The sequence below is a fragment of the Xanthomarina sp. GH4-25 genome, assembly GCF_045363175.1.
In the GTDB taxonomy this organism is placed as follows: domain Bacteria; phylum Bacteroidota; class Bacteroidia; order Flavobacteriales; family Flavobacteriaceae; genus Xanthomarina.
In genome coordinates this window covers 172,229-216,706 of sequence record NZ_JBJFLO010000006.1, presented here as the reverse complement: position 1 = coordinate 216,706, position 44,478 = coordinate 172,229, and the positions used below count along the sequence as shown (strand labels likewise).

Genomic DNA, 44,478 nt, shown 5'->3' with positions numbered 1-44,478 from the left:
GCCATCGTCTGAACCACAACTTGTTAAATCTGTGGATGTAATGGAGAACCCTAAATCTGGCTCATCTAAAATAATTTGACCTAAATTATCTGTACATCCTGAAATATCTTCCATTACAACAATAGAATCGTAAACCCCAGATTCTAAGCCTGTAATAACATAACTACCTGATGCATCTGCTGTTACTAACAATGTTTCTGTAACCGAATTGTGAAGGTATGTAATGGTGTAACTGCTTCCTGAATTTAATCCTGAAATGGTAATTGTGCCATCGTCTGAACCACAACTTGTTAAATCTGTGGATGTAATGGAGAACCCTAAATCTGGCTCATCTAAAATAATTTGACCTAAATTATCTGTACATCCTGAAATATCTTCCATTACAACAATGGAATCGTAAATCCCTGAATCTAATCCTATAAGAACATAATTACCTGACGCATCTGCTGTAATTGTTAATGTTTCTGTAATCAAATTGTGAAGGTATGTAATGGTATAACTGCTTCCTGGGTTTAATCCTGAAATGGTAATTGTGCCATCGTCTGAACCACAACTTGTTAAATCTGTGGATGTAATGGATAGTACTAAATCTGGCTCATCTAAAATGATTTGTCCCAAATTATCTGTACATCCTGTAGCGTCTTCGGTAACTACTATAGTATTATAGATTCCTGCTGATAATCCACTCAAGATTATCGCTCCTGATGCATCAGATATTACAGTTGTGGTTTCTGGTGTGCCTGAATAATTATATGTAATCGTATAATTTGTAGTAGCATTTAAATCTGAAATAGTAATGCTACCATCGGCAGTACCACAATCTGTAGGATTTGTCCAATTTATTGCGGCATTTATATTTGGTGCAGTTAGTGAAACATCATCCAAATCACTTGAACAACCTGTTGCATCATTGGTTATTTCTATATTTTCATAAGCACCTTCTGACAAGTTTGAGATTGTAATCTCTCCCAACCCATCGGACTGTATATTTTGTGAAACTCCAGATCCCAAATAATCAAAGGCAATGATATAAAACGTGTTGGGGTTTAAATCTGATATTGTTATCGTCCCATCATTAGCGTTACAATCTGTTAAATTATTAAATGTAATTGAGCTAATTAATGTTGTTGAAAGCAATTCAGCTATATTTTCATCAGTTAGTGCTCTATTCCAATATCTAAAATCGTCCATAGCGCCTTTGAAATAATTTGCAGGGCTACCCAACACCCTGTCATGTCTTCCTATAGAACCTGGTAAATCCGAATATTGCAATGTTCCTCCAGAACCCGAATAAACACCACCTCTTTCGTTACAATCAAAATAGATTTCCATATCATTAGCAGAATTAACTACTATTACAATTTGATGCCAATTACCAACGTCAATTGCCGAATTAGAAACATAGGTCCTACGTGTTGAAGATAAATAAGTATAAGAACCATCTCCATAGTTTATTGCATAATTACCTGTAGATGCTTGAGAATTAAAAAAAATGCCAGTATTCCTATCTTCTTCAAAAGATGTATTAAATACTGCTCGATCATTTAAATTATAACTTTCATACTTGATCCAGAATGAAAAAGAAACTGGTAAAACTGGCTTCAATTCGGAAATATTAGGAAAATTAATATAGTCATCAACTCCATCAAAATGAATGGCGGCATTAGGATTTCCAAATCTATCCTCTACAAAAGTGGCTCCAAAATTCACGGCATCATTGCCATTCACACTTAAATCGCCTGTATCTCCATTAAAACCATAATGAAGCAACAAACCATCAGTAAGACTTTGAGCAAATAAATTAGAGCACAACAAAAATAAAATTAAGTTTAAAATTCTCATTTACAAATCATCTCTTAATTAACAACTAATCTTTTAAGAATGTATATATATTTGCAAGGTATAAAAAACATTCAATGAATTTAATTTACAGATTTATTTATAGTTCAAAAGTAAACTTTTTCTTTAGGAATATTAACCATCCCTTAAGAGATTTGTTTTTCAATAAAATCAAAATACCTCCTTCTGGAATAATAAATCTCAAAACAGATTCGGGCTATTTAAAAATTGCAACTAATCAGACAAGTTATCTAACTCAACTACTATTCTGGAATGGTTACAAAAAATTTGAATATTCTGAAATTTTTGAAAAACTCTCAAAGCAAATTGACATATTTTTAGATGTAGGATCCAACATAGGCTACTACTCTTTATTGGCTTCAAAATCAAATTCAAAAATCAAAGCTTTTGCTTTTGAACCTGCTCTTGGACCAAAACACTATTTAAAAGAGAATATTAAATTAAATAATTTTCAAAACAATATTGAACTCATTGATCTTGCAATTTCAGACTCTATTGGTGAAATAGATTTTTATGAAGTTCAAAATAAAAAGTATAAATATTTAAAATACAATCTTGCTGGAGAAGGAAATACAGGTACAAAGAAAACATCTAGAAATTTTAAGTTAAATAAGGTTAACTCAACAACATTAAGCAATTTTGTAGGCTTAAAAAAACTAAACAAAATAGATTTAATTAAGATTGACACAGAAGGTACAGAAGCTGTAATTTTAAACTCTGGTTTAAGTGAGGTAAAAAAATTTGAACCAATCATTATTTGTGAAACATTATTTAATAAAATTGAAAGTGATTTAGATGACATTTTTAAGTTGTTGAATTATGAATTTTACAATCACACTCCAAAAGGTCTCAAAAAAGTGGACACAATTAAAAGAAAGTTCGATGATGGGGTTAGAAATTGTTTTTTTGTTCCACAATCTAAAGTCCATTTGATTTCAGAGTTTATTATAAAGTGAATTTCTACATTGTCATACCAGCCCACAACGAAGAAGCTTGCATCCAGCAAACTTTAAGTTCTTTGGTCACTCAAACCCTATTACCAAAACATATGGTGGTGGTTAATGATAATTCTACAGATAAAACAAAGCAAATTGTTGAAGAATTCACATTAAAATATGATTGGATATCATTAGTGAATACAACCTCATCGGACAAACATTTACCTGGCTCAAAAATCATAAATGCGTTTTATAAAGGTTATGAATTTTTAGATAGCGATTATGATGTGATTTGTAAATTTGATGCAGACTTGGTTTTTCCTAATAATTATTTACAGCAATTAGCGTTTCACTTTCATACAAATGATAAATTAGGTATGGCATCCGGTTTTTGCTATATAGAAAAAAACAACACTTGGGTTTTAGAAAACTTAACCCGAAAAGATCATATTCGTGGTGCTTTAAAAGCCTATAAAAAAGCATGTTTTGAACAAATTGGAAAACTAAAAACATCGATGGGTTGGGATACGGTTGATGAGTTATTAGCCAAATTTTATGGTTGGGAATTACTAACAGATGATTCTCTCCATGTAAAACATTTAAAACCTACAGGAATTAGTTATAACAAAGCATCCAAACACCTTCAAGGAGAAGCCATGTACAAAATGCGTTATGGTTTTTTGATAACGCTTATATCAGCTTTAAAATTAGCTTATAAAAAAGGTAGTTTCAGTTTATTTAAAGAGTATATGGGTGGATTTTTTAAAGCAAGAAAAGAAAAACTTCCTTATTTGGTTTCAGAAGAACAAGGAGAATTTATTAGAAACTTGCGTTGGAAAGGGATTTTTAGTAAGCTTAAATAATTTCAAGGAATCTTAAAAATAAAATACTTCGACAGCGTTCTGTATGAGACTAGGAATTTAATTAAAACTCCAATCTTTATAACTCGAAGAGGCTTCTAATTCATTTTCAAGAGAGGCTTCTAACTCAGGAAAGAAGTCAATTCCTGTAAGTGTTTCAATGGAATCTACTGACACGACAAACTTATATAAAGGTTTTTGATAATTTACATGAGGCATTAAGAAAGCAATCATTTTTGTTTTTCCAGTATTGTTGTCTATTAAGATTTTATAAAACTGATTTGGAACAGAAACTCGCTCATCACCTATGGTTTCCATATCGCCATTTAAAACACCTCCAGTAATTACAAAAACACCATTGTATTTACTTGCCCAATATCTTACTTTTTGTTCTAAAGAATTCCAAATCCCAGAATTAAACTCATGATTTTGAGGACTTATGTTACTAGTTAAAAAAGTTTCATTATAAGCCTTTTGACTATAGGCCTTGTCACCTGCAGGACATAAATGACCTCTATCGAAACCTGATTTTTTATAATTCCTCCAATGTGCAGCTCCTGTTTTTACAGCTGGATCTATTTCAAAATAAGGGCGTTTGAAATTGGTATTTGATAGATGTTCTTTCTTTAATTCGTAAGCCACCCATTCTGCTTGTTCATGAGGTTCACTATAAGATAAAGAATAGCCTTCATGATGGATTATTTGTCCCGTGGTACTTGTTGGCAAAAAGAATTCGTTCGTATCGCTTTTTACAGTTTTACCAGTATCTACAATGTCTTGTTGTTCTTTTTCATCTAAATAGATTTCAAAATATAAAACACCACAAAAAAGAAGAATGGCAATGATGGAAAATGTGGTTCTTTTTTTCATATAAAAAACCTACAACATTATAAAAACCTTGTAGGTTGATAGATTTATTGTAAGGATGCCAAACTAGCTTTCAATGTCTCAATTTTAGCCAAAGCATCAGCTTCTTTATTACGTTCGTTAGCAATAACTTGTTCTGGTGCTCCAGCAACAAAACGCTCGTTTGATAATTTCTTTTGAACGGATTTCAAGAAGCCTTCTGTATATTTTAACTCCTCTGAGAGTTTTTTGATTTCTTCTTCAACATTGATAGCTCCGGCTATTGGTATAAAATATTCATTAGATTTCACTCTAAAAGTTAAAGCGCCTTCAATAGCTTCTGTAGTATAATCTATAGCTTCTAAATTCCCTAATTTTGCTATAACTTCATCAAAAGTGTTTTTAGTATTTTCATTATTTATTACAGAAAAACCTATGGCATCTTTAAACGCAATGTTCTTTTCTTTTCTAATGTTTCTAATACCAGAAACCACATCTTGAGCAAACTCAAATTCCAAAATTAAAGTCTCATTTATTGGCTTAGTCTCTGGCCATTTCGCAATTATTAAAGCATCTTCTGGTGTTCTTTCAGTAATATATTGCCAAATTTCTTCAGTAAGAAATGGCATAAATGGATGTAACACTTTTAGAATATCCTCAAAAATAGCTACGATACTTTTTAATGTTTTAGCATCAATAGGTTGTTGGTAAGCTGGTTTAACTATTTCCAATAACCAAGAAGCATAGTCGTCCCAAATTAATTTATAAGTAGACATTAAAGCATCAGATAATCTGTATTTACTATAATGATCTTCCAGTTCTATTAAGGTTTTCTGGAATTTTGCTTCAAACCATTCTATAGCAATCGCACTTGATTTTGGTTGTGGGATGGTATCATCAATCTCCCAGCCTTTTACCAATCTAAACGCATTCCAGATTTTATTGGCAAAGCCTTTTCCTTGCTGACATAAAGCTTCATCGAACATCAAATCGTTTCCAGCTGCCGAACTTAACAACAAACCAACGCGAACGCCATCTGCGCCATAATCGTCTATCAATTTTAAAGCATCAGGTGAGTTCCCTAAGGATTTACTCATTTTTCGACGTTGCTTATCACGAACCAATCCTGTTAAATAAACATTATTGAAAGGTTTTTCGTCTTTATACTCATAACCCGCAATAATCATACGTGCTACCCAAAAGAATAAAATATCTGGACCTGTTACCAAGTCGTTAGTAGGATAGTAATATTTGATGTCTTCGTTTTCTGGATTACGGATACCATCGAATACAGACATTGGCCATAACCAAGAAGAAAACCAAGTATCAAGTGCATCTGTATCTTGACGTAGGTCGTTTACTGTTAGCTGTTGGTTGTTTGATTTTGTTTTTGCAAGCTTAACGGCATCTTCGATGCTTTCAGCTACTACAAAATCTTCTTTACCATCGCCAAAATAATAAGCTGGTATTTGTTGTCCCCAAAGTAATTGTCTAGAAATATTCCAATCGCGAATATTCTCCATCCAATGTCTGTAGGTGTTTTCAAACTTTTTAGGGAATAACTTAATTTCAGCATCTTCGCCTAAAACAGCTTCAATAGCAGGTTTTACTAAGTCTCCCATTTTTAAGAACCATTGGTCGCTTAATCTTGGTTCGATAACAGCTTTGGTGCGTTCAGAAGTTCCGACTTTATTAATATGTGTCTCAGTTTTTACCAGAAACCCTTTCTCTTCTAGTTCTTTTGAAATTTCTTTTCTAACAACAAAACGGTCTTTTCCTTCATAATGTAATCCAAAACTATTTAATGAAGCATCATCATTAAAAATATCAATTACTTCAAGATTGTGTTTATCTCCAAGGTTCTTATCATTTTCGTCGTGAGCTGGAGTTACTTTTAAACATCCAGTTCCAAATTCTACATCAACATACTCATCTTCTATAATTGGAATGACACGATTACATAAAGGCACTATGGCTTTTTTTCCTTTTAAATGCGTAAAACGCTCATCGTTTGGATTGATACAAATAGCAGTATCACCTAATATAGTTTCAGGACGTGTGGTTGCTATGGTTACTTTTTCATCACTTCCTTCAATGTTATATTGTAAATAATACAATAACCCTTGACGTTCTTCATGAATCACTTCTTCATCAGAAAGGGTTGTTTTTGCCTCTGGGTCCCAATTTACCATTCTGTATCCACGATAAATCAAACCTTTTTTATGTAGATCCACGAACACTTTAATGACAGCCTCAGACATATCGTCGTCCATGGTAAATTTAGTTCTATCCCAATCGCAAGAACATCCTAATTTTTTAAGTTGTTCTAAGATAACACCTCCATATTCATGCGTCCAATCCCAAGCATGTGCTAAGAATTCATCACGTGTTAAATCGTTTTTATCTATACCTTGTTCTTTTAATCTGGCAACTACTTTTGCCTCGGTAGCAATTGATGCATGATCTGTTCCTGGAACCCAACACGCGTTTTTACCTAACAAACGTGCACGACGAATAAGTACGTCTTGAATTGTATTATTAAGCATATGTCCCATATGCAGAACTCCTGTTACGTTTGGCGGAGGAATTACAATGGTATATGGTTCTCTTTCGTCTGGTGTAGAATGAAAATAATTGTGTTTCATCCAGTAGTCGTACCATTTACTTTCTACTTGACTAGCATCATATTTTGATGGAATTTGCATACTTTGGAATAGTTTTTGAAATATAACATGCAAAAGTACTTATATTTATTTTTTTATAAAATTATCTGGATGTATAATGTCCTTATATCTAAGTTTAATATTAATACAACTAGGTCATACGTCTAAAAATTTTGTAAAATGAATAAAAAGTAAGTAAGTTTACCACATATAAATAATAAAATTATGAAACATTTATTTACATTATTGTTCATCGGTTTATTAAGTTTTTCAGTTACTGCACAAGAAAAAGCAGCGAAAATTGAATTTAAAACAGATGTTATTGATTATGGGACAATCGAAAAAGGAGCTGATGGAGTTCGTGTATTCGAATTTACCAATACTGGTAATGCGCCATTAATTATTTCTAAAGTAAATTCTAGTTGTGGATGTACTGTTCCAAAAAAACCAGAAGGACCAATTCAACCAGGAGAAACTGGACAAATTGAAGTTAAGTACGATACTAATAGAGTAAACCCAATTAGAAAAACAATAACAGTAATCTCTAATGCAGATACACCAACTGTAGCTTTAAAAATTAAAGGAGAAGTTATTGACCCAAGCAAAACAAGTGTTCTTGAAAAAAAGAATGAGAGTGTTATGCAACAATAATTATTTTCTTTTATCAATATATTAAGCCTTAAGAATTTCTTAAGGCTTTTTTATTGTTTAAAAAACATCTTCTAAATAGAAAACAAAAGTTAAAATGGCCTCTCCTCTTTCAACAACTAATTTGATGCGCTCATCTTTATCTTCAAAAAACATCTGCATTAATTCTTGAAGACTATACTTGTCAGTAGATTTATTGTTAATTGACAAAAGATAATCTCCAACCATCAATCCCGCTTTTTCAGCAGGTGAATCTGGCCTTAATTCCACAATTGAATAAGCTGGTTTTAATGCTAGCTTATATTTAGTTTCTAATACAATGGTTGAACTTGAGGTTTTCTGGTTACTTCCAAGAAATTTTATTTTATCTGAATAATTGTAATCTTTTTGCTTTACAAATCTAACACCATCTTGCTCTAATTCAATACCACTTCTGTTATAAGTAAAAGGGTCGGAAAAATACTTATTTTTCTTAAATGTTATTAAACTTTTTTGATAATCTACAATTAAATTAAATCGTTTTAAAACATTACCAGCAATACTACCATTTCTATCTTTATGCAGCTTCACATAGACTAAAGATGTCGGTTCTGGAAAAGACACATTTACATGATCTAGGTCAAAGCTATTGATGGAAAACCCTTCAATTTTAGAACGTTTTCCATAAACGCTACCTGTTAAGCCATGACCTAGAAAATCGTCAAAAAAATGATCGCCAACTTGTATTCCTAAACTATCATCTTCAAAAAGCCATAAAGCATCACTCCCTCCAGAATCAATCAATAATTTAACAGGAATTTGTTTCTCTCTTATTCTAACATTCGCATATATATATGGTTTATTTTTATAAAATTCCATATTTAATGTTTCGCAAGAAGCACAGGTGTTATATTTATACTTATTTGAATTAGTTAGTGTTATTTTTCTTGAAGAATAATTAATTTCTACAACCAAATCCTTAAATAAATCATACCCAATAATTCCATGTAATTGTACTCCTAATCGTGGTGCAAAATTGAGGTTTGGGTTATAAACTGCAAACAGTTCTTGATCGAGATTAATAGCATCACCTACTTTTAAAGTATTCCCTTTAGACTTTAACGCTTTAATAGCTTCCCCTTCTCCTAAACCTCTTAAATAGATGGTTTCGGTGTTTTTAATTTGAAGTGAATCTGTAATGTTTAGGAAATTGAAAATGATAGATTTATTAACTCCTGTATCTAATAAAAAAGATAATTCTACACCGTTAATTTCAACTGGAATTATAATTAAATTATGAATTAGTTTAAAACGGATCTTATCTGACCCATTTTTATTTTGAACAATAAACTTACTTTGAGAAAAGCTTAGATTATTAATAAAACACATAATTAAAATAATCCAGATAATATTTTTCATAGGCAACAGGAGGGAGTTTTCCTTTAAATTTACGAAACTTTAGGTTTTGAATTATCATTTATACCGAATTTTAAAAAAACTTTAAGATTAATTTCGGAACTTTGTTTACTTAATTTAACTGTATCATGCCAAGTATATCAAAAAAAGGGCAACTCATGCCACAATCGCCAATAAGAAAATTAGTTCCTTTTGCTGAAGCAGCTTATAAGCAAGGAAAAACTGTTTATCATTTAAATATTGGACAACCAGATATTAAAACTCCCGACATCGCTTTAGACGCTGTAAAAGTGCATTCGTTAGATATTTTAGCTTATACCAGATCTGAAGGTTCTGATGAGTATAGAACCAAAATAGCTAATTATTATAGTCAGCATGATATTCATGTTACAAAAAAAGACATCATTGTAACTACCGGAGGTAGTGAAGCCCTATTGTTTGCTTTTGGAACCATTATGGATACAGATGATGAAATTATTATTCCTGAACCATTCTATGCTAACTATAATGGTTTCTCAACAGCCTCAGGCGTCAACATTGTTCCTGTAATTTCTAAAATAGAAGATAATTTTGCATTACCACCTATTGAAGAGTTTGAAAAATTAATAACACCTAAAACAAAAGCTATATTAATCTGTAATCCTGGAAATCCAACTGGATATTTATATTCTAAAGAAGAAATTAAAAAATTAGCAGGCATCGTAAAAAAGCATAATTTGTTTTTAATTTCAGATGAAGTTTATAGAGAATTTGCATACGATGGTGCAAAACACTACTCCATTATGCAAGAAGAAGGCATTGCAGATAATGCCATAATGATTGATTCTGTATCGAAGCGTTATAGTATGTGTGGTGCTAGAATTGGTTGTTTGGTTTCAAAAAACAAAGAAGTTATTTCTACAACTTTGAAATTTGCCCAAGCCAGATTAAGCCCTCCAACATTAGCTCAAATTGCTAGTGAAGCAGCTTTAGAAACGCCACAAAGCTATTTCGATAATGTCATTGATGAATACGTAGGCAGAAGAAATACGTTAATTTCTGAATTAGAAAAGATAGATGGTATAAAAGTAGCTAAGCCAAAAGGGGCTTTTTATTGTATTGTAGAGCTCCCAATTAAAAACGCAGACCATTTTGCACAATGGTTATTAGAAAGTTTTGATATTGATGGAGAAACTATTATGGTTGCACCTGCTGCTGGTTTTTACTCAACTCCTGGAGTTGGATTAAATCAAATTAGAATAGCCTATGTTCTTAACAATGAAAGTTTAGTTAAAGCTGTAAATATCTTAAGAGAAGCACTTAAAATTTATAAAGATTAGTGCAAATTAAACACAACATATCTTTAAAACCTTATAATACGTTTGGCATCGACGTGCTTGCCAAACAATATATCTCTATTGAAAGTATTGAGGAACTTAAACAAGTCCTTTCTCTAAATGAATATCCAGATATATTTATTTTAGGAGGAGGAAGCAATATGCTTTTAACGAAAGATATTGAAGCTCTTGTGATGCATATCAATTTAAAAGGGATAACCATACTTTCTGAAGATGAAGACTTTGTTTTAATTAAAGCAAATGCAGGGGAAAACTGGCATGAGTTTGTTCTGTGGTGCTTGAATAATAATTTTGGCGGATTAGAAAACTTATCGTTAATCCCAGGAAACGTTGGCACTGCGCCAATTCAAAACATTGGGGCTTATGGTATTGAATTAAAAGATTCTTTTGTTTCGTGCAACGCTTTACATATTGCAACCAAAACAATAAGAACATTTACAAAAGAAGACTGCCGTTTCGATTATAGAAATTCGGTCTTTAAACAAGAAGAAAAAGGAAAATACATTATTTGCAATGTCACTTTTAAACTCTCAAAAAAAAATCATACACTCCATACATCTTATGGCTCTATTTCAGACCAATTAAGTGTTATGAAAATAGAATGTCCAACCATTCAGGATGTGTCTAATGCGGTTATAAAAATTAGACAATCGAAACTTCCCGACCCGAAGAAAATTGGCAATAGCGGGAGTTTCTTTAAAAACCCTATAATAACTAAAAAGGCCTATCTTAAATTAAAAGAAAACTTTCAAGATATTCCCGGATACCCTGTTTCAGAAACAGAAATTAAAGTTCCTGCTGGTTGGTTAATAGAAAAAACGGGGTTTAAAGGAAAACAATTTGGCACTTATGGCGTTCATAAAGCACAAGCTTTAGTGCTAGTAAATTATGGCAATGCTAAGGGCTCAGATATTTTAGAATTATCTAAATTAATCCAACATACCATTAAATTAATCTTTAACATATCTATAGAAGCCGAAGTAAATGTTCTTTAATTAAAAAGAAATCTCTAACTTTGATAGTATAGACACTAATCACATTAATTTTCAAAACCTTGACTACACCAATCGAAAAGGAAATAGTTAGGCTTCTTCAAAAAGGAGATAAAAAAGCCATAACACTGTTATATGAGAATTATGCAGACGCACTCTATGGTGTTATTTTAAAGGTTTTAAATAACGAAGAACTTGCTCAAGATGCCCTTCAAGAAACCTTTATTAAAGTTTGGAAAAAGCCCAAATCTTATAATCCTGACAAAGCAAAACTTTTCACATGGCTCTACAGAATTGCATACAACACAGCCATAGATAAAGTTAGGTCCCAATCAAATAAAGACAGTAAGGAAATCCAAATGGATGCTTCTAACGTATATAAGTTAACATCTGAAAGTTTAAATCAAGATGTTATGGATATTAAAACCCATCTAAAATCAATAGATGAAAAATATCAAATTGTTATTAATGCCCTCTTTTTTGAAGGCATGACACAACAAGAAGCAAGCGATGAACTAGAAATTCCGCTTGGTACAATAAAGTCTAGATTAAAAATTGGATTACGTGAATTGAAAAAAATTTACGATCCCGAATAAAACAAGTCATGAATGATAAAATAACTACATTTTTAAATTCTGACCTATTAGAAAAATATCTTTTAGGGAATACGACTTCTGTTGAAACAGAAACAGTTGAAACTTACATTTCTAAATATCCAGAAGTACAGAATGCATATAATACCTTACAGACTAACTTAGAAATAGTTTCTAAGAAAAATGCTGTTGAAGCACCTAAAATGCTATTAAACAATATTTTAAACGAGCTAGACAACACACCTGTTGTTATATTAAAACCAACAAAGAGATATAAAAAATGGTATCGATTTAGTGTTGCTGCAAGTGTTGCAGCCTTGATATTTGCAGGAAGCTCATTTATTTTTTATGTGCAAAACCAAAATTTAAAAACAGAAAACCAAAAAATTGTAGATGAGATTTACGATTTAAGAAATGATATCACATCAAATAACAGTAAGTTAGACGATATCATGCAACAATTTAAACAACTTAATAATCCTGAAACTGAGAAATATATTATTAAAGGAAACAATAGAGCTAAAAACTTAAAAACAGTTGCATACATTAATCCAAAAGAAAAAACATCAATGATTGATGTGGTTTCTTTACCTCAATTACCAGAAGAACAATGCTATCAAATTTGGGCAGAAGTTCAAGATAGAATGGTTAGTCTAGGTATTTTAAGCGAAACAGATAGAGAGCTTAAACAAATACCTTATACAGAAAATGCTCTTGGATTAAGTATTACTATAGAAAATAAAGGTGGAAATCAAACCGGTTCTAAAGAAAATGCTGTTGCAGAGATAACCCTTCAAAAACACAAATAAAAAGTTCCCTCAACTTTTTAAAATAAAGCCTCACTTTTAAATTATAAAGTGAGGCTTTATTATTTAAAAGTGTCATTAAAAATCTGTAAATTTGCAGAAATTTAAAGGCACCTTAACAAGGTTACTTCTTACTTAAAAAATAAGAAAACTCATGAAATTACTCTTAATAACTTTACTCTTATTAGGTATTGCAGTTGCAGGAATAGCTATTAAACTTTGGGCAAAAAAAGATGGGAAATTTGCAGGAACTTGCGCAAGCCAAAACCCGATGCTTAATAAAGATGGTGATGCTTGTGGTTTTTGTGGAAAAACGCCAGACCAATTTAGCGATTGCAACGAACCTAAACACTCATAATACTTTATGATATTACTTGATTTAGTGTTCTACACCTTTTTATTTGTAGCATGTATTCAAGTGTTGTACTTTATCTTAATATTAGGGAAATTTGCTTTTCTAAAAGACAAAAAAAAAGCACCTTATAATAATGTTCCTATTTCAGTGTTAATTTGTGCAAAAAATGAAGCTGAAAACTTAAAAAAATTCTTACCGGCTATCATTGCTCAAGAATATCCAAATTTTCAAATTGTTTTAATTAATGATGCTTCTTATGATACTACATTAGATGTTATGGAAGATTTTGCAAGCAGGCATCATAACATTAAAATAGTAAACGTTTTAAATAACGAAGCTTTTTGGGCAAACAAGAAATACGCTCTAACACTTGGCATTAAAGCTTCAAAGTATGAGCACCTGCTTTTTACTGATGCAGATTGTAGACCAGTTTCAAAACACTGGATATCTGAAATGAGCGCCTGCTTTAATCAAAGCAAAACAATTATATTAGGGTATGGTGCTTATAATAAAGTCAAACATTCGTTTCTTAATAAATTAATTCGCTTTGAAACACTTTTAACGGCGCTTCAATATATTTCATTTGCAAAAATTGGTTTACCATATATGGGTGTAGGTAGAAACTTGGCCTATACTAAAAAAGATTTTTTTAATGCAAATGGGTTTATGAACCATATGTATATTAGATCTGGAGATGACGATTTATTTATCAATCAAATTGCAAATAAAAACAATACTGAAATTTGTATTTCAAAAGATAGTTTTACAGAGTCTATCCCTAAAACAACCCTTAGAAATTGGATAAGGCAAAAAAGACGGCATATTACAACGGCTAACCATTATAAAACCAAACACAAAAGCCTTTTAGCCTTATTTTACATATCGCAATTCTTGTTTTGGCTTTTAGCTATAGTATTATTAATCTCTTTTTTTAAATGGCAATTTGTGCTATTACTAATTGCTATTAGACTTCTAGTTCAGTTTATTATTTTTGGAAGAGTGTCAAATAAACTCAATGAAAAGGATTTAATTTTATACTTGCCAGTATTAGAACTTTTTTTAATTGCTTTGCAATTAAGTATCTTTATATCAAATCTAATCTCTAAACCAAAACATTGGAAATAGAAGAAGCTATAAAAAAAGCAAAAAATAATGACCAAAAAGCATTTAACTTCTTGCTAGACACTTATTGGGATTATGTGTACGGATTTCAATTAAAACGCATTGAGAATGAAAATGATGCTGAAGATATAACTATTCAAGCCTTTTCTAAAGCCTTTGATAAGATTCATACTTTTAATGAAAGCTACACTTTCAAAACTTGGCTAATAACTATTTCAAAAAACATTCAAATAGATTTAATTAGAAAAGAAAAAAACAATTTTTCCCAAACCATTTCTAACGATGACAACCATTCGTATCATCAAATTTTAGACGAAAGTCCATCGGCTGAAGACAAATTAATCACCGAACAAAATCTAGATAAATTACTAAGAGATATAAAAAAGCTTAAGCCTCACTATCAAGAAGTTATTAATCTAAGATATTTTCAAGAATTAAGTTATAAAGCAATTTCTCAAGAATTAAATGAACCAATAAATAATGTGAAGGTTAAATTATTACGTGCAAAAAAACTGCTTGCCGAAATAATTAAAAACAAAACCATTTAAATTACAGCTTTCATTCCTTTTCCATTTTTAATTCCTTAAAGTCATTGTAACATATTACTTTTGTATCTTTGCATTACAAAAACAGACAGTAAATGAACACCAAAACAGCTTCGAATATTTTACCTGCCAGGGAAGCAAAACCTAAGTGGTTACGTGTAAAATTACCAACAGGTAAAAAATATACCGAACTACGTAGTCTTGTAGATAAATATAAATTAAATACTATTTGTACATCTGGAAGTTGCCCAAATATGGGCGAATGCTGGGGAGAAGGAACAGCAACTTTTATGATTCTTGGAAACATTTGTACACGCTCATGTGGTTTTTGTGGTGTTAAAACAGGAAGACCAGAGACTGTGGATTGGGACGAGCCTGAAAAAGTAGCACGTTCTATTAAACTTATGAGCATAAAACACGCCGTTTTAACAAGTGTAGATAGAGACGATTTAAAAGACATGGGAAGCATTATGTGGGCAGAAACTGTAAAAGCTGTTCGTAGAATGAATCCTGAAACTACATTAGAAACTTTAATTCCAGATTTTCAAGGAGTAGAACAACATATCGACAGAATTATTGAAGTAGCCCCTGAAGTTGTATCTCATAATATTGAAACCGTTAGAAGATTAACCAGAGAAGTTCGAATTCAAGCCAAATACGATAGAAGTCTTGGTGTTTTAAAATATTTAAAAACACAAGGACAACGCAGAACAAAATCTGGCATTATGCTTGGACTTGGTGAAACTCGGGAAGAAGTTATTGCAACCCTTCATGATCTTAAAGACAATGATGTGGATGTAGTAACCATTGGACAATATTTACAGCCAAGTAAAAAACATTTACCTGTAAAACAATTTATTCTTCCGGATCAATTTGATGAATACAAACAAATTGGATTAGATCTAGGTTTTAGACATGTAGAAAGTAGTGCCCTAGTTAGATCTTCGTATAAAGCCCAAAAACATATCAATTAATGATACATGTTGCAATTAACGGTTTTGGACGCATTGGCAGACGTGTTTTTAGATTATTACAAGATAATAAAGACATTCAGGTTGTTGCAGTTAATGATCTAGCAGACACAAAAACACTCGGTCATTTATTAAAATACGATAGTATTCATGGTATTTTTAAAGAAGCTATTTCTTCAGATGAAAATCATGTGATAGTAAATGACAAGAAAATTCCATTCTCAAAGGCAATACACCCTAAAGATATTAACTGGAAGCCTTATCAAGTCGATTTTGTCATTGAAGCTACGGGGAAATTTAAAACTAGAGAAGCATTAGAATATCATATAAAAAATGGAGCAAAAAAAGTTATTTTAAGTGTACCTCCATTAGAAGACGATATTGAAACTATTGTTTTAGGTGTTAATGACGAAATATTAACAGGAGAAGAAACCATGTTGTCTAACGCTTCATGTACAACCAACAACGCAGCTCCAATGATTGATATTATCAACAAACTATGTGGTGTAAAACAAGCCTACATAACAACGGTTCACTCCTACACGTCCGATCAAAGCCTACACGACCAACCACATAAAGATTTACGACGAGCCAGAGCAGCTGGACAATCTATTGTTCCAACAACTACTGGAGCTGCAAAAGCATTAACTAAAATATTTCCAGAATTATCTAGTGTTATTGGTGGCTGTGGCATCAGAGTTCCTGTTGCTAACGGATCTTTAACAGATATTACATTGAATGTTGAAAAAACTGTAACTATAGAAGATATAAATAGTGCTTTTAAAGATGCCTCTTTACACAGCTATAAAGGCATTCTAGAATATACCGAAGACCCTATTGTTTCTATTGATATTGTTGGAAATACTCACTCTTGTATTTTCGATTCTCAAATGACTTCTGTTATTGGAAATATGGTAAAAATAATTGGTTGGTACGATAATGAAACTGGATATTCTAGTAGAATTATTGATTTAATTTGCAATTTATCGATGAAAAAGTAACTTTTATCGAATAAATATTTATATTTGTTTTTATAAGAGATATAAAAAATGTCCCAAATCAGCAATTACATATGTGCTATTATACTGTTGTTGAGTTTTCATACTTCAGCTCAAACATCTTTTGACGAAGACCCTGAAACTATCCAAAATACAATAGATTATAGAATTAATCAAGCACAACTTGACATAGATAAAAACGCATATTTTGATGCTCGTGAAAAATATGATGAAGCATTACAGCTTGCCATAAAAATAGACAATAAGAAGAGTATTGGAATTATTTACTCTAAAATTGGAAAACTTCAATATATTATTGAAGAACCAGACGAAGCTATTAAATCGCTAATTAAAGCTAATGAAGTACAACGATTTGCAAAAGACGATATCAATCTAGCAGAAACCTATAAAACATTAGGTAATGTTTATACAAGTAAAAAACAATACAAACAAGCATTAGATTATTACAAGTCTTCAAAAACACTTTTTGAGCAAGAAGATTTAAATAATTTCGTCGCCGAAGTTTTGCTCAACGAAGGAATTACTTATATCTATTTAAAAGATTATAAGAATGCAAAACAACATTTACTTAAGTCTATAACTGTTTCTAAAAGATACGATTTAGATAAAATATTAAGTAGCGCCAAAATAAACTTAGGCACAACACTATTCTATTTAAACGATCCAGAAGGCGCTTTAAATCAAGCAAATGAAGGCTTAGCTTTAGCTAAAAAAAACAACTTTAATAATGTTATAAATAATGGTTATTTAGTACTAAGCACCTTAAATCAAGAAACAGGAAACTATAAAGCGGCAACCGAATATTTAAGAAAGCATATTGCGTTATCAGACTCACTACTTGAAGCTAAAAGAAGTAGTCTTTCTCAAGAAAAGAGAATGCAATTATTAATTGAAAATCAAACTGAGTACCAGAAAAAGCAACTTGCCGATTTAGAAGAACAAAAAGCAGCCAACAATTTAAATAAATTAACTACTATTTTAAGCATTGCTTTAATTACTATTCTGTCGTTATTAACGCTTTCCTTATATAAAAACAATAATATTCGATTAAAAACAAACAACATGCTGCATAAAAAAAATGCAGAATTAATTGTTTCGAAAGAAAAAGCAGAGCTAGCTTCGAAAACCAAAGCAAACTTTTTATCGACGGTTACCCATGAGTTAAGAACACCTCTCTACGCTGTAACTGGATTAACCAACATGCTATTAGAAGAAAACCCTAAACCAAATCAAATACAACACCTGAAGTCTTTGAAGTTTTCTGGAGATTATCTATTGACATTTATTAACGATATTCTCCAAATCAATAAAATTGAAGCCAATAAAGTAGAAATTGAACCTGAAGCTTTTAGTCTTAAAAAGAAAATGACAAATATTATTGCTGCTTTAAACAATTCTGCAACAGACAACAATGTGCAAATTCACTTAGAATACGATTCCAATCTCCCTAATAATTTCATGGCAGATCAAATTAAAATATCTCAAATTTTAATCAACTTAATTGGTAATGCTATTAAGTTTACAAAAGATGGAGATATCTGGGTAAGAGCCCATGAAGTAGACAAACAAGGCGACCAATATAATGTTCGATTCGAAATAGAAGATAACGGAATTGGTATTAGTCAAGAAAAACAAAATCAACTTTTTGAAAGCTTTTCTCAAGGGTCCATACAAATTAACAGAAAATATGGTGGCACAGGCTTAGGACTCTCTATTGTAAAAGGCCTCATTCAAATTTTAAATGGTAAAATATCTTTAAAAAGTGAACTTGGTAAAGGTTCGAAATTTACGTTTGAGATACCACTTAAATATGCCGAAAAAGTAGCTGAAGTTAAAGAAGTAAGTTACTTTAAAGACATTAATGAAATAGACCTAAAAGACATTAATATTCTGGTTGTTGAGGACAACAAAATCAATCAAATGATTACCAAAAAGATCCTTAACAAAATGAAGCTTCATTGTGAAGTTGTTGATAATGGTGAAGACGCTGTTAGCATGGTAAAAGACAAAAACTATCATGTTATTTTGATGGATATTCACATGCCTGGAATTAGTGGCTTGGAAGCAACTAGAATTATTAGAACTTTTAATAAAGAGATAACTATTTTTGCGCTTACTGCAGTTACTTTAGAAGATAAAATGCATGAATTTGATGAAGCTGGCTTCGACGATATTATCTCTAAACCATTCAAACAAGAAGATTTTGAGAAGAAACTTTTTGACACTTTAATTAAACAAGATCCAAAAACGGCTTAACGTTTCACAGCATCTAAAACTAAATTATTAAACATTTCTTCCTTATCTATTGAAAACTCTATAGGCAGATAAAATAATTTTTCCTGTAATTTACTTTCAGATTTTAAACGCATAAAATCCTTTTCGGTTGTAACAATACAATCTGATTTCGATAATTCTTCAATCTCTTTTTCCGAAAACACATGATGGTCATTAAAGTTTAAATGTTCAAAATCTAACGCTTTAAATTTTAAATAATCCACTAATGGAGTTGCATTAGCAATGCCTGTTACCAAGGTAAAGGCTGACAATTGCGAAATCTCTTGCTTAGTTGATAAAGAAAAAACATAATTAGAATACGTTATAGAACTAAAAAACACATGCTGTTCTTTTCTTGGCTTTAATTTAGTAATGATTTGTGTTTTTTCACTTTCAGCAATTGTATTAGGGCATTTAGTAACCATAATAATATTTGCACGTTTAGCTCCACTTTTAGGCTCTCTTAAATTACCAGTTGGCAGCAATATATCATCACAATACAAATCACCATAAGAGGTGAGAAGTATATTAAAACCTGCTTGCACTTTCCGATGTTGAAAAGCATCATCTAGTAAAATAACATCGAGATTATTATTTATGTTAAGTAAATTTGCAATACCATTCTGTCTATTAGCATCAACGGCAACTAAAATAGTTTCACCAAATTTATTAAAAAATTGAAAAGGTTCATCTCCAATTGTTTTAGCCGAATCGCTTGCATCAGCCAACTTAAAACCACTTGTTTCTCTTTTATAACCTCTACTTAAAGTGGCCAATTTATAATCCATTTTTAATATGCGTATTAAATACTCAATCATTGGCGATTTTCCAGTACCACCAACGCTCAGGTTCCCAACACAAATAACAGGAATCATATAAGATTTACTTTTTTTCCAGCCAAAATCGTATAATTTATTTCTTGCCCAAGTCACTAAAAAGTAGATTGGAACAATAGGAAGCAAGATGTAACGTAAGAATTTCATTAAAGCGAATTTAAAAATTTTATCTTTGTTAGAAACTTAATAACATAAAATTATGATTGTTCAAGATGTCATAAATCATATTGAAGCACTTTCACCTTTAGCTTATGCAGAAAACTTTGACAATGTTGGTCTGTTAGTTGGAGATAAAAACAGTAAGCTAACAGGAGTTTTGGTAACATTAGACACATTAGAAACAGTAGTCGATGAAGCCATAGAATCCAATTGCAATCTAATTGTTAGTTTTCATCCCATAATTTTTAAAGGTTTAAAAAAACTCACCGGTAAAACTTATGTAGAACGTGTTGTTATTAAAGCTCTAAAAAACAATGTCGCCATTTATGCTATGCATACTGCTTTAGACAATTCCTTTATAGGAGTAAATGCTATGATTTGTGAAAAACTAGGTTTAACAAACAGAAAAATATTGATACCTCAACCTCAAACTATAAAAAAACTCATCACATTTGTACCCAAAAATGAAGCTGAAACGCTTAGAAACGCTTTATTTGAAGCTGGTGCAGGAAGTATAGGAAACTACAGTCATTGCAGCTTTAATACTGAAGGCATTGGCACTTATAACGGGAATGATGATTCCACCCCAACTAAAGGCAAAAAAGGGGAAACACACTTTGAAAACGAAACGCAAATTTCGGTTATTTTCCCAAAACATTTAGAGTCAAACATCATAAAAACACTTTTTAACACACATTCCTACGAAGAAGTAGCATATGAAGTTACAACACTTGAAAACACGAACCAACACATTGGTATGGGAATGATAGGTGAATTTGAAAACGACATGTCTGAAAATGAGTTTCTTAACTTTTTAAAAAACCACATGAATACTGAATGCATTAGACATTCTAAATTATTACATAAAAACATAAAAAAAGTAGCTGTCTTAGGGGGCTCTGGAAGTTTTGCTATAGCTGCTGCAAAAGCAGCAAATGCCGATATATTTATTACTGCAGATTTAAAATATCATGACTTTTTTATGGCTGATAATCAGATTCTTTTAGCAGATATTGGACATTATGAAAGCGAACAATTCACAAAAAACCTTTTAGTTGCATATCTTACAAAAAAAATTACTAATTTTGCAATCGTTTTATCAAGGACTAACACCAATCCTGTTAAGTATTTTTAAACTATGGCAAAAAAGAAAGAAGCAACTGTAGAAGAGCGTTTAAGAGATTTATACGACTTACAACTTGTCGATTCTCGTATCGATGAAATTAGAAATGTTCGTGGAGAACTTCCTTTAGAAGTTCGTGATTTAGAAGATGAAGTTGCTGGATTAAGCACCAGATTAGAGAAACTTGAATCAAGTTTAGACTCTATTGACAATCAAATTGGCGACAAAAAGAATCTTATTGAAGAATCTAAAGCGTTAATTAAAAAATACAGCGAACAACAAAAAAATGTTAGAAATAACAGAGAATACAACTCAATTACAAAAGAAGTTGAATTCCAAGAATTAGAGATTGAATTAGCAGACAAGCACATTAAAGAATTTAAAGTTCAAATTGAGCAGAAAAAAGTAGTTATTTCTGAAACCAAAGAACGTTTAAAAGCTCGTCAATCTCATTTAAAGCATAAGAAAAGTGAATTAGATGCTATTTTAGCTGAAACTGAAAAAGAAGAAGCTGCTTTAATAAAGAAATCTGAAGATTATAAAGCTAAAATTGAAGAAAGATTAGTAAAGGCATATACAAGAATTAGAACCAATGTAAAAAACGGTCTTGCAGTAGTTGCTATTGAAAGAGGTGCGTCTGGCGGTTCTTTCTTTACTATTCCACCACAAGTACAAATGGAAATTGCTTCTCGTAAAAAAATCATTACAGATGAGCATAGTGGACGTATACTTGTTGATGCAGCATTAGCTGAAGAAGAAAAAACAAAAATGGAAAAAATGTTTGCAAAACTATAAATCCATTCAAACTATATAAAAAAAGCCTTCATTTTTATGAAGGTTTTTTTTGTACCTTTTTTGATAGGAATTCCATTCTTGACCGACTTAGAACACAAATAAAACATATATGACTATTACAAAATCAATATTCACCACTTTCGTTATTGTGTTATTATTTAGCTGTAATAACATGGCTCAAGAAAAGCCAAAACAGCAGTCGGTTATAAATGCTGAACCTGTTGAAGTACCAATACAGAATGGACTTGCCAAAGCTTATTTTGCTAGTGGTTGCTTTTGGTGTGTAGAAGCTGTTTATGAAAGTGTTATTGGCGTAGAAGACGTAATTTCTGGTTATGCAGGAGGGCATACTAAAAACCCAACCTACGCGTCAAGCAACACTGGAAGCACTGGACATGCAGAAGCTGTTGAAGTTATATACAATCCAGATATTATAAGTTTTTCAACTTTAGTAGATGTGTATTTTGGATCTCAAAATCCAACACAGTTAAATGGCCAAGGCCCAGATACAGGCTCTCAATATCGTTCTATTATTTTTTATCAGAACATGGAGCAAAAACAAATTATAGACTCAAAAAAAGTAGCATTAGCAAAAAAACTTAACGCTACTATTGCGGCAGAAGTATATCCTTTTACGAGATTTTGGATAGCAGAAGACTATCATCAAAACTACGAGAAACTTCATCCAAAAAACTCATATATACAGAGTGTATCTATTCCTAGGCTTAACAAATTTAAAGCGAAATTTCCGGAGTTATTAAAAGAAAATAAGCAATAAAAGTCTCTTCAATTTTAGTATTTTAAAATTGTATAGAGAACTAAGCTTTTGTGGCTTTTATCTCAAAAATCAATGGATATAATTTATCTTTTGTAGTAAACATGCCTGATTCATTTTCAACCAATTCTGGCAACACATTATACGGACTTTCATCATATTCATTTAAGAATTCAATTTGCAATCCAGCTTCAACTAACGCATTAATAACTTCACTTAATCCATGATTCCAACCATACTCTTTGCTTACCATTTTTGAACCTGTATCTGCATAAGTACCTTCGTATTCTTCGTATATGGCTTCATCTTGCATATAACCATACGTCATAACTGGTTTTCCTTCTAAATAATCAAACATCCAAACTATGGGATGAAACTCTACCATATAAAACGATCCACCAGGTTTTAGTCGCTCAGCAATCATTTGTCCCCAAGGTTTTAAATCTGGCAACCAACCTATCACGCCATAGCTAGTAAAAACTACATCAAATGTGCTTTTAACATGCTTAGAAGTATCTAAAACATTACAACATACAAACTCTGCATCAAGCTTTAATTCTTCATTCAAAGCTTTAGCAAGCTTAATACCCTCATCGCTTAAATCAACACCTACACAGCTTGCCCCTAGCCTACTCCAACTCAACGTATCTTGTCCAAAATGACATTGTAAATGCAATAGCGATTTTCCAGAAACATCTCCCAAAGCTTTTAATTCGTAAGGCATTAATGAAGACTTTCCTTTCTTAAAAGCTTCGAGTTGATACATATCACTTTTAGAGTGAATCTTCACTTTATTATTCCAAGTGGCTTTATTGGTTTTAAAATACGAATCGAATTTACTCATCATTAAAATATTAAAAACCGAAGATATTATATAATTATTTAAGGAATTAGCACTAATTTGTTTTTATTAACTTAGCCATTAAAAATCATGAATAAAATAAGTGTCATCTTTGGTATTCTACTCCTACTTTCAGCCTGTAAAAGTGATCAAAAGAAGAGGACTTTGGATTCCAAAACCATGCTTACAACTGCTGAAAAAATAGCTCAAGCTTATGGAATTTTAAATTGGAACAATGTAAATGAAATTGCTTTTACTTTTAATGTTAAAAGTGATAGTATGCATTTTAAACGCTCTTGGATTTGGAATCCAAAGGCAAACCAAGTTACATTAATTTCGAATAAGGACACCATACAATACAACAGAACTCAATTAGATAGTACCAATATAAATGCAGACAAAGCTTTTATAAACGACAAATATTGGCTATTAGCTCCATTTAATTTGCTTTGGGACGAAGGAACAACCATTTCTAACCCAACGGAAGAAATGAGCCCGATAAGCAATAAAATATTAAATAAAATAACGCTTACATATTCAAATGAAGTTGGATACACACCTGGTGACGCTTACGATTTTTATTACAACAACAATTATATAATTGAAGAATGGGCTTATAGGAAAGAAAATGCTAAGATTCCAACTTTGATTACTACTTGGGAAAATAATACCAAATTCAACAATATCACTCTTTCTTTAAATCATAAAAAGTCAGACGCTAATTGGGAGTTGTTTTTTACCAATGTGTCAATAAAACTAGAATAGAAACATCCAAAACCATTCTTTGAAACGTATATATAGTGTAAATATCCCGCTATATGCGCCTATATATATTCAAAGCGCTTCATCTTAAAAAGTTGAAGCGCTTTTTCTTTATCCTATAAAATTTTGTTTAACGTGAGCGCCATCACAATATGGTTTATTATGTGAGGCTCCACATCTACAGAAAGCAGTTGTTTTATTTTTGACTTCTAGATCACCATTTTTATGAGTAATTTTTAATGTGCCATAGACCAACAAAGGACCATTTTCCATAACCTCAACTTGAGTTTCTAGAACTTCAGCAGAATTATCTTTAGCATCATTCATAAAATAACTTAAGGCTCCAGAAGGACAGGCTTTTACTTGCTTCACTAATGCATCAGTTGAAGCTGCATCAATTTTAATCCAAGGTTTTTCTTTTGGTTTAAAAACGTCTCCCAAACCTTTCACACAAATCCCAGAATGAATGCATTTTTCTGGCTCCCAAACAATAGTAACCTCATCATTTGTATAATTTTTAGTTTTACCCATAACCTGATATTTTAATAAATATACAAAAAATACAGATTTAAATTATCTCTTCCTTAAGACTTCCTTCCTAAAATTATAATTCTTATTTTTGTTGGAAACCGTAAAACAACTCACTTTGTCCAACTATAAATTAGGTCTTGAATTCGCTAAAGAACAAGACAAAAACGATACCATATCGCACTATAGAAATCAGTTTCACATTCCAAAAGACAAGCAAGGAACCGATTGGTTGTATTTTACGGGAAATTCGCTTGGTTTACAACCAAAAAGCACACAGAAATACATCCAACAAGAATTAGACGATTGGGCAAATTTTGGTGTAGAAGGACATTTTGAAGCTAAAAATCCATGGATGCCATATCACGAATTCTTAACAGAATCTATGGCAAAAATAGTTGGAGCAAAACCTATAGAAGTGGTAACAATGAATACCTTAACAACCAATTTACATTTGTTAATGGTATCGTTTTATCAACCGACAAAAACCAAATACAAAATTGTTATTGAAAGTGATGCCTTTCCTTCAGATAGATATGCTGTTCAAACGCAATTAGAATTTCATGGATATAATGTAAATGAAGGTTTAATTGAATGGAAACCAAGACCAGGCGAAGAATTATTAAATATAGATGACTTAGAAAGCATCCTTGAAGAACAAGGGGATGAGATTGCTTTGCTACTTATTGGAGGAGTTAATTATTATACAGGACAATATTTAGACATTAAAAAAATAGCTGAATTAGGGCATGCAAAAAACTGTATGGTTGGCATTGATTTAGCACATGGAGCTGGAAACATCAACCCAGAACTTCACGCTTCTGGAGTAGATTTTGCAGCTTGGTGCACTTATAAATACTTAAATTCAGGACCTGGAAGTTTAGGAGGTTTGTTTGTACATGAAAAGCATGCACACAATAAAAAACTTAAGCGTTTTGCAGGTTGGTGGAGTCATAATAAATCCACGCGATTTAATATGCGCCAGCCATTAGATGTGATTCCAGGAGCCGAAGGTTGGCAATTAAGCAATCCACCTATTCTATCTATGGCAGCCATTAAAGCCTCATTAGACATGTTTAATGAAGTTGGTATGGATGCACTTCGTAAGAAATCTGAAAAGCTCACAGGCTATTTCGAATTTCTTTTAAACGAATTGAACAACGACAAAATTAAAATTATCACACCATCTAATCCGAAGGAAAGAGGTTGTCAACTTTCTATTCAGGTAAAAGATGCCGACAAAACATTGCATAAAAAATTAACAGACGCACATATTATTACAGACTGGAGAGAACCAGATGTTATACGTTGTGCCCCTGTACCTTTATACAACACGTTTGAAGATGTGTATAGAATGGTTGACAAATTAAAAAAGATTTTAAGTGAATAAACAACAAAACATACTCATCATTGGAGCTGGACTTTGTGGTAGCTTACTGGCCTTAAGATTAGGTCAGAGAGGGTACAACGTAACGCTTATGGAAATGCGTCCAGATTTACGAAAAGTAGACATTAGCGTTGGACGCTCCATTAACTTGGCTCTCTCAGATCGTGGTATTAAAGCTATGCAATTGGTTGGGCTTGAAGAAAAGGTAAAACCTTTATGTATTCCTATGAATGGACGTATGCTTCATGACTTAGAAGGCAATACTGTTTTAGCCCCTTATAGTGGTCGTGAACATGAATATATCAATTCTATTTCACGTGGATTATTAAATGGATTATTATTAGATGAAGCTGAAAAACATGATAATGTAGTCATTCATTTCAATAAAAAATGCGAATCGGTGGATTTTGAAAGCACCACAGCATTATTTACAGATACAGAAACTAATAAGCCTTTTGTAGAAGATGCCGATATTATTATTGCTACTGATGGTGCTGGTTCTGCTATGCGAAATAGTTATTATTTAGGAAAAAAATTCTTATTTAGTTTTTCTCAAGACTGGCTGTCCCATGGTTATAAAGAACTTTGTTTTCTTCCTAACGAAAATGGAGATTATAAAACTTACACAAATGCACTTCATATCTGGGGACGAGAAGCTTTTATGCTAATAGCTTTACCCAATTTGGATGGTAGCTTTACAGTTACATTATTTTTAAGTTTCGATGAAGGAGAATATAATTTCAATAACTTAACAACCAAAGAACGTGTTCTAGAATTTTTCAGCAAATACTTTAAAGATGCACTAGAACTCATGCCAAATCTGGTTGATGACTTTTTCGAAAATCCAACTTCTCCACTAGGAACCGTAAAGTGTTCGCCTTGGCATTACAAAGGCAACACCCTTTTAATGGGAGATGCAGCACACGCTATCGTGCCATTTTATGGTCAAGGCATGAATGCCTCATTTGAAGATGTTACAGAATTTGACAAAATTTTAGACCAAGGGCATCCTGATTGGGAAACTGTATTTAAAGCCTATGAAAAATCTAGAAAAAAAGATACAGATGCTATTGCCGATTTAGCAATCGACAATTTTCATGAAATGAAAGGACATGTCAACCATGCCAATTTCAGAGAAAAACGCACCTTGGAAATGGCTTTTGAAAAAAACTTTCCTAATGAGTATTCCTCAAAATATTCGTTGGTAACCTTTAATGAAGACGTTAGCTATAGAGACGCCATGTTACGTGGACGTGCTCAAGACAAAGCTATTTTGAATATGTTATCTGATGGAGATATCACCACTGTTAATAATCTAACAAACGATCAATTAAGGAACACTTTAGATAAAGTAAAAACTGCAACAGAAGCTATTTTAGAAGATGATAGAATTGCAGGCTTAAAATAACATATTATGAGCGAAAAAATTGTAACACCAAGAGGAGCCTATCCACACACTAAGCGTGTTGGAGATTTTATTTTTGTATCTGGCACGAGTTCTAGAAGAGCAGATAACACCATTGCAGGTGTCGACATTATTGATGAGATGGGAACCAAACATTTAAATGCAGAAGTACAAACGCGAGAAGTCATCTTAAATATTGAAAAGAATTTAGCCAAAGAAGGAGCTAGTTTAAAAGACGTTGTAGATGTAACCTCCTTTCTAGTTAATATGAATGATTTTGCAGGCTATAATAAAGCTTATGCAGAGTTTTTTGATAAAGAAACCGGCCCAACAAGAACAACGGTAGCTGTGCACCAACTACCACATCCAGATTTAGTAGTAGAGATTAAAGTGATGGCTTATAAGAAATTGTAAATCACCATGAAATTATTTCGTAAAATTAGAGCAGACATGATTCAAAAAAAGAAAATCATAAATTATATACTTTACGCTATAGGTGAAATCTCACTAATAGTTATAGGTATCTGGTTAGCTCTATATCTTCAAAATAAAAATGAAGATGCTAAAATTCAAGAAACTGTTCAAACTTCTATTCGTTTGTTAAAGGATGAAATTGTTACAAATCGAACTATGATAGACAATGTAAAAGACTATCATATTATGGTTCGAGATACATTACAAAAATTTGATTTTACAAAAAGTGAAATAGAAATTTCTAAAAGGTTTGGTTTTTGGAAAGGCGTACGAACACCTAGATTACAAGATGCTGCTTTTCAAACTAGCATTCAAACTGGTGTTAGTAAAGAATTAAATCCAAAACTATTACAAGCTTTAAACAACCTTTATACCTACCAAGATAGCTATAATAATTTTACATCTCAATCAACCCAAATATTTTTTAATGCTGATTTTACTGATAAAAAAAGCATTGAAAGAACTTTAACTTTGGTGAAAATGACCATGAGTGATCTTTATTATTATGAAAAAGGATTAACCGAATCTTTCGATTATTGTCTAAAAATAACAGATTCATTGTATCCATTAAAAACATTAAAGTGAACATTCAAAACTACATAAACGGCAACTTTCATAATCCAATTCATGATAACTGGATAGACAACTATAATCCATCGAATGGTGAGATATATGGACAAATACCAAACTCATCAAAAGAAGATGTTGAAAATGCCTATATCTCAGCAAGATCTGCTTTTCCAAGTTGGTCTCAAACCACATTAGAAGAACGTAGCAGAATTCTGATTAAGATTTCAGAATTATTGGAATCAAATCTACAACGTTTAGCAGAAGCAGAAAGTAAAGACAATGGCAAACCCGTTTCTTTAGCAAAGGCTGTTGATATTCCAAGAGCAGCAAGCAATTTTAGATTCTTTGGAAATGCTATCACACAATTCTCTAGCGAAAGTCATGAGAGTGTAGGTCAGAGTGCCATAAATTACACCTTACGTCAACCTATAGGTGTTGTAGGCTGTATTTCGCCTTGGAACCTGCCTCTCTATTTATTTACATGGAAAATTGCTCCAGCTCTTTCAGCCGGAAATTGTGTGGTTGCCAAACCTAGTGAAGTCACACCTATGACAGCCTATTTATTAGGTGAGATTTGCAATGAAGCTGGCCTCCCAAAAGGCGTTTTAAATATTGTTCATGGACTTGGTGGTACAACTGGTCAAGCCATCATAGAACATCCAGATATTAAAGCTATTTCCTTTACTGGAGGAACAGCCACAGGAGCTCATATTGCCAAAGTAGCGGCTCCCATGTTTAAAAAATTATCTTTGGAATTGGGTGGGAAAAACCCAAACATCATTTTCGCAGATTGCGATTATGATGACATGCTAGAAACAACAGTTCGATCATCATTCGCTAATCAAGGTCAGATTTGTTTATGTGGTAGCCGGATTTTTGTAGAAGCATCCATCTATGAGAAATTCAAAACTGATTTTGTTAAAAAAATAAAAGCTCTTAAAGTTGGGCATCCATCCGAAGCTTCAACAAATATTGGTGCTTTGGTTTCCAAATCTCATCTTGAAAAAGTGATTGAATATATTAATATTGCTAAAGAAGAAAACGGAAAAATTCTTTGTGGTGGCAATAAAGTCACAGTAAAAGGTTTTGAAAACGGCTATTATTTAGAGCCAACTGTCATTGAAGTTCCTAATGATAACTGTAGAGTTAATCAAGAAGAAATTTTTGGACCAGTGGTAACCATCATGCCATTTAATAAAGAAGACGAAGTCTTACAAATGGCAAACAAAGTAAAATACGGTTTATCGGCCACGCTTTGGACAAACGACTTAAAACGAACCATGCGAATGAGCAACCAACTTCAAGCAGGAATCGTTTGGGTAAACACATGGATGATGCGTGATTTAAGAACACCATTTGGTGGTGTAAAAGCTTCTGGTGTAGGACGTGAAGGTGGTTTTGAAGCTTTACGCTTTTTTACTGAAGCAAAGAATGTTTGTATAAAATACTAATCGTCACATCGAGTGATTTTTCAAAGAAAATAGTATCGAGATGTCATTCGTTCTCGATACAAAAATTTAAAAATAAATTTTCACTCGAACTGACGCAATAAATTAAAAATGAATCTAAACTTAAACAACAAATACGCCTTAGTTTGTGGCAGCACAGCAGGAATAGGAAAAGCAACGGCCATGTCTTTAGCTGCCGAAGGAGCAACAGTTACCTTAATTGCTAGAAACGAAGACAAACTAAAAGCTGTTTTAGCAGAATTACCTCAACAAAGAAATCACGACTACATTATCGCTGATTTTTCAAACCCTGAAGAATTAAAAGCAAAAGTGTCTGACTATATTTCTAAAAATCACGGCTTTCATATTTTAGTTAATAATACAGGAGGACCAAAAGGTGGTCCTGTTTTTTCGGCTGAATTAGAAGAATTTGAAAATGCATTCACACAGCATTTAAAATGCAATCACGTTTTGGCACAAGCAGTCGTACCTTTTATGAAAGAAGCAGAGTATGGTCGTATTATCAATATTATTTCAACCTCTGTCAAACAGCCTCTAGATGGTTTAGGCGTTAGTAATACCATTCGTGGTGCTGTAGCAAACTGGAGCAAGACTTTGGCTAATGAACTGGGTTCTTTTGGAATTACAGTAAATAACGTCCTTCCTGGAGCTACTGGAACCGAACGTTTAACAGAAATTATTAAAAATAAATCAGCTAAAACAGGAAACACCGAAGAAGAAGCTGCAAATGCTATGAAACAAGCAGTGCCAGCAAAACGTTTTGCTAAACCTGAAGAATTAGCTTATGCCGTTACTTTTTTAGCTAGTGAATGTGCTAGTTACATTAACGGAATTAATCTTCCTGTTGATGGTGGTAGAACAAAATCTTTGTAACTTTATATCATTATTCAATTAACAACATAAAATCATGAGCAAACTAGTATCACCCATAAATTTCAAAGCTTGGATTGAAGAAAACAGACATTTATTAAAGCCACCTGTTGGCAATAAAGTGGTTTGGAAAGATGGCGATTTTATTGTCATGGTTGTTGGTGGTCCAAATAGCAGAAAAGATTATCATTACAACGAAACTCCTGAATTTTTCTATCAAATAGAAGGAGATATGGTTCTAAAAGTCATTGATGAAGACAAACCTAAAGACATTCATATTAAAGAAGGAGACATTTTTTTATTACCTCCTAAGGTGCCACATTCTCCACAACGTGGAGCCAACACTGTTGGATTGGTTATAGAATATCCTAGAGAAAAAGGCGTTCAAGATGCTTTGCTTTGGTTTTGTGAAAATTGCACCACCAAACTTTATGAAGAAGATTTTACGGTTGAAAATATTGAAACAGATATGCCTAAAATTTTCGACAAGTATTATGGAGATAAAGACAAAAGAAGCTGCCCTAATTGTGGCGAAGTGATGCAACCTCCAAAGAAAGTTCAGATTGAAGATTAGACTGTCATTCAAAACATTCCGACTAATATTAGAGTTGAAGAAGCTAAAAAACACTTCGACTAGTTATACTTGACAAAAAACAAATTAAAAATAAGATGCTTCGACAGGCTCAGCATGACATATGAAAGAAAAACGCAAATTACGTATTAACGGTCACTCTCACCTTCTTCCTTATCCTGAAGAAATTCCTCAGTTCATGAAAGACAAAGGGATATTTTGGGTTGATAAAGACAGAAAATATATGCTTCAAAAAGATTGGAGTCGTCCTGTAACGGATTCAAGTTTCTTTTTAGATGACAAATTAGCTTGGATGGATCGATTTAAGATTGACCATGCTGTGGTGTTAAACTTATCTCAATTGTATGGAAATGGTTTGCGTGTAGAGGAAATGAAACAAGCTTTGCGCTTTCAAAACGATTTTAATGCCAAAGTACAACGTGAAAACCCAAGCAGATTTACCTGTGGTTTTGTGGTTCATCCTGGATTTGTTCGTGGCGCTTGCTGGGAAATAGAACGTTGTGTAGAAGAATTAGGCATGCAATTACTTTGTTTGCCTACCCACTACATGGATACTATTGGAACTTGGCGTTGTATTTTTGACGAAGAAAACGAGCCTATTTTCGAATTGGCAAACAAGTATAATCTTGCCGTAGAAATTCATCCTTATGATGGTGAAAAATTTATCAAATTAGAAAATATTTCTTGGCGTTTCCATTTAATATGGATGTTAGCTCAATGTGCAGATGCTTACCATTTCTTAACTTTAAACGGATATCAAGACAAATATCCAAACATGAGAACTTGCTTTGCTCATGGAGGACAATTGGCACAAATCAACTTAGGAAGACGTATTCAAGGATTTGATGGCAGACCCGATTTATTTGAAGGTAAAAGCCACCCTAGAAAAGCTGTTGGACATAAAAACATCTTTTTCGACACTTTGGTTCATGACACTGGAGGCTTGGAGTTGCTTATAAAAAATCAAGGTTCAAAACAAGTATTGATGGGATTAGATGATCCATATCCTTTAGGCGAAATGGAAAGCACGAAACAGTCTTCTTATCCTGGAAAAATTTTAGATTTAGCTGTAGAGCGAAAAATTATAAACGAAGTTGAACGTGATGCTATTTGGGAAGACAATGTCATTCAATGGCTATGTGGAGAAGATGAAGCTGCCAAACAAAAATTAGTAAATAGAATTTTAGGGTAATGCACTTTCTACCAGAAAAACTTGACGAATACATAGTTGCTCATTCTGAAACTGAACCAGAATTATTACAGCAATTAACAAGAGAAACCTATCAGAAAATACTACAACCCATTATGCTTAGTGGTCCATACCAAGGACGTGTATTAAGCATGATTTCAAAATTAATAAACCCAAAGACCATCCTTGAATTAGGAACCTTTACAGGCTATGCCACTTTATGTTTGGCTGAAGGCTTACAAGCTTCAGGAGAAATCCATACTATTGATGTCAATGAAGAACTAGTAGATTTTCAACGCAAGTATTTTGATAAGTCGGATTATAAAAACCAAATTCATCAACATTTAGGAAACGCTTTAGATGTAATTCCAACTTTAGACAAAACCTTTGACCTAGTGTTTATTGATGCCGATAAACCCAACTACTCCAATTATTTTCACGCCATTATAGACAAGCTAAATTCTGGAGGGATTATTATTTCAGACAACGTGCTTTGGCATGGGAAAGTAATTGAAAAACTAGACCCAAAAGATGTGTCTACCAAAGCTGTTTTAGACTATAATACGCTTTTAAAAACTGATAACCGAATAGAAACGGTGATGTTACCGATTAGAGATGGTTTGACGATTAGTAGGAAAAAATAGGGTTTGACTTTCACCAAATAATAACCTAACTTCGTTTGCATCTGATATAATGCATTAAAACAATACGATATCAGGCCAATAAGTACAATTTTTACAATGGGTAAAAATAAATCAAATAATAAAAAGAAAGGAAAAGGAAAGAGCAAGATAAATATTTCACTCTTTTTGTCAATTGTAGCAATTATTATAAGTATAGGACAATTTATATTTGATAACCCATATTTTCTAAAACATTTCAACAAAGTAGAAATAGTTGTAACAGAATTGGGTATTACGAAAGCTATAAATAGTGATAGAATTGAAGCTGATTTTTTGATTGAAAACGTTGGAAATAATACTGCTAAAAATGTCGAAATTCAATTACGTGTTTTAAAAAACAGTCAAGTAATTTTTATGCCGAATACATTCAGCCTAGAAAACCCAAACGAGCCAGAAACGCCAGTTAAAAATTTAGTTTATAAATGCAAGGCAATCGTTCCTGGTGAAAAAGTAAAAGTTTATGTATTGTCTAACTTTGAAGATTTTTTAAAAATAAATAAAATCGACACTTTATTATACAACACAAGAACCTTACGACCAAGGTATGATTATGGCCCTTACATTACAAGTGCAAAACATGATTCGGGGAAAGCAAAATACTCTTCTCTTGTTTACTATTACTTAAAAGAAAAATAACGTTAAAATTGTAAGTTTGGCTGAGGGCTAAACTGAAAGTTAATGCATTTTAATCCATTACTATTTTTATATTAACCGTAAACGAAACTAATTTTTACATTTTTCGTCTAACAGAGCCCGTAAAATCTTCTAATTCGTCTTTTACTTTATTGAGTTCGTCTTGAACATCTTTAGTTATGCTGGTATCAATGCCATTCTTTTCGGCACTTTTTGCAATTTCAGACTTGACATCGTTGGTGGCATCTTTAAGCATACGCATGCCTTTTCCTAATCCTCTAGCGATTTCAGGAATTTTATCTGCACCAAAAACCATGACTACTATAAATAGGATGAACATGACCTCGGTAGTGCCTATAAATAAAATAATGCTTGCTTGTATCACAATGCAAATATAGTGAGTTGATTCTTGAGAATAAAAAAAGCCGACTCATTTTTATGGTCGGCTTTTAAATATTTAACGTTTCAGATTAATCTTTAACGTCTTCCTTAAATTTATCAAAGTCACTTTGTTTAACTTCTCTAGGCCAAGAGTTGTTAGACGTATCTACATCTGCTGTTTCTAAATTAGGATCGACTGTAATTTTAACAATCTCTTTATCTGACGCAACTGCTTTGCTAACTTCTTTATCGTTTAATCTCCATATTTGTGCTGGATATTTCTCTGTTTTAGACGTGCCATCTGCATAGGTGTATTCCACGATAATTGGCATAACCAATCCACCTGGCTTCTCGAAAGTCACACTATAAAAGTATTTAGGTTCTTTCATTGCTTTACGTTCTGCTTCTGAAAAATTATCCATGACATACTCTTTAAGAGGTGTTGAGTTTTCTAATAACGTTCCATTCTTCATGTTTTCGTTAAACTCATCGCTTCCTTCTTCAACCATATAGACTAAAGGTGGTAAATCTGACAATTCCATACCATAACGTTTAGCCATCATTTTAGCGTATGCATTAGGTTCAGAAGATACATAATATTTCTTTACCTCTTTTACTCCCATATCCACATAGTCTGTGGTATAGAACCAACCTCTCCAAAACCAATCTAAATCAAATGCTGAAGCATCTTCCATGGTTCTAAAGAAATCTTCTGGTGTTGGGTGTTTAAACATCCAACGATGAGAATACTCTTTAAAGGCATAGTCAAATAACTCACGACCCATAACTGTTTCACGTAAAATGTTTAGTGCAGTACCTGGCTTTCCGTAGGCATTGTTTCCAAATTGGTAAGTGTTTAATCCTTTGGTCATAATAGGAGCTATAAAATCTTGATCGCCTCCCATATAAGGAACTATATTTGCAGCTGGACCACGACGAGAAGGATACTTATCATGTCCTGGAGACAAAGCAGCTGGATACCACTCGCCAAAATCTTGTTCGGCTACATATTGTACAAATGTATTTAAACCTTCGTCCATCCATGTCCACTGACGCTCATCACTATTTACAATCATAGGGAAATAGTTGTGACCTACTTCGTGGATAATAACACTTATCATTCCGTATTTAGTTCTATCAGTATATTTTCCGTTTTCATCTGGTCTACCATAATTAAAGCAAATCATTGGGTATTCCATCCCTTGTTGTTTTGCATGAACCGAAATGGCCTTGTGGTATGGATAATCAAACGTCATACGTGAGTATGATTTTAATGTACTAGCTACTGCATAAGTTGACCATTCTTCCCATAAAGGATTTCCTTCCTTAGGATACATAGACACTGCCATAACATCTTTATCTCCTATTTTAACAGCCATCATATCCCAGATATACTTTCTTGAAGTTGCAAAAGCAAAATCACGTACATTTTCTGCATGGAATTTCCATGTTTTAGTATCTGTAGCATGGCCTTTTTCAGCTATTTCAGCTTCAGCCTGAGTTACAATTAAAACGGGTTTATCGTAAGATTTTTTTGCTTGTTCGTAACGATTCATCATGTCTTTAGTAAACACTTCTTTACGATTCATCAACTTACCAGTTGCATCCATAATATGGTCTGATGGCACTGTAATATTTACTTCATAGTTCCCAAATGGCAAAGCAAACTCATCACGTCCCCAGAATTGGGAATTTTGCCAACCTTCTACATCGTTATAGACAGCCATTCTTGGAAAGAATTGTGCAATAATATAATTTCTGTTTCCATCTTCTGGAAAAAACTCATATCCTGAGCGTCCACCCATATTAACATAGTCGTTAATATTATACCACCATTTAATTGAAAAAGAGAATTTTTCTCCTTTTACTAAAGCTTTAGGTAATTCAACACGCATCATGGTACGATTAATCATGTGGGGTAAATCTTTTCCACTTAAATCTTTAACAGCTTCAATTTTAAACCCACCATCAAAACCATCTGTCATATAAGAAGATGCAAATTTTCCTGCTTGTTGTGCTTCGGCTACGCCTCCACCTTCTATTAAAGGTGTTTGAGAATCTTTAGCACGCATGTTTTGATCTAATTGTACCCAAAGATATTTTAAAGGATCTGGCGAGTTATTAGTGTATGTAATTGTTTCAAAACCAGATATTTTAGCATTCTTATCGTCTAAAACAAGGTCCATTTTATAATCTGCTTGTTGCTGATAATAAGCTGGCCCAGGAGCTCCAGAAGCCGTTCTGTACATGTTTGGAGTTGAAAATTCGTCGTAAAGTTGTTTAAACTTGTTGTTGTTGGTATGACCAGGTTTGCGTTCTGGCTGGTCTTGTTCTTGAGCAAAAGAATTAGCTGAAATAAACAAAACAGTAAGAAAAAGATACTTTAGTGTTTTCATGTGTTGATTGTTAATGTTTTAATTTGGTCAATTAAACATCCTAAATATTTATTCTGAAAAAGAATATAACTTAAACAACGGATGTTTTTATGATTGGTTTAGTTACAAAAAATTGTAGGGGAAATTAACGAATTTTTAAGATTTTAATTCGTTTTATTTAAAGTTTAACAAACCTTTATCATTTTCTTTTATCAAGATAAAGCTCTTGTTTTTTGAATTCATTTTAGTTCTTACAATGTTTTGTTGTTCAGCATATAAATCGAAAAGAACGGCGTTTTCAACTTCAAAAGTGCTAATTTCTTTTACACCTTCAATTTCTAAATAACAAACTACTATATCATTATCTATTTTTTTTCCAAGATAATTTATTTCTTTTTCTTCGCCATTAATAGAAATTCTGAGCTTTCCTTTTAAATATTTTTCAATATAAAGATTCACTTCAGGAGCTTCATTTTCCTTTTTAATTATTAAATCATCACTATAACGAAGTTGAAGTACGTCTTCTAAATCATCAATAAAAATCCGAGATGTAATTTGAACAGATTTCTTTTCTTGAATAAAATCTATTTGCGTGACACTTACATAATATTTATGAAGCGTTGTGAATGCTAATAAGGGTAAGATAAAAACTAAACAAACAATTTTAAAAACTTTCATAATTCTATATAATTAAGCAAATCTAATAATTTGAATGTTCAAAAAACATTCCATAATCCATTAATTCGTTTCAATTTTTGAATTCAACTTATACTGCACCAACTTATCTTTTAAAAATTCTAATATTTCAAGGTCACTTTTCCCTTTACAACGGTTTTCAAAACTCGGATCTTCGGAACAGAAATAAAAAAATTCGGTTCTCAAATTTTCTGTAAGTGTTGCATCTGAGAACAAAATAGGTTCTAATCTCTTTCTAATATCGTATAATAAATCGTCTTGTTGTTCTAATTTAATTTGATTTTTTAATTTTTTTGTCCTCCCTGTTATAGCATTAATAATAGGAAACAACGGAATAAAGCCTCCTCCTGTTGTCGCTTCGTTTAGCTTTCTTTCACTTTGTGTTTTTAGTTTTCCTTGATAGCTTGGTATGCCTAACTGTTTGGCTGTAATAGATTGCCCCTCAACATTTCCAACGTCTTTAAGTAAATCTCCTGTAAGTATGCGTCCAACTACCACCTCGTCTAAAGCGTAGATAAGTTCTTCTAATTGAACATCTATCTCTTTCTGAATAAGAATACTAACATCCACTACAACCTCTTTTAATTGATGTTGAATGGATGAGAATTGTAATGTATCGTTTAATGAAGCTGTAATTTTAAACCCACCAAAAGCATTAGTTGTTGTAAACACTTGTGCTGTTTTATTAATAACATGAATATTTTCAACATCTGAAGACGCTGTTACTTTTCCTGTAATTTCAACAGCTTGTGAAAATGCTGTCTGAAGATACAAACAACAGAAAGAAAGGAAAATAAAGTATTTCAAATTGGTTTGGTTTGGTTTGATAAAGAAACTATTTCAAATCTTAAAATTAATACAATATCAAACTAAACTTATGTTAAAACAGAATAACGTAAAAAAAACCTGGCCGTTTTAGAACATTAATTCTTACCAACTTCCGTCTCTAAATACAATTTGCTCTGATCCACTAAGTATTGAATTAGTTCTATATCTTTTCCATTATTATAAATTGACACATCTTTATTATTGGCTTCTGCGAAAGCAATAAAATCGGTTACATTATCTTCAGGAATATTAAAATTGGAGCTTATAAAATCTTTGGTATAGGTATCTCTTAAAATATCAAAATTAGAATTTTCTGCATTACTAGTATCTATAGAAGTAGATTTAGAGGCAAATAAAGGTTTTATTAACCAATTAGTAATTTTAACAAAATCTACACCATTGTAAAATTTGTCTTGGTTTAAAATGGTGTTTTCAACTTTTTGGTAATATATATCTGCATTTGGGTTGTGTTCAAAATCAATATCACCAAAATAAATAGACTCAAATTTTGGGTTAAAGTCTCTCACTTTACTTAAGTCTGCTTCTAAATCTCCAGTTAAATTAAAGGGCAAGATGACAATTTCATCTAAAGTAGTTAATCTTTCATCTAAAAAAACCGTTATCTGTTTTGAATCCAAAATATCTTGAGTTACAATAATTAGAATAGTATCAAATTGCAATGCTGATATTTTAACCTGATCATTTAATGCAACATAAAGATCAAACTTTCCGTCCAAATCTGTAACAGCGATTCTGTTTGATGTTAGATTATTAACGGTAAGTCCTTCTACATCGTTAGAATCAACAATTACTTTTCCTGATATTTGAATTCTCTCCTCAGTTTGGGCTGTTGCGAAGGACAGAATTAAAAAGAAAATAAATGGTAATACATTTTTCATAGAAGTCGTATTTGAGGTTAATATTTACAACTCAAAAGCTTATATACTTTTGTTACAAGTTGTATTTACTTAAATTTACAACAAAATAATGTAAATGAAAAACTTAATTATTGCTAGTACTTCGACCATTCATGCAAGTGGTTATTTGGATTATTTATTAGACGAATTATCGTTGTTTTTTAAAGATGCAAAAACCATCCTTTTTATTCCTTATGCAAGACCAAGTGGCATATCGTATGACGAATACACAGCAAAAGCAAAAAAAGCCTTTCATACAATAAACAAAAATCTAAAAGGAATTCATGAATTTGAAAACCCTATAAAAGCAATTGAAGAAGCTGAAGCCTTATTTACTGGTGGAGGAAATACATTTGTATTATTAAATGCTTTGTATAAAAATCGTCTTCTAGCTCCTTTACAAAAGGCAATTCAAAATGGGACTCCTTATTTAGGCACCAGTGCTGGAAGTAATATTTGTGGTTTAACCATCAATACAACTAACGACATGCCTATTGTCTACCCACCCAGTTTTAAAGCCTTGGGGTTGATACCTTTTAATATCAATCCGCATTATTTGGATCCTATTTCAAATAATAAACACATGGGAGAAACCAGAGAAACTAGAATTAAAGAGTTCCATGAATTTAACACACAACCTGTTATTGGACTTAGAGAAGGGAGCTGGTTAAGAGTGACAGGAAATTCTATTGTCTTAAAAGGCGATTTAACGGCTAGAGTTTTTGAATATAATAAAACACCTTTTGAAGTAAAGACAAGTACAGAACTAAACCATATAAAATAAAGAAAGCTCCATCGTAATGATGACGCTTTTAGAGCGAGAGACTGGGTTCCCTTCGACTGCGCTCAGGATAAACTTCTCACCCTAACTTTTGCTTAATACTAAACTTGAATTAAATAAAAAAAGCCTCATCATTAAGACAAGGCTTTTTAGAGCGAGAGACCGGGTTCGAACCGGCGACATTCAGCTTGGAAGGCTGACGCTCTACCAACTGAGCTACTCTCGCATTTCCGGTGCAAATATAAATAAGTATTTCATCTAATAAAAGAAAAAAATTATAAGTTTACTTCATGAAAGTCATCTTTAAAACTAAACGCCTCTATTTGAGGGAATTTAATATTCAAGATGCCATACATTTTTATAAAATGAATGACGATCCTGAAGTTATAAAATACACTGGAGATACTGCGTTTAGCTCCTTAGCCGATGCAAAAATTTTCTTATCTCAATATAAAGATTACAAGCTTCATAATATGGGAAGATGGGCCGTTTGCCTAAAAGAAAACGATTGTTTTTTGGGTTGGAGTGGATTAAAATATCATCCAAACGAAAAACTTGTTGAAGTTGGGTATCGTTTTTATAAAGAAAATTGGAATAAAGGCTATGCAACAGAAAGTGCTAAAGCTTCCATAACTTATGGTTTTGAAACCTTAAAACTGAAAGAGATTTATGCACATGCACATATTAAAAACATCCCGTCCCATAAAGTTATAGAGAAATGTGGTTTGCATTTTATTCATGAAGCCATTTACGATGGTATGCCTGCAAAACTTTATAAAATTGAAAACCCTCTTTAAGTTATAAAAATAAGTTTTATCTAAAAAAACGATTTATACTAGACATTTTGTTTCATGAGAGTAAATCCTTATTGAAGATGGCTCTCTTCAATCTTGGAAGTCATCTATATTTTTTTATTCATTTCAAACGTAAAGCATTTTTAAACTTTTATCTTTGACTTACAAAGTTATTTACCATGAATAAAAAAGTTATTTTAATGATTCTTGATGGCTGGGGGAAATCTCCAGACCCTAAAGTCTCAGCTATAGATCATGCCAACACACCTTTTATAGATTCCCTCTATTCAAAATACCCAAATGCTAGTTTACGAACCGATGGTTTGCATGTTGGCCTTCCGGAAGGACAAATGGGAAACAGTGAGGTGGGACATATGAATTTAGGCGCAGGACGTATTGTTTATCAAGATTTGGTTAAAATAAATTTGGCTGTAGAAAATAACACTTTATGTCAGGAAACTGTGTTACTTGAAGCATTTCATTATGCAAAAACCAATAAAAAACCCATTCATTTTTTAGGTTTGGTTAGTGATGGTGGTGTACACTCACATATCAATCATTTAAAAGGATTAATTTCTGCAGCAGAAGCATCAGGTGTAACGGAATCTTACATTCATGCTTTTACAGATGGTCGTGATGTGGACCCTAAATCGGGTTATGGTTTTATAACACTTTTGGAAGAATTTATAGTAAACACACCAACCAAAATAGCAACTATAACTGGTAGATATTACGCCATGGATAGAGATAAACGCTGGGAACGCGTTAAATTAGCTTATAATGCATTGGTAAATGGTGTTGGTGAGTTTTCTAAAAATGCTTTAAAATCCATTGAAAGAAGTTACGAAAATGAGGTAACTGACGAATTTATCAAACCCATTGTTATGGTTGATGACAACAATCAACCTGTAGCAAAAATCAAGGATGGTGATGTTGTAATCTTTTTCAACTTTAGAACAGATAGAGGTAGACAACTTACTGAAGCCTTAACACAAACAGATTTTCATGAGCAAAACATGCACAAATTGAACTTGTATTATGTTACCATGACCAATTACGACGACACTTATAAAAACATCCAAGTTGTATATAATAAAGATAACCTTACAGATACTTTAGGCGAAGTTTTAGAAAAACATCATAAAAAACAAATCAGGATTGCTGAAACAGAGAAATATCCTCATGTTACTTTTTTCTTTTCGGGAGGTCGAGAAACCGTTTTTAATGGCGAAACACGTATTTTACGTCATTCGCCAAAAGTAGCTACTTACGATTTGAAGCCCGAAATGAGTGCTTTTGAATTGGCCGATGCTTTAATACCTGAATTAAAGAAAGGAGATGTCGATTTTGTGTGTTTAAACTTTGCAAATGGCGATATGGTAGGACATACAGGAGTTATGGAAGCTGCCATAAAAGCCTGTGAAGCTGTAGATGTATGTGTAAAAAATGTGGTAACAACTGCATTAGAAAACAATTATACAACCATCCTGATTGCAGATCATGGAAATTGCGAAACCATGATAAATCCTGATGGTTCACCAAATACAGCTCATACTACTAACCCTGTTCCTATTATTTTAATTGATAACGATTTAATAGCTATAAAAGATGGCGTTTTAGGAGACATTGCTCCTACCATTTTAAAGCTTATAGGAATTGATCAACCTGAAAAAATGACGCAACATTCGTTAATCTAACATAATAAATTACGTATTTTTGAAATCAATAATCAAGTATGAATTTTAACGACAAACTTATTCTAGCAATCGATTTCGATGGAACCATTGTTGATGATGCTTATCCAAAAATAGGGAAACCAAAACTTTTTGCTTTTGAAACTTTAAAACGATTACAAAAAGATGGACATAGACTTATTCTATGGACTTACCGAAGTGATGTCAAACTTCAAGAAGCCGTTGATTTCTGTAAAAACAACGGTTTAACATTTTATGCAGTTAATAAAAGTTTTCCTGAAGAACAATTTGATTATTCTAAAAGCAGAAAAATCCATGCAGATTTATTTATAGACGACAGAAATATTGGTGGTTTTATTGGTTGGGGAGAAGTCTATCAACGACTTTCAAACCCAAATTACAATCCTCTAAAACAAGAGAAAAAGAAAGGTTTCTTTTCGTTTTTTAGAAAATAATAACCGGTCTCATATTTTAATTAATACCCTATCATTTCAAAATATTGCTTATCAATAGCTTCTTGATGATCTGGATGTGCAATGTTTACCAATGCTTTTACACGCTCTTTTATAGTTTTACCATATAAATTTGCAATCCCATATTCCGTCACGACATAATGTACATGAGAACGCGTTGTTACAACTCCAGCTCCAGGTTTCAAAGTTGGCACAATTCTACTAATTCCAGATTTTGTGGTTGATGGCAAAGCTATAATAGCTTTTCCTCCTTCACTTAATGAAGCTCCTCTAATAAAATCCATTTGCCCACCAACTCCAGAGTACATATTTGCTCCTATAGAGTCTGCACAAACTTGTCCAGTAACATCTACTTCAATAGCAGAGTTTATAGCAACCATTTTAGGGTTTAATTTTATAATTGAAACATCGTTGGTGTAATTTGAAGCTCTCATTTCTATAAACGGATTATCATCAACATAGTCGTATAAACGTTTAGAACCCATTAAAAAAGTTGCTAAAGCTCTCCCTCTATTGATGCCTTTATAATTTCCATTAATAACATCTTTTAATATTAAATCGATAACACCATCAGAAAACATTTCGGTATGCAATCCTAAATCTTTATGATTTGTAAGCCTTGACAATACTGCATTTGGAATATTACCAATACCCATTTGTAAGGTGCTTCTATCCTCAATTAAACCTGCAACATGATTTCCAATTTTACTTTCAATCTCTGTAGGTTCAGTAACACCGTGAACTGGCAATGACACATCGCATTCAACAAAAGCATTAATTTCTGAAGAATGGATAATTCCAGCTCCATGAGTTCTAGGCATTTGCTTATTAACTTGAGCAATCACATAATCTGCATTGTCTATAGCTGCGAGCGTTGCTTCTACCGATACTCCCAAAGAACAATACCCATGCTTGTCTGGCACAGAAACATGTATTAAAGCAACTTGCAAATCGACAATATTTCTTTTGAAAAGCAAAGGCACTTCACTTAAAAAAACAGGAGTATAAGAACCATTTCCGGCTTTTAAAGTGTGTCTAACATTCTTTCCTATAAAAAAAGAATTCACATGAAAACTATCTTTAAATTCTGGATTAGCATAAGGCGCTTCCCCTTCAGTATGTAATTGGCAAATTTGCACATTTCTTAATTCTTCGTGTCTTGCAGTCATGGCATTAATTAACACCTGTGGTGCTGCAGCTGCTGCTTGAATGTATACCTTATTA

The 44,478-nt window shown here is 32.4% G+C and carries 44 protein-coding genes and 1 tRNA gene (1 of these 45 running past the window's edge); 31 read left to right on the top strand and 14 right to left on the bottom strand.

Annotation, left to right across the window (positions count from 1 at the left end; translation table 11 throughout):
- Window positions 1–1,812 (bottom strand): LamG domain-containing protein (locus ACI5KZ_RS10670; protein WP_406847622.1); only part of this gene is annotated, 1,812 nt, incomplete at its 3' end.
- A 104-nt stretch (window positions 1,813–1,916) separates the two neighbouring features.
- Here ACI5KZ_RS10670 and ACI5KZ_RS10665 point away from each other — a divergent pair.
- Both ACI5KZ_RS10665 and ACI5KZ_RS10660 read left to right on the top strand, forming a co-directional pair.
- A complete protein-coding gene (locus tag ACI5KZ_RS10665; protein WP_406847621.1) occupies window positions 1,917–2,816 on the top strand; it encodes an FkbM family methyltransferase in 900 nt (299 codons plus the stop codon).
- On the top strand, window positions 2,813–3,661 hold the full coding sequence (locus ACI5KZ_RS10660; protein ID WP_406847620.1) for a glycosyltransferase: 849 nt from the start codon (window positions 2,813–2,815) through the stop codon (window positions 3,659–3,661). Before ACI5KZ_RS10665 ends, ACI5KZ_RS10660 begins: the two co-directional genes overlap by 4 nt.
- A gap of 57 nt (window positions 3,662–3,718) precedes the next feature.
- Here the strand turns inward: ACI5KZ_RS10660 and ACI5KZ_RS10655 are convergent, their stop codons facing one another.
- Window positions 3,719–4,528 carry a DNA/RNA non-specific endonuclease gene (locus ACI5KZ_RS10655; RefSeq protein WP_406847619.1) on the bottom strand — a complete coding sequence of 270 codons (810 nt, stop codon included), beginning with the start codon at window positions 4,526–4,528 and terminating at the stop codon, window positions 3,719–3,721.
- A 44-nt stretch (window positions 4,529–4,572) separates the two neighbouring features.
- Window positions 4,573–7,209, bottom strand: a complete 2,637-nt coding sequence (locus tag ACI5KZ_RS10650; protein WP_406847618.1) for a valine--tRNA ligase — start codon at window positions 7,207–7,209, stop codon at window positions 4,573–4,575.
- Between the two features lie 183 nt (window positions 7,210–7,392).
- Between ACI5KZ_RS10650 and ACI5KZ_RS10645 the strand changes: the two genes are divergently transcribed.
- On the top strand, window positions 7,393–7,818 hold the full coding sequence (locus tag ACI5KZ_RS10645) for a DUF1573 domain-containing protein (RefSeq protein ID WP_109308623.1): 426 nt from the start codon (window positions 7,393–7,395) through the stop codon (window positions 7,816–7,818).
- A 57-nt stretch (window positions 7,819–7,875) separates the two neighbouring features.
- On the opposite strand, the gene ACI5KZ_RS10640 is transcribed toward ACI5KZ_RS10645, so the two are convergent.
- Window positions 7,876–9,213 carry an aspartyl protease family protein gene (locus ACI5KZ_RS10640; protein ID WP_406847617.1) on the bottom strand — a complete coding sequence of 446 codons (1,338 nt, stop codon included), beginning with the start codon at window positions 9,211–9,213 and terminating at the stop codon, window positions 7,876–7,878.
- Window positions 9,214–9,338: 125 nt separating this feature from the next.
- Between ACI5KZ_RS10640 and ACI5KZ_RS10635 the strand changes: the two genes are divergently transcribed.
- The 10 genes from ACI5KZ_RS10635 to ACI5KZ_RS10590 all read left to right on the top strand — a co-directional run bounded on the left by ACI5KZ_RS10635 (window position 9,339) and on the right by ACI5KZ_RS10590 (window position 19,206).
- Window positions 9,339–10,529 carry a pyridoxal phosphate-dependent aminotransferase gene (locus tag ACI5KZ_RS10635; RefSeq protein ID WP_109308622.1) on the top strand — a complete coding sequence of 397 codons (1,191 nt, stop codon included), beginning with the start codon at window positions 9,339–9,341 and terminating at the stop codon, window positions 10,527–10,529.
- The gene (gene murB / locus ACI5KZ_RS10630; protein WP_406847616.1) at window positions 10,529–11,542 is read left to right on the top strand and encodes a UDP-N-acetylmuramate dehydrogenase; all 1,014 of its coding nucleotides are present in this window, start codon (window positions 10,529–10,531) and stop codon (window positions 11,540–11,542) included. Before ACI5KZ_RS10635 ends, murB begins: the two co-directional genes overlap by 1 nt.
- A gap of 59 nt (window positions 11,543–11,601) precedes the next feature.
- Window positions 11,602–12,135, top strand: coding sequence for an RNA polymerase sigma factor (locus tag ACI5KZ_RS10625; protein ID WP_109308620.1), 534 nt, complete (start codon window positions 11,602–11,604; stop codon window positions 12,133–12,135).
- Window positions 12,136–12,143: 8 nt separating this feature from the next.
- On the top strand, window positions 12,144–12,941 hold the full coding sequence (locus ACI5KZ_RS10620) for an anti-sigma factor (RefSeq protein ID WP_109308619.1): 798 nt from the start codon (window positions 12,144–12,146) through the stop codon (window positions 12,939–12,941).
- Window positions 12,942–13,092: 151 nt separating this feature from the next.
- The gene (locus tag ACI5KZ_RS10615) at window positions 13,093–13,296 is read left to right on the top strand and encodes a membrane or secreted protein (RefSeq protein ID WP_109308618.1); all 204 of its coding nucleotides are present in this window, start codon (window positions 13,093–13,095) and stop codon (window positions 13,294–13,296) included.
- Between the two features lie 6 nt (window positions 13,297–13,302).
- The gene (locus ACI5KZ_RS10610; RefSeq protein ID WP_109308617.1) at window positions 13,303–14,418 is read left to right on the top strand and encodes a glycosyltransferase; all 1,116 of its coding nucleotides are present in this window, start codon (window positions 13,303–13,305) and stop codon (window positions 14,416–14,418) included.
- Window positions 14,409–14,963, top strand: coding sequence for an RNA polymerase sigma factor (locus tag ACI5KZ_RS10605; protein WP_109308616.1), 555 nt, complete (start codon window positions 14,409–14,411; stop codon window positions 14,961–14,963). Before ACI5KZ_RS10610 ends, ACI5KZ_RS10605 begins: the two co-directional genes overlap by 10 nt.
- A gap of 92 nt (window positions 14,964–15,055) precedes the next feature.
- The gene (gene lipA, locus ACI5KZ_RS10600) at window positions 15,056–15,934 is read left to right on the top strand and encodes a lipoyl synthase (protein WP_109308615.1); all 879 of its coding nucleotides are present in this window, start codon (window positions 15,056–15,058) and stop codon (window positions 15,932–15,934) included.
- Window positions 15,934–16,932, top strand: a complete 999-nt coding sequence (gene gap, locus ACI5KZ_RS10595; protein WP_109308614.1) for a type I glyceraldehyde-3-phosphate dehydrogenase — start codon at window positions 15,934–15,936, stop codon at window positions 16,930–16,932. The genes lipA and gap overlap by 1 nt, the downstream gene beginning before the upstream one ends.
- 48 nt (window positions 16,933–16,980) lie before the next feature.
- On the top strand, window positions 16,981–19,206 hold the full coding sequence (locus tag ACI5KZ_RS10590; protein WP_406847615.1) for an ATP-binding protein: 2,226 nt from the start codon (window positions 16,981–16,983) through the stop codon (window positions 19,204–19,206).
- On the opposite strand, the gene lpxK is transcribed toward ACI5KZ_RS10590, so the two are convergent.
- Window positions 19,203–20,207 (bottom strand): tetraacyldisaccharide 4'-kinase, encoded by a 1,005-nt coding sequence (gene lpxK / locus ACI5KZ_RS10585; protein ID WP_406847614.1) that lies wholly within the window; start codon window positions 20,205–20,207, stop codon window positions 19,203–19,205. The two genes, ACI5KZ_RS10590 and lpxK, sit on opposite strands and share 4 nt — an antisense overlap.
- A gap of 52 nt (window positions 20,208–20,259) precedes the next feature.
- Between lpxK and ACI5KZ_RS10580 the strand changes: the two genes are divergently transcribed.
- From ACI5KZ_RS10580 to msrA, 3 genes are all read left to right on the top strand, one after another.
- A complete protein-coding gene (locus ACI5KZ_RS10580) occupies window positions 20,260–21,354 on the top strand; it encodes a Nif3-like dinuclear metal center hexameric protein (protein ID WP_406847613.1) in 1,095 nt (364 codons plus the stop codon).
- A gap of 3 nt (window positions 21,355–21,357) precedes the next feature.
- Window positions 21,358–22,137, top strand: coding sequence for a zinc ribbon domain-containing protein (locus ACI5KZ_RS10575; protein ID WP_109308611.1), 780 nt, complete (start codon window positions 21,358–21,360; stop codon window positions 22,135–22,137).
- Window positions 22,138–22,246: 109 nt separating this feature from the next.
- Entirely contained in the window at window positions 22,247–22,915 is a 669-nt protein-coding gene (gene msrA, locus ACI5KZ_RS10570) for a peptide-methionine (S)-S-oxide reductase MsrA (protein ID WP_109308610.1), read from the top strand.
- Window positions 22,916–22,955: 40 nt separating this feature from the next.
- On the opposite strand, the gene ACI5KZ_RS10565 is transcribed toward msrA, so the two are convergent.
- On the bottom strand, window positions 22,956–23,756 hold the full coding sequence (locus tag ACI5KZ_RS10565) for a bifunctional 2-polyprenyl-6-hydroxyphenol methylase/3-demethylubiquinol 3-O-methyltransferase UbiG (RefSeq protein WP_109308609.1): 801 nt from the start codon (window positions 23,754–23,756) through the stop codon (window positions 22,956–22,958).
- A gap of 87 nt (window positions 23,757–23,843) precedes the next feature.
- Here ACI5KZ_RS10565 and ACI5KZ_RS10560 point away from each other — a divergent pair, with 87 nt between their 5' ends.
- Window positions 23,844–24,518, top strand: coding sequence for a hypothetical protein (locus tag ACI5KZ_RS10560; protein WP_109308608.1), 675 nt, complete (start codon window positions 23,844–23,846; stop codon window positions 24,516–24,518).
- Window positions 24,519–24,626: 108 nt separating this feature from the next.
- Here ACI5KZ_RS10560 and ACI5KZ_RS10555 read toward each other — a convergent pair whose 3' ends face one another.
- Entirely contained in the window at window positions 24,627–25,046 is a 420-nt protein-coding gene (locus ACI5KZ_RS10555) for a (4Fe-4S)-binding protein (RefSeq protein WP_406847612.1), read from the bottom strand.
- 115 nt (window positions 25,047–25,161) lie between these two features.
- Between ACI5KZ_RS10555 and kynU the strand changes: the two genes are divergently transcribed.
- The 10 genes from kynU (at window position 25,162) to ACI5KZ_RS10505 (ending at window position 34,318) form a co-directional block, all read left to right on the top strand.
- Window positions 25,162–26,433, top strand: coding sequence for a kynureninase (kynU, locus tag ACI5KZ_RS10550; RefSeq protein ID WP_109308606.1), 1,272 nt, complete (start codon window positions 25,162–25,164; stop codon window positions 26,431–26,433).
- The gene (locus ACI5KZ_RS10545) at window positions 26,426–27,838 is read left to right on the top strand and encodes an FAD-dependent oxidoreductase (RefSeq protein WP_406847611.1); all 1,413 of its coding nucleotides are present in this window, start codon (window positions 26,426–26,428) and stop codon (window positions 27,836–27,838) included. Before kynU ends, ACI5KZ_RS10545 begins: the two co-directional genes overlap by 8 nt.
- A 6-nt stretch (window positions 27,839–27,844) precedes the next feature.
- On the top strand, window positions 27,845–28,249 hold the full coding sequence (locus ACI5KZ_RS10540; protein WP_109308604.1) for a RidA family protein: 405 nt from the start codon (window positions 27,845–27,847) through the stop codon (window positions 28,247–28,249).
- Between the two features lie 6 nt (window positions 28,250–28,255).
- Complete coding sequence (locus tag ACI5KZ_RS10535; protein WP_406847610.1) at window positions 28,256–28,894, top strand: hypothetical protein; 639 nt, start codon at window positions 28,256–28,258, stop codon at window positions 28,892–28,894.
- Window positions 28,891–30,330, top strand: a complete 1,440-nt coding sequence (locus tag ACI5KZ_RS10530) for an aldehyde dehydrogenase (protein ID WP_406847609.1) — start codon at window positions 28,891–28,893, stop codon at window positions 30,328–30,330. Before ACI5KZ_RS10535 ends, ACI5KZ_RS10530 begins: the two co-directional genes overlap by 4 nt.
- Before the next feature lie 108 nt (window positions 30,331–30,438).
- The gene (locus tag ACI5KZ_RS10525; protein ID WP_406847608.1) at window positions 30,439–31,221 is read left to right on the top strand and encodes an SDR family oxidoreductase; all 783 of its coding nucleotides are present in this window, start codon (window positions 30,439–30,441) and stop codon (window positions 31,219–31,221) included.
- A 34-nt stretch (window positions 31,222–31,255) separates the two neighbouring features.
- The gene (locus ACI5KZ_RS10520) at window positions 31,256–31,792 is read left to right on the top strand and encodes a 3-hydroxyanthranilate 3,4-dioxygenase (RefSeq protein WP_406847607.1); all 537 of its coding nucleotides are present in this window, start codon (window positions 31,256–31,258) and stop codon (window positions 31,790–31,792) included.
- A gap of 121 nt (window positions 31,793–31,913) precedes the next feature.
- Window positions 31,914–33,002, top strand: a complete 1,089-nt coding sequence (locus ACI5KZ_RS10515) for an amidohydrolase family protein (RefSeq protein WP_109308600.1) — start codon at window positions 31,914–31,916, stop codon at window positions 33,000–33,002.
- Window positions 33,002–33,643 carry an O-methyltransferase gene (locus ACI5KZ_RS10510; protein WP_406847606.1) on the top strand — a complete coding sequence of 214 codons (642 nt, stop codon included), beginning with the start codon at window positions 33,002–33,004 and terminating at the stop codon, window positions 33,641–33,643. The genes ACI5KZ_RS10515 and ACI5KZ_RS10510 overlap by 1 nt, the downstream gene beginning before the upstream one ends.
- Before the next feature lie 96 nt (window positions 33,644–33,739).
- Entirely contained in the window at window positions 33,740–34,318 is a 579-nt protein-coding gene (locus ACI5KZ_RS10505; RefSeq protein WP_406847605.1) for a hypothetical protein, read from the top strand.
- A gap of 94 nt (window positions 34,319–34,412) precedes the next feature.
- Here ACI5KZ_RS10505 and ACI5KZ_RS10500 read toward each other — a convergent pair whose 3' ends face one another.
- From ACI5KZ_RS10500 to ACI5KZ_RS10480, 5 genes are all read right to left on the bottom strand, one after another.
- Window positions 34,413–34,697, bottom strand: a complete 285-nt coding sequence (locus tag ACI5KZ_RS10500) for a twin-arginine translocase TatA/TatE family subunit (RefSeq protein WP_406847662.1) — start codon at window positions 34,695–34,697, stop codon at window positions 34,413–34,415.
- A gap of 88 nt (window positions 34,698–34,785) precedes the next feature.
- On the bottom strand, window positions 34,786–37,092 hold the full coding sequence (locus ACI5KZ_RS10495) for a M1 family metallopeptidase (RefSeq protein ID WP_109308596.1): 2,307 nt from the start codon (window positions 37,090–37,092) through the stop codon (window positions 34,786–34,788).
- A 153-nt stretch (window positions 37,093–37,245) separates the two neighbouring features.
- Window positions 37,246–37,749, bottom strand: a complete 504-nt coding sequence (locus tag ACI5KZ_RS10490; protein WP_109308595.1) for a DUF6702 family protein — start codon at window positions 37,747–37,749, stop codon at window positions 37,246–37,248.
- A 60-nt stretch (window positions 37,750–37,809) separates the two neighbouring features.
- Window positions 37,810–38,574 carry a hypothetical protein gene (locus tag ACI5KZ_RS10485; RefSeq protein ID WP_109308594.1) on the bottom strand — a complete coding sequence of 255 codons (765 nt, stop codon included), beginning with the start codon at window positions 38,572–38,574 and terminating at the stop codon, window positions 37,810–37,812.
- A 116-nt stretch (window positions 38,575–38,690) separates the two neighbouring features.
- Window positions 38,691–39,494, bottom strand: coding sequence for a hypothetical protein (locus tag ACI5KZ_RS10480; RefSeq protein WP_109308593.1), 804 nt, complete (start codon window positions 39,492–39,494; stop codon window positions 38,691–38,693).
- A gap of 94 nt (window positions 39,495–39,588) precedes the next feature.
- Here ACI5KZ_RS10480 and pepE point away from each other — a divergent pair, with 94 nt between their 5' ends.
- Window positions 39,589–40,296, top strand: a complete 708-nt coding sequence (gene pepE / locus ACI5KZ_RS10475; RefSeq protein ID WP_109308592.1) for a dipeptidase PepE — start codon at window positions 39,589–39,591, stop codon at window positions 40,294–40,296.
- A gap of 150 nt (window positions 40,297–40,446) precedes the next feature.
- Here pepE and ACI5KZ_RS10470 read toward each other — a convergent pair.
- Window positions 40,447–40,519 (bottom strand) — tRNA-Gly (locus ACI5KZ_RS10470).
- 64 nt (window positions 40,520–40,583) lie between these two features.
- Here ACI5KZ_RS10470 and ACI5KZ_RS10465 point away from each other — a divergent pair.
- The 3 genes from ACI5KZ_RS10465 to ACI5KZ_RS10455 all read left to right on the top strand — a co-directional run bounded on the left by ACI5KZ_RS10465 (window position 40,584) and on the right by ACI5KZ_RS10455 (window position 43,236).
- Entirely contained in the window at window positions 40,584–41,090 is a 507-nt protein-coding gene (locus ACI5KZ_RS10465) for a GNAT family N-acetyltransferase (RefSeq protein WP_406847604.1), read from the top strand.
- A gap of 176 nt (window positions 41,091–41,266) precedes the next feature.
- Window positions 41,267–42,784 (top strand): 2,3-bisphosphoglycerate-independent phosphoglycerate mutase, encoded by a 1,518-nt coding sequence (gene gpmI / locus ACI5KZ_RS10460; protein ID WP_109308590.1) that lies wholly within the window; start codon window positions 41,267–41,269, stop codon window positions 42,782–42,784.
- A gap of 38 nt (window positions 42,785–42,822) precedes the next feature.
- Complete coding sequence (locus ACI5KZ_RS10455; RefSeq protein ID WP_109308589.1) at window positions 42,823–43,236, top strand: BT0820 family HAD-type phosphatase; 414 nt, start codon at window positions 42,823–42,825, stop codon at window positions 43,234–43,236.
- A 20-nt stretch (window positions 43,237–43,256) separates the two neighbouring features.
- On the opposite strand, the gene ACI5KZ_RS10450 is transcribed toward ACI5KZ_RS10455, so the two are convergent.
- Window positions 43,257–44,478, bottom strand: partial view of an acetyl-CoA hydrolase/transferase family protein gene (locus tag ACI5KZ_RS10450; RefSeq protein WP_109308588.1) — the 3' portion only. The gene runs 50 nt beyond the window's last position; 1,222 of the gene's 1,272 nt are visible here — the last part of the coding sequence; the start codon falls outside the window, past its right edge; it ends in the stop codon at window positions 43,257–43,259.

Excerpts from the sequence above, each read along its gene's own strand:
- ACI5KZ_RS10665 (WP_406847621.1), top strand. The coding sequence starts at position 1,917 with ATGAATTTAATTTACAGATTTATTTATAGTTCAAAAGTAAACTTTTTC.
- ACI5KZ_RS10655 (WP_406847619.1), bottom strand. The coding sequence starts at position 4,528 with ATGAAAAAAAGAACCACATTTTCCATCATTGCCATTCTTCTTTTTTGT.
- ACI5KZ_RS10650 (WP_406847618.1), bottom strand. The coding sequence starts at position 7,209 with ATGCAAATTCCATCAAAATATGATGCTAGTCAAGTAGAAAGTAAATGG.
- ACI5KZ_RS10645 (WP_109308623.1), top strand. The coding sequence starts at position 7,393 with ATGAAACATTTATTTACATTATTGTTCATCGGTTTATTAAGTTTTTCA.
- ACI5KZ_RS10640 (WP_406847617.1), bottom strand. The coding sequence starts at position 9,213 with ATGAAAAATATTATCTGGATTATTTTAATTATGTGTTTTATTAATAAT.
- ACI5KZ_RS10635 (WP_109308622.1), top strand. The coding sequence starts at position 9,339 with ATGCCAAGTATATCAAAAAAAGGGCAACTCATGCCACAATCGCCAATA.
- ACI5KZ_RS10620 (WP_109308619.1), top strand. The coding sequence starts at position 12,144 with ATGAATGATAAAATAACTACATTTTTAAATTCTGACCTATTAGAAAAA.
- ACI5KZ_RS10615 (WP_109308618.1), top strand. The coding sequence starts at position 13,093 with ATGAAATTACTCTTAATAACTTTACTCTTATTAGGTATTGCAGTTGCA.
- ACI5KZ_RS10610 (WP_109308617.1), top strand. The coding sequence starts at position 13,303 with ATGATATTACTTGATTTAGTGTTCTACACCTTTTTATTTGTAGCATGT.
- lipA (WP_109308615.1), top strand. The coding sequence starts at position 15,056 with ATGAACACCAAAACAGCTTCGAATATTTTACCTGCCAGGGAAGCAAAA.
- gap (WP_109308614.1), top strand. The coding sequence starts at position 15,934 with ATGATACATGTTGCAATTAACGGTTTTGGACGCATTGGCAGACGTGTT.
- ACI5KZ_RS10590 (WP_406847615.1), top strand. The coding sequence starts at position 16,981 with ATGTCCCAAATCAGCAATTACATATGTGCTATTATACTGTTGTTGAGT.
- lpxK (WP_406847614.1), bottom strand. The coding sequence starts at position 20,207 with ATGAAATTCTTACGTTACATCTTGCTTCCTATTGTTCCAATCTACTTT.
- ACI5KZ_RS10580 (WP_406847613.1), top strand. The coding sequence starts at position 20,260 with ATGATTGTTCAAGATGTCATAAATCATATTGAAGCACTTTCACCTTTA.
- ACI5KZ_RS10575 (WP_109308611.1), top strand. The coding sequence starts at position 21,358 with ATGGCAAAAAAGAAAGAAGCAACTGTAGAAGAGCGTTTAAGAGATTTA.
- msrA (WP_109308610.1), top strand. The coding sequence starts at position 22,247 with ATGACTATTACAAAATCAATATTCACCACTTTCGTTATTGTGTTATTA.
- ACI5KZ_RS10565 (WP_109308609.1), bottom strand. The coding sequence starts at position 23,756 with ATGAGTAAATTCGATTCGTATTTTAAAACCAATAAAGCCACTTGGAAT.
- ACI5KZ_RS10560 (WP_109308608.1), top strand. The coding sequence starts at position 23,844 with ATGAATAAAATAAGTGTCATCTTTGGTATTCTACTCCTACTTTCAGCC.
- ACI5KZ_RS10555 (WP_406847612.1), bottom strand. The coding sequence starts at position 25,046 with ATGGGTAAAACTAAAAATTATACAAATGATGAGGTTACTATTGTTTGG.
- ACI5KZ_RS10540 (WP_109308604.1), top strand. The coding sequence starts at position 27,845 with ATGAGCGAAAAAATTGTAACACCAAGAGGAGCCTATCCACACACTAAG.
- ACI5KZ_RS10535 (WP_406847610.1), top strand. The coding sequence starts at position 28,256 with ATGAAATTATTTCGTAAAATTAGAGCAGACATGATTCAAAAAAAGAAA.
- ACI5KZ_RS10525 (WP_406847608.1), top strand. The coding sequence starts at position 30,439 with ATGAATCTAAACTTAAACAACAAATACGCCTTAGTTTGTGGCAGCACA.
- ACI5KZ_RS10520 (WP_406847607.1), top strand. The coding sequence starts at position 31,256 with ATGAGCAAACTAGTATCACCCATAAATTTCAAAGCTTGGATTGAAGAA.
- ACI5KZ_RS10515 (WP_109308600.1), top strand. The coding sequence starts at position 31,914 with ATGAAAGAAAAACGCAAATTACGTATTAACGGTCACTCTCACCTTCTT.
- ACI5KZ_RS10510 (WP_406847606.1), top strand. The coding sequence starts at position 33,002 with ATGCACTTTCTACCAGAAAAACTTGACGAATACATAGTTGCTCATTCT.
- ACI5KZ_RS10505 (WP_406847605.1), top strand. The coding sequence starts at position 33,740 with ATGGGTAAAAATAAATCAAATAATAAAAAGAAAGGAAAAGGAAAGAGC.
- ACI5KZ_RS10495 (WP_109308596.1), bottom strand. The coding sequence starts at position 37,092 with ATGAAAACACTAAAGTATCTTTTTCTTACTGTTTTGTTTATTTCAGCT.
- ACI5KZ_RS10490 (WP_109308595.1), bottom strand. The coding sequence starts at position 37,749 with ATGAAAGTTTTTAAAATTGTTTGTTTAGTTTTTATCTTACCCTTATTA.
- ACI5KZ_RS10480 (WP_109308593.1), bottom strand. The coding sequence starts at position 39,494 with ATGAAAAATGTATTACCATTTATTTTCTTTTTAATTCTGTCCTTCGCA.
- pepE (WP_109308592.1), top strand. The coding sequence starts at position 39,589 with ATGAAAAACTTAATTATTGCTAGTACTTCGACCATTCATGCAAGTGGT.
- ACI5KZ_RS10465 (WP_406847604.1), top strand. The coding sequence starts at position 40,584 with ATGAAAGTCATCTTTAAAACTAAACGCCTCTATTTGAGGGAATTTAAT.
- gpmI (WP_109308590.1), top strand. The coding sequence starts at position 41,267 with ATGAATAAAAAAGTTATTTTAATGATTCTTGATGGCTGGGGGAAATCT.
- ACI5KZ_RS10455 (WP_109308589.1), top strand. The coding sequence starts at position 42,823 with ATGAATTTTAACGACAAACTTATTCTAGCAATCGATTTCGATGGAACC.